This is a genomic window from Enterococcus sp. AZ015 (genome assembly GCF_050499225.1).
Classification (GTDB): domain Bacteria; phylum Bacillota; class Bacilli; order Lactobacillales; family Enterococcaceae; genus Enterococcus_D; species Enterococcus_D entomosocium.
Genome location: NZ_JBMHEX010000001.1, coordinates 460,630 through 518,300 on the forward strand (window position 1 = coordinate 460,630; position 57,671 = coordinate 518,300).

The window sequence follows — 57,671 nt, forward strand, 5'->3', positions numbered from 1 at the left end:
TGGAAAAATACCAAAAAGAATTGCCTGCCATCAAGCAAGAATTGCACGATGCCAATACGATGCTGAATGGTCATATGGATGAAATCGTCAATGCCATCAACAAAGGAGCCGACCTGTACAACAACGAATTACCAGTTGTCGAAGAAAAATTAGGGCTGGCCGTAGACTTCTTGCAAAACGATTGGCCAACCATCAAATCAGAAATCAGTTCTACGATGGCGATGGTGGATGAAAAACTGCCAGAAGTTGAAAAAGCCTTGGATGCGGCTGTCGATTTAATCAATAACGATTGGCCAAGTATCAAAGCAGGCATCCACAAAGCCGCTGATGCGATCCGAGCAGGTGAAAATGAAGTCGATCTCGGGGAAGTCATCAAATTATTGAAACTTGATGCCACGGATGAAGCCGACTTCTTCAAACAACCAGTGGAATTAAAAAGCAATGAAATCTACCCAATCGCCAACAATGGTTCAGCGAGCACACCATTTTATACCGCATTGTGTTTGTGGGTAGGGGCATTATTGTTGTCAAGTGTCGCTACAACGGAGTATCATTTAGAGAAGAAAGACAAAAAACGCTTTACCCAACGTGAAACCTTTGTGGCACGGATGCTGACGTTCTTGACGATGGCAGTCGCCCAAAGTTTGATCGTGACCCTAGGAAATATGTTTTTATTAGGCGTCGATGTCCATAACCCTGTGTACAGTGTCTTCTTCGCATTACTCGTCGGACTCGCCTTTATGATGATCGTCTACGTACTGGCGGGACTGTTCGGCAACCTCGGGAAAGGGATCGCCATCATTATTTTGGTTCTCTCCATTTCAGGTGGGGGAGGAAACTACCCAATCCAAGTCTCTGGAAAGTTCTTCCAATTCATTAATCCGCTACTGCCGTTTACTCATGCGGTCAATCTGTTAAGAGAATCAGCCGGTGGGATCTATTGGCCAAATGCTATCCCGCAGTTGATCATTTTAACGATTTTGTTCCTAGTCTTTGGGATCGTCGGTACGTACGCGTATCCTTATCTAGTCAACTCTACGAAGAAACTAAGTGACATTTCCAAAGAAAGTCATTTCTTCCACTAAAATCTTAAAGCAGAAAGAGCATTTGTTCTTTCTGCTTTTGTGCCATCACGTGAAATTTCTAATAATCAAAAGAGGGAAAAAGGGTCGTTTTTTCATCTGATTTTCATTGACTTTTCGTGGTTACAAGAGTAGCATACAGTCTTGATAATTCAATATTTGTGAGGATATCGTTACAAGTTTAACGAAGGATTTTTTCATGAAAAGGAGTGTAGAAAAAGTGGAGTATTTGAAACGTTTGTTGGTCGGACGTCCATTGAAATCCGCAGAGAATGATGAACAAAAACTGAGCCGGACGGCGGCCCTTGCGTTGCTATCTTCTGATGCTTTGTCTTCGATTGCTTATGGGACAGAGCAGATCGTTGTCGTATTAGTGGCACTTTCCGCTGCTGCTATCTGGTATTCATTGCCGATCGCTGCTTTTGTTATTATTCTTTTGATTTCATTGACCTTGTCTTACCGCCAGATCATTCATGCTTACCCTCACGGCGGTGGGGCATATGTAGTAAGTAGTGAAAATTTAGGGAAAAATGCGGGCCTGATTGCCGGCGGCTCTCTATTGATCGATTATATGCTGACAGTGGCAGTATCCGTCTCAGCAGGGGCAGAAGCCATCACTTCAGCTGTGCCGGCGTTGTTCGGTCATCAAGTGGCCATTTCTGTCGTGATCGTAATCTTGATCATGATGATGAATCTGCGAGGGTTGCGAGAATCAGCTAGCTTCTTGATGATTCCTGTCTACACCTTTATCGCAGTGATCACAGTCTTGATCGTGGTCGGTTTGTACAATATCGTAACGGGTGCGCAACCGTTAAATGCAACCGCACTACCGGGAGCGGTCGTACCTGGGGTATCCGTGGCCTTGATTTTACGGGCTTTCTCATCGGGTTCCTCTTCTTTGACAGGGGTCGAAGCGATCAGTAACGCTGTGCCGTTTTTCAAAAAACCACGGGCGAAAAATGCAGCTGCGACCTTGACAATCATGGCGTCGATTTTAGGATTCTTCTTTGTCGGCATCACTTTTATCAACTATTGGTATGGTATCGTACCAGAAACAGAAGTGACCGTCCTATCTCAAATCGGTTCTGCCGTTTTTGGTCATGGGTTTATGTACTACGTTTTGCAATTTGCTACGGCATTGATTTTAGCAGTTGCCGCAAATACCGGATTTTCAGCTTTCCCCGTGTTGGCGTATAACCTAGCGAAAGACAAATATATGCCGCATATGTATCAAGACCGTGGGGACCGTCTTGGCTATTCGAACGGAATCATCACCTTGGCTGCTGGTTCCATCGTATTATTGTTTATCTTCCAAGGATCGACCGAGCGTTTGATTCCTTTGTATTCCATTGGGGTATTTATTCCTTTTGCCTTGTCCCAAAGCGGAATGGTGATCAAATGGAGAAAAGAAGGCAAAGGCTGGTTCTTTAAATCGATCGCCAACATCGTTGGGGCTTTGATTTCCTTTGCGATCATTGCCATCTTGTTCGTGTATCGCTTAGGCGATATTTGGCCATTCTTTATTATCATGCCGATCCTCTTGTATATCTTTTACAAGATCCATGATCATTATAAGAAAGTCGCAGAACAGCTGCGGTTGGAAAAACAAGAAGCACTACATGTTTATGAAGGAAATACCGTGATCGTTTTAGTCGGAAATGTTACCCGAGTAAATATCGGCGCATTGAACTATGCCCAATCGATTGGTGATTACGTCGTAGCGATGCACGTATCGTTGGATGAAGATGTGAAGAAAGAAAAAGAAATCGAACAAGAATTTAAGCAAAAATTCCCAGACGTGCGTTTCTCCGTCGTTCATTCTTCGTATCGTTCGATTGAAAATCCCATCTTACGTTATGTGGATCTAGTCAGCCGCAATGCAGCCAAACACAATTACACAACGACCGTTATCATTCCTCAGTTTGTCCCAAGACGTCGCTGGCAAAATATTTTGCACAACCAAACAAGTCTGCGCTTGCGTTTCAGACTCTCTTGGCGTGAAAACATCATTGTAAGTACGTACAGTTACCATTTGAAGAAATAACAAAAACGCTAGTTTAGCGACCTGATTCCCAAAAGAAATGTTTGGGTCAGCCGCTAAGACTAGCGTTTTTTTTAGCTATAAAACATTTTTAGTTTGATATCTTGATCGTAATTCCCAAACCCCTTGCCAAAGAGGGTACAACCGCCGACATGCTCGGCATCTTCTTTGACTTCCACTTTTAAATGCCACGTATCTTCGTAGGCAGGTATATCCTTGATCGTAATGTCGGAAAGAGGAACACCTTCCATGTAGGTTCCATGATCCATGATGCGGATCGTCTTCAATAACCCGTACTGATTAAGATTGTCTGGATACCAATCCGGTGTATACTTTCCACGAATGTCTGCAAAATCCCCTGGGCTAGTCCATGTACCAAGCTCCACACCATTTAAGCTGAAGGTGATGTCTGAAGGCCAGTTGTTATTGGAAAAAGGAAATTCAGACGAAACCTCCATTGAGATCTCCATCATTTCGAGTTTTTCTTCTTTTGCTAAGAAGTTTGGCGATTGGTATTCGACAAATCCTTTCGTAAACCACAAGATGCGGGCATCCATTCGTCGGGGATCCATGAAAAACTTCGGTTCATCTACCATTCCCACAAAATCAGCTGAAGTAGCAAGCCCGCACGTTGGTTCTACCGAATAATTTGTATAATGACCGATCGGTATCGCCGTTTCTTTCGTATCAAAGGCATTAAAGATTTTCTCAGGAAAGTTGATATCGATATGATCCACTCTCAAACTGGAAATCTTTTTTTGCCCTACACGCTCTGTTTTGATGATTTTGGCTTCTTCTAATTTTTTGATATGCATCGTAATGATAGCGCTGCTTAAGCCTAACTCTTGTGCCAACTCTTTGACATTCATCTTGTTTTTAGCCAGCAATTGAATGATTTTGATTCGCACGTTACTGGCAAGTGCCTCATAGACAGGCAATGCTTCTTGATTGATTTCTAATTGCATCGTGTCACCTCCGCTTAAACTGTTTGATTTACTTGAATGTTAACATATTTGCTAATTTGTGTAAATAGCGTTGTTTATTTCGCTAGTTATTAATATATTTATTAATTAACATAGATATTATCCTTGATAAATTAATCAAAATATTGTTGACAGCGATTACAAATCAAGTTATGATTTATTTGTAAATTGAAAGTGTTTGCAAACACTAGAAATGAATAATGCAATTATAAATGCTGGGATAGCAAATAAGAGAAGGAGGATAGGCGTGTGTTCGGCTTCAAAGACCAAAATTCAATTTCTATGAAAGAGGGAAAAACATGAAGAAGAAACTTATTATTATTGGTGCTTTAGTTGCAGTCGTTGCAGTTGCCCTTATTGGTTTTAATCGTTATCAGGCAGCGGAAAAAGAAAAATACACGATTAATTTTTGGTCACCCCTTACCGGTGATGATGGCGCTTATATGGATCAGATCGTAAATGAATTCAATGAACAATCAGGTTCCGATTATACAATCAATCATGTGATCACGTCTGATATGTATACTAAATTAAGTACGGTTGTTAGTTCTAAAAGTGGGATTCCAGATTTGACTTTGATGCATTCTTATAAAGTAGAGGAATTTGTCAATTCCGATATTATTGATCCGGTTGATCGTCTGGTTTCTTATCAACCTGAGTTAGAAGAAAGCAATTATTTAGATACAGCGTGGAATGCAGGAAAAATCGGCGATACTCAATATACGATCCCATTAGATATCCATGCCAGTGCCATGTATTACAATCAAGATCTTTTAGAAAAATACAATGTCACTTCTTGGCTAGACGATAACATCGTGACGTTTGATGAAATGATGTCATTGGCAGGGCAGATGGAAGAAGGCGATTATGTCGTAAATAATGCGTTACTTTCTTGGGTTATCTTAGCGCAAATCCGTAACTTAGGTGGCGCAATTTCTGACGATGCTGGGAACCCGACGGTGAATACGCCAGAAATGAAAGAAGCGTTAGAAAAAATTAAAGCGTTAACAGATGCAGGTTTGATGACACCTTATGGAGAAGATGGGTATTTGATGTTCCAAGGCGGAAACGTACTCTTATCAACAGATGGTACTTGGACTTCCACCGCTCATGATGCGGTTGAGGGCTTGAATTGGGGCGTAACAAATATTTATTCGACTTCAGATGACATCGCAACTAACCGAGCAGCTTCTCATATGTTTGGCATGTTGAAGAGTGAAAGCAGAACAGAAGAAAAAGAAGAAGTAATCGCACAATTTTTAGAATTCGTTCGTACAAACTCGATCGAATGGGCAAAAGCCGGTCAAATCGTTGCAAGTAAAGATATTTTAGAAAGTGATGATTACCAACAATACCCACAATCATTCTTTACTTCTACACCAGAGGAAGAAGAAACACTTTACATCTTTGACTACGTTTATTTCTCTTATGTCTTAGAAGCATTAGATGTTTATAGTACAGATATCGCTTACGGTGAATTAGATATGGATGAAGGATTAGCAACGATGCAACAATATGTCGAAGATAAGATTGCAGAAGTAGCTAGATAAGTGAAGGGGGGATAATTCTATCCCCTTTTCCAATTTTTAGAAGGGAATGAAAGGAATGAAAAAAAAGAGCATTAACTGGGCATCGATCGCATTCATTGGACCACACATGGTACTCTTTATTATTTTTGTATGTATTCCAACGATCTATGGTATTTATGCTTCATTTACGCAATGGAATTTGATCTCTGATCCAGTCTGGGTCGGTTTTAACAACTATAAAACATTATTGTTTGATAGTTCCTCGACGTTCTATACCCAATTTTGGAATGGTTTGAAAAATACCTTTATTTTCGTTTTGATCATGGTGCCGTTACAAATCATCATTCCACTGATGATTGCAGCTGCATTGCAACATAAAAAAGTGAAGCTGAAAGGACTTTTTCAAGCAATTCTATATATTCCAGGTCTTATCTCTGTTTCAGCAGGTTCTTTGATCTGGTCATTGATTTTCCACTCTCGATTAGGTGCCATCAATAATATTTTTGGGTTCGATTTCTCTTGGGCTTCGCGACAACCCTATGCATGGATCTTGATTTTTGTTGTCAGCATTTGGGGAGCGATCGGTGGTAACATGATCATTTATCGCTCAGCTTTAGCGGGTGTCAATGAAGACCTTTATGAAGCGGCAGAGATCGACGGAGCTGGAGCATTCCAAAAATTCTTGAATGTGACCTTGCCATCTATTCGCTTTCCACTGTTATATACGATCGTGATGACAACTGCTGGAGCATTTAATGTCTTTGCACAGCCTTTGATGATGACAGGTGGAGGTCCAAACCAAAGCACGACTGTATTGATGATGTATATCCGCTCACTGGCTTTTAGTCAAGGAGAATCAATTGCAGGAATGGCTTCGGCAATGGCAGTCATCTTAGGATTGATCATTATGTGTGTGTCCGTATTTCAATATTTTCTTTTAGATAGAAGCAATACTTAAGGGGGCAAAAAAATGAATACACAAAAGAAACATATACCTAGTATGGTCATCGCATATTTGTTTCTGATCGTTTTATGTATCATCTGGGTTATCCCATTGATTTTTAGCTTCGCCACTTCTTTTCGTTCTCAAACCGAAATCGTCTCTACTGGGTTTCGTTTATTACCCGTAAACTGGATATTAGATAACTATGTAGCGATTTTGACTAATACGTCTACTGCACCAATTATGCAGTGGTTATGGAATTCAATGTTTATCGCAGTCACGCACACTGTTTTAGTTGTGATCGTTGTTTCAGTGACCGCTTATGGCTATGGCAGAATGCGGTTTAAATACCGTGATCGTATCTTTTATCTTTTGATGGGGATCTCGATGTTTCCCGGTGTAGTGAATTTGATTCCGTCTTACAAAATCATTGAAACCTTCGGCTGGGTAAACTCTTCTCTTGCCATGATCATTCCAGGATTAGCAGGGATGGGAAATATCTTTCTTGTGCGACAGTTTATGAAAGGTATCCCGCTTGAATTTGACGAGTCAGCACGAATGGATGGTGCAGATGAATTTACAATTTTTGCAGAGATCATCGTTCCTTTGATCAAACCTGTGTTGATCGTTGCAGGCCTCTTTTCTTTCACAGGTTCATGGAATGATTTCTTGTGGCCAGTGATCGTGTATACGGATGTTAGTAAAATGCCGATCACAGCCGGTTTGCTATTACTACAAGACATTTATGGCAACTACCGAATGATTGGTCAATTGATGGGCTCGGCATTGATTGCGATCATTCCCACCGTCATGCTGTTTCTATTTGCTCAAAAATACTTCATTGAATCTATGAACTTAAATGCAGGAATAAAAGGATAGTGAAGATCATGAATCGAAAATTGGAAAGAAATTTACTACGTGCCAGTGCGGTCTGGGATGTCTGTATTGGTCTCGTAACGATGTTTGGGTATTATCCTTGGTTTGAAGAACAAGGGATCGCAGCATTTCAAAATCAAAATCAGTATGAATACTTGCAGTCAAGTCTGGTAGGAATGATATCGAAGGTAGTTATGATCGTTGCGTTAGCGACGATTTTGATGGGCGTTATCAGTTGGATCAACGCGAAGAATATGCGAGACAAACAAATAAACAAAGGAACGATACGTTGGATGATCGCCTGTGTCATCATCCATTTGATCATCTATGATGTGATCGGTGTCGTCCTCTATTTACTAGCTACGACGATGTATATGTCTAAAAACAAAGCAATAAAAATACTAAAAACGGAAAATGGAATTTTTTAAGAAGGTGTAGAATTTATGGCAGAAAATTATTTGGAACCGATTGTATTAGAACGTGCAGACCCATGGATATACAAGCATACCGATGGATATTATTACTTCACTGGATCAAAACCAGGGTATCAGGAAATCGAATTAAGGCGTGCGAAAACCTTGAAAGGTCTGGCTGACAGTGAAGTGAAAGTCATCTGGACGGCTCATGCCGAAGGTCCCATGAGTGAGCTGATCTGGGCACCAGAGATTCATTTTATTCAAGGAAAATGGTACATCTATTTTGCTGCTGCAGATCATGGAGAAGTCAGAAATGATCAGCATCATCATCGGATGTTTGCGATCGAAAATGCGAATGAAGATCCCTTTGCAGGCGAGTGGGTAGAAAAAGGACAGATCGAGACGCAATTTGAGAGTTTCAGTTTAGATGCTACGGTATTTGAACACAGGAACCGATTGTATTATGTCTGGGCACAAGCAGATCCAAACATTCCAGGCAATTCCAATCTTTATTTATCAGAGATGGAAAATCCTTGGACATTGCAAGGAAAGCAGATTCTGCTGAGCATTCCTTATTATGAATGGGAAAAAATCGGCTTCAAAGTGAACGAAGCTCCAGCTGCTTTGATTAGAAATGGAAAAGTGATCATTACTTATTCAGCCAGTGCGACGGATGAAAACTACGCGATGGGACTGTTGTGGGCAGATGAGGATAGTGATCTATTGAATGGGTATTCTTGGCATAAGTTGAAGGAACCAGTCTTTTCAAGTTCTGAACAAAATTCCCTATACGGACCAGGACATAACTCCTTTACAGTCGATGAGGAAGGGAAACAAGATATCTTAGTGTATCATGCAAGACCAGAAAAAAATGATTACAGTAATCCTTTAGAAAATCCCAATCGACATGCGTACGTCCAACCGTTTACTTGGAAGAAAAATGGATTGCCTGATTTTGGCGAACCCGGTGTAGTCAAAGGATAGATAAAAGAGAGGGAAAAAATGAATACAAAAAGAAAAATGCTCTGTTTAACCATGTCCGTTTTTTTTACTAGTTTATTTCTTGCTGGCTGTCAAACAGGAGATGCTGCTGAGCAACTTTCACAAAAGGAGTGGGAAACAACGACAAAAAATCGAGTGTCGATTCATGACCCATCGATTACTTCTATTCATGTTGGTGACCAAGAGCTGTTTTACGTATTTGGTTCGCATCTCGCCCAAGCGAAAACAGAAGATTTACAAACTTGGGAAGTACCTTTCACTCACGAATATGAATCAATGGAAGACAATATGATCTATGGTAACACAAAAGAAAATCTAGCTGAGACTTTTGAATGGGCAGGCTACGATGATGCCGATTCAAAAGGTGGTTACAGCCTTTGGGCACCAGATGTCATTTGGAATGCTGATTATGAATGGTCAAATGGAGACAAAGGAGCCTATATGCTCTACTACTCAGTTAGTTCTACGTGGCGGCGTTCAGCGATTGGATTGGCCGTAGCTAAAACAATCGAAGGACCCTATAGCTATGCGGATACCGTGGTCTATTCTGGCTTTACAGAAAAAGATTCGACAGATGGTAGTGAACGCAATACCAACTATCAAAATACCCATTTGGCGAAATTGATCAAAGAGGGGAAAATCAGTGGGTTCAGTGAAAACTGGGCGATCGAAGATGGTCTGACGTATAACACCGATTATGCGCCAAACGCCATTGATCCAGCGTTGTTTTATGATGAAGAAGGGAAACTATGGATGACCTATGGTTCTTGGTCTGGCGGTATCTTTTTATTAGAAGTTGATCCAGCCACTGGAAAACCAATGTATCCTGGGGAAGATAGCACGACGGAAGATGGGCGTATCATTGATCGCTATTTCGGGATCAAGCTTTTTGGCGGCTATCATCAATCAGGAGAAGGTCCCTATATTGTTTATGATGAGGAAACCGATTATTATTACCTGTTCGTCACTTATGGTGGTTTAGCAGCAAAAGGTGGTTACAATATGCGACTATTTCGCGCTGAAAAACCAGAAGGACCTTACCTTGATGCCCAAGGAAATAGCCCAATCTTCGAACAAGGGGACCAAAATTCAAACTACGGCATCAAATTGATTGGCAACTACCAATTCTCGTTTCAACAAATGGGGTATCGAGCAGCGGGACACAATTCGGCGATCATCGATGAGAATGGTCAGTGGTCCTTGGTGTACCATACGCGCTTTAACAATGGAACCGAAGCCCATGAAGTACGGGTCAACAGAATGTATATGAATGAGGAGGGCTGGCCAGTTCCAGCACCCTACGAGTATCGAGGCAATGAACAAGTAGCAGATGCTTTGTCAGAAGATGACATTATCGGACGCTATGAAATCATTAACCATGGTACCGATAATGGAACGACCATGCTAAAAACGCAGACAATCGAGCTTCAAAAAGATGGAAGCATTACTGGTGACTTGACCGGAACTTGGACGTACGATGCGGGATACTTGGCATTGACTTTTGAAGAAGCGACCTTCAAAGGTATCTTATTAAGTCAGGAAATAACAGAATTTGAGCAGCAAAAATTAACGTTTTCAACGATTGGCGATAATAATGAATCCATTTGGGGAATCAAAGAATAGGAGTATAACAATGACGATTAACATTCAAAACACAAAATCAGGAACAACGATCAGCAAATATATCTACGGTCATTTTGCAGAGCATCTAGGCCGTTGTATCTATGAAGGATTATACGTTGGAGAAGATTCGCCGATCCCAAATAAAAATGGGATGCGGATTGATGTGGTTGAAGCACTGAAAAACATTCAAATCCCTGTGCTACGTTGGCCAGGCGGCTGCTTCGCCGATGAATACCATTGGAAAGACGGGATTGGTCCTAAAGAAAACCGCAAAACGATGGTCAACACCCACTGGGGCGGCGTGACTGAAAACAATCATTTCGGGACCCATGAATTTTTTGAATTGATCAAGCAGCTGGAATGTGATGCGTATGTCAACGGCAATGTCGGCAGCGGAACGGTGCAAGAAATGTCAGAATGGGTGGAATACATCACGATGGATGGCATTTCTCCGATGGCTGATCTTCGCAGAGAAAATGGCCATGAAGAAGCGTGGGAAATGAAATTTTTTGGCGTAGGAAACGAAAACTGGGGCTGCGGCGGCAATATGCGGCCAGAGTATTATGCGGATCTGTATCGCCGCTATCAAACCTATGTCCGCCAATACGGCGACAAAAAAATCTACAAAGTCGCCGGCGGAGCGAATGTCGCAGACTATCATTGGACAGAAACGCTGATGAAAAACGCCCATTGGTTGATGGACGGCCTAAGCTTGCACTACTACGTTCATCCGCAAGGCTGGGAAGAAAAAGGTAGCGCCTTGGAATTTGATGAGGCAGAGTGGCAAGTGACCTGTGAAAAAGCAGCCTACATGGATGAATTATTGACCCGCCACAGCGCGATTATGGACCAGTATGACCCAGAACAGCGTGTGGGAATCATTGTTGATGAATGGGGCACTTGGTTCTCAGCAGAACCTGGTACGAATCCAGGCTTCTTATACCAACAAAATACGATCCGTGATGCCATGGTCGCAGCGATCACCTTGAATATTTTCCATAAACATGCCAAGCGAGTGCATATGGCAAATATCGCACAAACCGTCAACGTCCTGCAGGCGATGATTTTGACAGATGGCGAACAAATGGTGAAAACCCCAAGCTATCATGTCTTTGATTTGTACAAAGTCCATCAAGATGCTGAAACCATTGATAGCCATGGAACCAGCAGCGATACCATTACGTATACGATTTCGAAAAAAGAAGATACGATCCATCTATCGGTTTGTAATTTTGCTACCCAAGGCACGGAAGAATTATCCTTCTCCCTTGAAACAGCGATCAATGAAGTGAAAGAAGCTCGTTATATCGTGGGGAACAAAATGAACGCACACAATGATTTTGATCATCCTGAAGATGTGGTGATCCAAGACTTCACCGCTTACAATGTTAAAGAGAACAAAGTCAGCTTGCGGGTGCCAGCAATGAGTGTTCTAACGATCTCATTGACAGTCTGATCCCATGACTTGTAAAGGATGCGAAGTGAAAGATGCTGCGGCAGCAGCACAGGAAGACATTGAATCCTTGATTGCAGAACAACTTTCTTTAGAAAGCGACTTGGCTTCGCCGGAGATCGTCAGTAGGAGAATCGTTGTTTGTGAGACTTGTCCATTGCGATTGAATCATACCTGTACCAAATGCGGCTGCTTTTATCGGTTTCGCGCAAATTTAGCTAAGAAAAACTGTCCTGCAGGAATGTGGGAACAAACAGGGCAGCTCGTCAAGTAGCTGTCCTGTTTTTATAAAATAGAATAAATCAATTAGGAGATGAGGGAAGACATGACAGCGATCAATGGGGTTCATGATCCTACGATTATTGAACATGAAGGCACCTTTTATTTATATTCAACGGACACACAACAGCCCAAAACGGCTGGTGTACCAATTCGTCGTTCAAAAGATTTGATCCATTGGCAATTTGAGAAACAGGCATTGTCAGAAATGCCTGAATCAGCAGTAAAATGGAGCAAGGCTCAAGGACTATGGGCACCGGAAGTTATTCGCTATAAGGACGAATTCCGTATGTATTATTCTGCTTCGACATTCGGCAGTACCACTTCTTTTATTGGCTTAGCTACAGCAACAGATCCTTTGGGCCCTTGGGAAGATCAAGGAGAGGTTATTAAAACCAATGCTACTCTTGCACAGCATAACGCGATCGATGCCAATATTGCTTTTGACCGCTCGGGTGAACAGTGGTTTGTCTATGGTTCTTTCTTTGGCGGAATCTATATTGCTCCATTGAACAAAGAAACTGGAAAACTTCAAGAAAAGAGCTATGGCCAACGGATTGCTTTTCGTCCGAAAACAGTTGATACTGCTATTGAAGGCCCATTTGTCTATTATCATCCTGAAACCGATTATTATTATTTGTTTGTTTCTTTCGATTCCCTTAACGATTCATATAATATCCGTGTCGCCCGAGCAAAAGAAATTACGGGGCCATATCTGGACTGGCATGGTACGGCCATGACGGATCAAGAGAAGACGCCAACCGAAGTAGGAACCAAACTGTTGGGCAGTTATCAGTTCTCAGAAGAACCAGTTGTATACGCTCCTGGTCATAATTCGATCTTTACGCAATCCAATAAAGAAAGCTTCGTTGTGCATCATGCACGGAGAAAACCCTTCAGTGACCAATTCTATTTACAAATACGTAAACTATATTGGCTAGAATCAGGTTGGCCAGTAATCTCTGCTTCAATCTATCAGGGAAGTGTTTCACGAATACCAGAGCAGGAAACTCTGTTAGGAAAGTGGGAAATCATCCAATTTAATCACGAGTCTCAAGTTATATCTTCTCAACAGCAAGAAATAACAGCATTAAAAAAAGAAGGACGAAGTTACTTGTGGGGAGAAAATGAATTTGTCCCATATTATGAGTACATCGACCAAAAAGAATGGTTGTTTTTATCTGGAATCAATGATCAAGGCGTTGCGTTTCTTGGTCGAAAAGTGTACGAAGAATAAAAAATAAGCAGCACAATGGGCAGGTTGCATTGTGCTGCTTATAAACGTATACTGCTGCCGGTTTTACTAAATACTGCCTTTGAATAATCGGACACCATGAGTAGGAACCTCAGCATTGGCAATTGTTTGTTCTTTTTGTTGCCATAACTCAGTGCCGTTTTTAAGTGGTAGTAAATCAGTGATCGATTTTGGGATGGTTTGCGTTTGATCAGAAACATTGAAAATGGCATAGTAGACTGCTGTGTCGCTCAACGCCTCCCAAATGATCCACTCTTGATCACGATAGAACTCTTTTTTCGTATAAATTCTTCGATACATTTCTAAGACTTCAGTATTCGTCAATAAACGTAAGGTAAAGAGATCGATGTCTGGTAAAGTACCACCAAACATCAATGGAGATTGGAAGATCGTCCATAAACTCATCAATAAGTATTGCTCGTCTTCCGTAAAACGTGTCCAGCTGTCACCACCGCCACCATCAACTGCCCGAATGCCGATATGACCCAACGGCAACATATCACAGTCAGGCCAGTTACCTGGACGGACGAAAGGTGCCCACTCTGCTGCTCGGTCAAACATGGCGTAAAGGGCATCCCAATGATCCCAAAAGTCATCCGTCAAGCGCCACATATTGGCATGATTTTGAAAGAAACTACCATTTTTGAGGGCAGCTGGTCCGGGAGACAAAGAAAGGACGATCTCTCGACTGGATCGATCGATTGCACGGCGAATCGCTTTGATTTCTGCTTTATGGGCATCACCGTAAATTTTCGAATCGCCGATATCATCCACCTTTATAAAGTCAACACCCCAAGAAGCATATAATTCGAGCAAAGAATCATAATAAAGCTGTCCTTCAGGCAATGAAACATCGACCCCATACATATCGGAATTCCAAGGGCAGATTGAATTCATAGCAATGTCCCGTGCCCGTTTATCCGTTCCTTTGATCGGCGTATTTTGATGAACTGCTTGTCGTGGAATGCCGCGCATGATATGGATACCAAACTTCAGCCCTTTTTGATGCAGATAGTCACCAAGTTTTTTGAAACCAGCGCCATCTTTTGCTGAAGGGAAACGATTTTCAGCAGGAATCAAGCGAGAATAGTCGTCCATACACAACGGATAAAAATCATTGTACCTTGTAGACTTTGCTTCTGGTTCGCTCCATTGAATATCCACGACGACATACTCCCAACCATAAGCTTTCAAATGCTCTGCCATAAAATCGGCATGGGCGATCACTTCTGCTTCGGTCACAGAAGCGCCATAGCAGTCCCAAGAATTCCATCCCATTGGGGGTGTTTGTGCAAAATGTAAAAAAGACATCGATTTCCTCCTAGTACGTTTTTCTTATAGTATAGTAAGCAATAAAAAAGAGAGGGAAAGTTTTGTCTACTAGAAATAAAAAAGAAAGAAATCGTCAACGAATGAAAAAGGAGTTGATCAATAGTGTTTCCACAAGAAACAAACTATGCGAAGATTACAGCATACTATAGTGTTGCCCTTGAGCGTTTTTCCATGAATCCACATCAACACCCAGCGTGTGAGATCATGTTTGTGACCAAAGGGAAGTGTAAGATAAAGGTGCAAGATCAAGTAATTGTTCTGGAAAGAAATGATTTCGTTTTCATAAATGCGTTTGTGGAACACGCCTTACTCGTTGAAGGAGATTCCTGCACATTACTGAATATTGAATTTCTTCTGAGTGAGACACCGTCCGCCCTTTGTGTTCGTGATGTTTTTGCATACATCAAAGGAAATGTACAATGGAATGAGCCTTACGCGAAAAGTCGCGATGTCCGCCAATTTGGACAAGCGATCAAGTCATTGCTGCAGCTGCTAATGATCGATGATACTCAAGAGCAACCGTCTGCTGAACGGCAATTTACGATCGAGCTCTTGTTTAAGCGGATGTTGATGGAATTAGCCTTTTCATTACGTACGAAAGAAACCAAACGGGGCAATTGCTATGTGAACGCTGCGATCAACTATATTCAACAGCATTTTGATGAAGACATTCAAGTCTCCCAAATCGCAACGGCGGTGGGGATTACGAAAGCCTACTTGCATAAACTCTTTCATGAGCAACTGGGAGTGACGGTCAACCATTTCCTCACTAGTGAACGTCTGAAGCAGGCAGCATTTTTACTAAGCAATAGTCAGCTGCCGATCGTCGAAATTGCCGCTCAAGCAGGATTCAACAGCAGGCAGCACTTTACCAATACCTTTAAACAGAAAAAAGGCATGAGTCCTAAAGCCTACCAGCTCTTATATAAGCAAACGATCAAAGAGGAGGCAGGGCAACATATCACAGGAGATGATCCGAACTTTTTATTAATGAAGTAAATATGAATTGAATGATCAAGCATAAAAAAGTAAAAGAACAGGAGAACGTAATGAAAGAATTCGCATTAAAAAAGGTACAGCTCACGGACGAGTTTTGGCAAGGATACCAAGAGCTTGTTCGCAAAGAAACGATTCCTTACCAATACCAAGTCCTAAATGATGAAATCGATGTAGATGTTCAAGCAGAACGGGAAGATCCCAATTTGCCAGCTGGGAAAAGCCATGCATTGGCGAATTTTCGCATCGCTGCAGGGCAAATGGAAGGGGAACATTTTGGCTGGTTTTTCCAAGATAGTGATGTCTACAAATGGATCGAGTCGGCTGGGTATAGCTTGTTGAATACTAGCGATCCGCAATTGGAAACGACAGTAGATGAAGTGATTGACTTAGTTGCTGCTGCGCAAGAAGCGGACGGCTACTTAAATACCTTCTTTCAATTGACCCGACCGAAGTTAAAATACCGTCAGCTGTATTTCAGTCATGAACTTTATTGTGCCGGGCATCTAGTCGAAGCGGCTATCGCTTATGATCAAGCAACAGGCAAGGATAAATTACTGACCGTGGCAGAGAAAAATATCGCCAATATTTGCACGTATTTTGGGCGGGAGCCTGGAAAAATTCAAGGTGCTGATGGCCATCAAGAGATCGAATTGGCTCTGGTGCGTTTGTATGAATACACCGGTAAACAAACCTATTTGACATTAGCTGATTTCTTTCTTGAAGTACGTGGGGAAGATCCTGCCTTTTACGAAAAAGAAATCTTGAAAAACCAAGCAGATGGCTTATCAGATGAAACGCCAAGGGTAGATCTCACCTATTTACAAGCCTACGATCAACCTAAAAAGCAGCATGAAGCCAAAGGTCATGCGGTACGAATGCTGTATATGGCAAGCGGGATGGCAAAAGTCGCCCAGCATACCCAAGATCAAGCATTAATCGATGCTTGCGAAGCGATTTGGGAAGACATCGCCTGTAAGAAAATGTATGTGACCGGTGGCGTCGGCTCAACCGTTCACGGGGAAGCCTTTGTCGGTCCCTATGATTTGCCAAATGATACGATGTATTGTGAAACCTGTGCAGCTATTGCATTGGTCCAATTTTCTTTTGAGCTGTTCAAACTAACCAAGGAACCAAAATATTTAGCGACGATGGAACGAGCGTTGTATAATAGCGTCCTTTCTGGTGCGGCAATTGACGGCAAACACTTTTTCTACGTGAATCCTTTGGAGGTCAATCCCCAACGAGATCAAGAAAATCCTGGCAAAGGTCACGTCAAAGCCCAACGACCCGATTGGCTCGGTTGTGCGTGTTGTCCGCCGAATTTTGCACGGATGGTCGCTTCGCTGCAGCGCTTGGTTTACACTTGCGATCAAGAGAAGCTTTACGTGAATTTATTTGTGGCAAGCCGTTTAGAAGAACCTGACCAATTTACGTTTGAACAAACGGGCGGGTTTCCTTTTACAGAGGACCTCACGATTCGCTATCAAGGCATTCCAAAGACGCTTATCATCCACAAACCTAACGGACTAAGTAAGTTTCAAATCGATAGTGAACACGAATGGCAGGAGACGAACGAGGCAATCATCTTTGAGGCAGTCGAAAACGTGACGGTCAATATCCGTTTTGAACAACCATTGCAAATCTTGCGTGCGAATCCTCAGGTTATTCAAGCTATCAATCAAGTCGCATTGCAACGAGGACCCTTCGTGTATTGCATAGAAGAAGCCGACAATGGTCAAGCACTCTGGCGTTGCCGCATCGACCCACAAGCGCTGGAGGCGACCTTTGCGAAAGAGGATACGTTGTTGCCAACTACTTTACGTTTGGCGATCAAAGGCTACCAAAGCGAAGAATGGTCGGGAACAACCCTTTACGAAGAACGAGCGGAAACGGTCATACCTCGTACGTGGCAACTGATCCCATACCATTTATGGGGCAATCGGGGCATAGGCGAAATGCGCGTTTGGCTGTCGCTCGTTGGAAAGGAGTAAGAAGTAAGCATGGCCAAAGAGCTTCCCTAAAAGGAGGCTCTTTTTTTTCTAAACTCAACCTTCTTGGATTTGTTGCATGATTTCTTTAATTTGTTCCTATATTCCTATCTTTGAAAGCGTTATCGTTTTAGTGTAGGAATGTTGGCGGGTTTATGTAAAACAAGGAGGAAGAAGTGTGACAAGGAAAATCAGTAAAGTTGGTGTATCTTTGTTGTTATTGGCAGCGGCAACGGCAATCGGCGGCTGCACCCAAAGTGAGGCGAAGACAACTGGAAAAGTCGTTTACCAAGAAACAGCCAAAAGTACGTTGGAAAAAGCGATGGACAATCAACCGGAGTCGTCTTATTGGTTCCCAGAGGATTTGTTGGCATGGTCTTTTGAAAAAGATCCAGATGCGAAATACAATACCAGCGTTGTTCCATTAGCGCAGCGGGCAGCTAAAGAGACGTTGCCGAAGATGAATGACACGCAAACGGCAGAAACCAAAGTCGTGGCGCTTTCGATCATGAATAGCAGTACGAGCGGCAATGCACCACGTGGGATCAATACCTTTGATGCCAATGTCTTTTCTTATTGGCAATACATTGATCAATTGGTTTATTGGGGCGGCTCTTCTGGCGAAGGGATCATCGTACCGCCAAGTCCTGATGTAACGGATGCTGCTCATAGGAATGGCGTGCCGGTTTTAGGAACGATCTTCTTTCCGCAAACTGCCCATGGTGGGAAGCTGGAATGGCTAGATACGTTTTTAGCTAAGGATGAGGACGGCAATTTTCCGATCGTAGAAAAAATGATCGAAGTTGCCAATACGTATGGCTTTGATGGCTGGTTCATCAACCAAGAAACCGATACGGCGGTCACTAGTTTTGATGATGCAGCGGAAGGTGTTGAACAATCGGGGAATGATGGTAAAGGACTAAATGAAAGCCACGCCAAAGCGATGCAAGAACTGATCGCCCAATTCAAAGAACAAGCCGACGAGCATTTAGAGATCATGTGGTATGATTCCATGACGAGTGATGGGAAAATGGATTGGCAAAACGCTTTGACGGATAAGAACAAAGCCTATTTAGTGGATGCAGAGATGAACCCATTGGCAGATAGTATGTTCTTGAATTTCTGGTGGACCACTGACAAATTGGCGGACAAAGAGCTGTTGAAGGCCTCCAATGAAAAAGCCCGTGAAATCGGTGTCGATCCTTACGATCTTTTTGCTGGGATCGATGTGCAAGAAAATGGCTATTCAACGCCTGTGCGCTGGGATCTGTTTACGGATGAAAAAGGCGTTCCTTATACCTCATTGGGCCTGTATGTACCTAGCTGGACCTATTCTTCTGCTAGTACGCCGGATGATTTCCAAAGCAAAGATAATGCTTTTTGGGTCAATAACACGGGTGATCCTCGGGAAAGCCAGCTGCCAGAAGCGACAGAGTGGCCTGGGATCTCCACCTATGCCCTAGAACAGACCGCTATCACAGAGCTGCCTTTTGTGACGAATTTTAGTCTGGGGAATGGCTACAACTATTTTATCGAGGGAGAAAAAGTGTCCAGCCGCAATTGGAACAACCGAAGCTTGCAAGCTGTTTTGCCGACCTATCGTTGGGTCTTTGACCATGGAAAAGACAATGATTTGGCTGTATCAATCAATTATGCGGATGCCTATAATGGCGGAAATGCACTGAAACTACGTGGACAGATGACAAAAGGCAGTACCAGTCACATGGCATTGTATCAGACAGCATTTCCTGTGACGAAAAAGACGAAGCTGACGACGACTGTCAAAGCAACGGTACCGACAGCTCTTGATTTGGTCGTGACTTTAGCTGATGGTTCAACACAAACGATCAAAGGAGACAAAGAGGTCGCAACAGACTGGACGACGATCACCTACTCATTGAAAGACATCAAAGGAGAAGTGACAGCGATCGGTTATGACATAACCACGAAAGAAACCAGTGATGTCTATGAATTGAATTTAGGGCAATTAACGATCGGAGATCAGAAAGCGGAGAAATTCGCTGCCGAAGCATTGACGGTTGAGGATGTGCTTTTTGATGAAGAAGAGGGCAACTATGCGGGTGTCCGTTTAACGTGGGAAGCTGCCAAGGACACGACAGCTGCAGTTTATGAGGTCTACCAATTGAACGATGACGGCTCACGCTCTTTCTTAGCAGCTACGCCAGCAACCAACCACTATTTGAATGCCGTTGAACGTCCAAAAGGAACGAAAACCAAGTTCGCGGTGGTGGCAGTGGATTGCTATGGCAATCGTGGCAAGTTATCCGATACGGTGGAGATCACTTGGCCGAACAATCAGCTGCCAAAAGCGGCCTTTACAGCCTCTAGAACCTTGGCGGCACCGGGGGAAACGATCACCTTCACGAATACCTCATCTGCGAATGCTGAAGCATTCGAATGGACGTTTGAGGGCGGCGATATCACCAGCAGTACAGAAGAAAATCCCCAAGTGACCTATTCGGAACCAGGTACCTACAAAGTCACGCTTGTTGCCAAAAACGAAGCAGGAGAGACCCCTCTGGAAATGGCGGGATTGATCACGATTTCTGCTGATGCGCCGAAAGAGTTGCTGCTGCTTTCAAAAGATGCCGAAGCAACTGCTTCATCGTTTGTCAATGATGCCGAAGCACCAGCTTTTGCCCTCGATGGTGATTTGAGTACGAAGTGGTGTGCGACAGGCAATGCGCCTCATGAGCTGATGATCGATCTCGGTCGGCCACAAACGGTCAGTGAAGTACGCCTCGCCCATGCGGAAGCTGGTGGAGAAGGCCCAGACATGAATACGCGGGCGTATACGGTGCTCGTCAGTGAAGATGGCAAAGACTATGAGCCAGTTTCACGAACGTTGAAAAATGAAGCTGGCACTAGCACCAATACGTTTGCCGTCAAGAAGGTGCAATATGTAAAAATCAGTATCGATAAACCAACACAAGGAGCAGACTCAGCAGCCCGAATCTATGAAGTCGAAGTATACGGAATGGATAAATAGCGAAAAGAGCAGGGCGTTAACCCTAAGAAGGGAAGCGACTGAAGCGATACTTTCCTGAAAAATGACCGAACCAAAAAAGCCGTTGCGACCAATAAATGGTCACAACGGCTTTTGCTTTTTGCAAATAAGTTTAGCGTGAAGTACGGCTGGCTGGATCTAAGCGGCGTTCAATAAAGCTTAGCCCAAGATCCGTAATGATCGCCATCAAGGCAGTTGGTAAAGCACCGGCTAAGATGATCGATGCACCATCCGTCGCATTGGTTCCACGGATGATGATGTCCCCCAGTCCACCAGCACCAACGAAAGCGCCAATGGCGGTGATACCGATCGCCACGACTAAGGCGTTTCGAATCCCTGCCATGATCACCGAAACAGACAATGGCAATTCGATCATATACAATCGTTGCCAGCTAGTCATCCCCATCCCTTTGCCGACATCTAACGTATTGCGGTCGACTTGGCGCATGCCGGTATAGGTATTTTTGATGATCGGTAACAAAGAATAAAGGAAAATCGTTAAAATCACGACATTCACACCTAAGCCCATGCCGATCATTAAAATCGAGATCATCGCTAAAGATGGAATCGTCTGGATGATATTGGCGAAACGAATCACCCAATCTGCCAAACGCATTTTTTTAGAAATCAAGATCCCGATTGGAATGCCGACGATCGAGGCAAAAAGTACCCCGTAGATTGAAATCAAGAAGTGACGAATGAACTGGGCAAAAACATAGCCGCCATTTTCTTGAAAATAGAAAAGAAATTGTTGGAATAAATTCATGTCTGCCATTTCGTCACTCTCCTTCGAAGTAATTATTTTCTTCTAAGAAACGTTCGGCAACTACCGTTGGTTCTAGAAGGTCATTATCCACTTGGTAATTCAATTCTTGCATTTTTTCGGTATCAATTTTGCCTGCTAATTTGTTCAGGGCATCGCCGATTTCAGGTGTTTCTTTCAATAATTTGTCATCGACGATCGGTGCGGCATCATAAGGCGGGAAGAAGTTTAGATCATCTTCTAGCATCACGAGATCGTAACTGCCGATCCGGCCGTCGGTTGAGTACCCTAAAACGATATCCATTTTTCCGTTATCAACAGCATCATAGACGAGACCGATCTGCATCGGTAGGATATTTTGGAAAGAGAATCCATAGGCTTCCTGGAAGCCATCGTACCCATCGCCGACCCGTGTGATCCACGCGGTATCGACCCCTGCGACCAATTGATCTGCGACATCTTTCAAGTCACTGACTTTTTCCAATCCGTATTTTTCAGCAGTGTCTTTCCTGACAAGAAAGACATATGTGTTATCAAAGCCGTAAGATGGGAACCAAGTCTGTTGGTATCGTTTCTCAAATTCTGATTTGACTTTGTCAAAGGCGGCTTGCGGATCAGATTCTGGTTCCAACCCTAACGTAGTGGTCAAGTCAGTTCCTGTGTAGCGGGCAGCTGAGATCGACGCATCGCCATTCATCATCGCTTGGTGATTGATGGTCGTTGTTGCTAAGTTGTTAATGACGGTTGTGTTTTTATCCGTATAGTGTTCGACCATACCGGCAACCACCGCGCCAAGAATTTGGGCTTCGGAAGTGATCCCGCCTGTGATCGCCACGGTATTCTCATCAGAAGTCGAGGCTAAACCGGGAAAGGAACAGCCGGACAGTAAAGCGACACTTAAGGAAAACAACAGCGCTAATTTTGAAGTTTTTTTCATTACGCATCCCCCCTTAAGGCAGCTGGTGTCAGTTTGTTTTCTAACAAACCCAGTAACCAGTCAGCTAATAAAGCAAAGATCGTCACTGGAATCGTCCCAGCAAAAATCAAAGGCGGTTGGTAGTTGTTTAGTCCGCTAAAGATCAAATCACCAAGTCCACCGGCACCGATGTAAGAAGCCAAGGTAGCCCAGGCTAAAACATACACGGCCGATAAGCGGATCCCTGCCATGATCGTTGGGATCGCTAGGGGTAATTCCACACTGATGATCGACTGCAAGTTGGTCATCCCCATCCCTTTGGCAACATCGCGGTAATTCCAATCGACTTTTTTCATTCCAATGTAGGTATTTCGCAAAATCGGCAACAAGGAATAAATGAAAAGAGCGACGATAGCAGGGACTTTTCCGACACCTAAAATCGGGATCATCAATGCCAATAGGGCCAAAGAAGGCACGGTTTGCAGCGCACTGGTGATGCCGATCACGATCGTTGCTGCTTTGGGGAAACGGGTCAAGATCACACCGATCGGTACGGCAACAAGAATCCCTAAGAGCAAAGCCGCAAAGGAAATATACAAATGTTCAAGACTTTTGGTGACCAATTGGCCGCCATATTCATTAAAGAAGCTTTGCATGCGCTAGACCTCCTCAGTTTCTTCAGGTTTCGCCGACTCAATGGCTTCCATGATCGATGGCTCATCGCCCCAAATCACGTCATAAACGATATCAACTAAGGAAGCACGGGTCAAAATCCCAACTAAATGTTTGTCGGCATCTACTACTGGGACATATTTTAAGCCGCGTTTTAAGATGCGTTGCAAGGTATCCCGCAACAAGGCGGTTTCGCGAACGAAAAAGACATCTTTGTTCAAGATATCGCCGACACTAGTAACTTTGCCACGGTTGCGGTCGATGGATTCGACATCGATGTAGCCTTTTAGCACGTTGCTATTGTCGGTAACAAGCAAGGTATCGACCCGTTTTTCCCGCATCAAGTGAATCGCTTCTTGTATGGATTTTTCTGGTGTGATAGCGATCGGGGTATTTAACATTACGTCTTTGACTGGCGTCGTGTCAGGTTTTGCTTGTAACAAGCGGTCTTCACCGATCAATTCTTCCACAAACGGTGTTGCTGGGTGTTGCAGAATATTTTCTGGTGTATCAAATTGAATGACTTTTCCTTCACTCATGATCACGATACGGCTAGCAAGCTTCAATGCTTCGTCCATATCATGGGTAACGAAGACGACGGTTTTTCCAAGCCGTTCTTGCAAGTCTTTAACCAAATCTTGTAAGGAGTCACGAGTGATTGGGTCTAGTGCGCCAAAAGGCTCATCCATTAAAATGACATCTTGGTCAGCTGCCAAGGCACGGACAACACCGATCCGTTGCTGTTGCCCTCCAGACAATTCGTTGGGGTAACGGTCGAGCATTTCTCGTGGCAATTCCACTAAGTCGATCATACGCTCGGCAGTTTTGTTGCGTTCTTCTTGGCTGACTTTTAACAATTTTTGAACCAATGTGATGTTTTCCCGAATCGTCATGTGAGGCATCAAACCGATGCTTTGGATCACATAGCCGATTTGACGGCGTAACTCCACTGGGTTGATCTCTGTAACGCTTTTTCCATTGATCAAGATTTTTCCTTTAGAAGGATCCGTCATACGGTTGATCATCCGCATACAAGTCGTCTTTCCGCTACCACTTGTCCCGATGAAGCAAATGAATTCGCCTTTTTCAAAGGAAAGATTCACATCTTCAACAGCGACTTTACCACCTTTGTAAATTTTGGATACCTGCTGAAACTCAATCATGATGTCACCTCTATTTTTATTTAAGCAATCTGAATAATGGCTTAGAATCTGTACTAAGTATGCCGAAAAGTCACGTGTTATTCAAATAATCTGCCCATTTTTTTCATAATTGTATAGACAAAAACGAAAATAGCGCCATAAGCAAGTCCAAATTAAGGAGCGATGCATAGAGAAAAGAAGCAGCGAAAATATGTCGTTATTTTTCATTGGGAAAAGGGGTGCTTTTTTGCTGAAGGCCTTAGCAGCAGTCTCTTTATTTTTTTCTAAGAAAGGGCAGAATTAAAAGCTGTTTTTTCAATTTTTATAAAAACATGCTAGAATAGAGAAGAATTTAGGGAAAGAGAGGAACAACATGCTTACAACTGAAGATTTTGATTTTGACTTACCGGAAGAACTGATCGCTCAAACGCCATTAAGCGATCGCTCAAGTTCCCGTTTATTAGTGGTTGACCGCGAGACTGGCAAATTTGAGGACAAGCACTTCTATAACATCATTGATGAATTGGAGCCAGGGGATGCTTTGGTGATGAATGATACGCGGGTATTACCAGCTCGTATCTATGGCGAAAAACAAGAAACAGGTGCCCATCTGGAAATCCTTTTACTGAACAATATTGAAGGGGATACGTGGGAAACCTTGATCAAGCCAGCCAAAAGAGCCAAAGTCGGCACGAAGATCACCTTCGGCGACGGACGATTAGAGGCAGTGGTGGAAGAAGAGCTCGATCACGGCGGCCGGATCATTCGTTTTCAATACAAAGGAATCTTTTTAGAGATTCTGGAATCACTTGGCGAAATGCCGTTACCGCCTTACATCAAAGAACGGCTAGAAGACCCAGACCGCTATCAAACGGTTTATGCCAAAGAAAACGGCTCAGCTGCCGCACCAACTGCCGGCTTGCATTTTACCCCAGAATTGCTGGAGCAGATCGCCGCAAAAGGCGTCAAGCTGGTTTATCTGACTTTGCACGTTGGTTTAGGAACGTTTCGTCCAGTCAGTGTCGATAATATCGCTGATCATGAGATGCACAGCGAATTTTACCGTTTGACAGAAGAAGCTGCTGCGCAATTGAACGAGGTTCGGGCAAATGGTGGCAAGATCGTTGCAGTCGGAACGACTTCGATCCGTACATTAGAAACCATTGGGACCAAGTTTGATGGGCAAATCAAAGCCGATAGTGGGTGGACGAGTATTTTTATCACGCCAGGCTATCAGTTTAAAATCGTGGAAGCTTTCTCTACTAACTTCCACCTACCAAAATCAACCTTAGTGATGTTAGTCAGTGCCTTTGCAGGACGCGACCTAACACTTTCTGCCTACCAGCATGCCATCGATGAGCGATATCGCTTCTTTAGCTTTGGCGATGCGATGTTCTTAAAATAAACAAAAAAACTGAGCGACGTAAGCGGCTCTTTAAGTTGAATCAATTTCTCAACTTTTAGAACTGCTTTTTTTTGTCGCCCAGCTTACTACTAGAGGAAGGTATAAGTGGTGGTCGCTTTTTGTGGTCCATGCAAAGCAATGTTTCTCGAAAATTTGTTTTCATTTACAAACTTACACATGTTTCGTGTATTCCGATACAAAATGAGACGTATCATTTTTCGATATGGAAATGTTCGATCCTTGTTACGTTTTTCTTCTTGTTACTTTACACGTTTGGTACTAGGTGAAACTTGTACGTTCAACAACTTTTAGTAGATTGAGTTTGCGATATTTACGAAAACCACCAACAGAGTTGCTACCTTCCTTACACGTATACTATAACACGAAACGGAAGCGTTTGCAAAAGAAAACGATTCTTTTCTTCAAAAAAAAAGACCGGCGAACCGATCTTTTAAGCAAGTGCTCGTTTAGGCAGATTGTCATAGAATGCTGCTTTGGTTGCACTGATGTATGGCGTCAACCATAAGTAGCCAATTCCTGCTGTCATGATGGCCAAAATGTGCCAGCCGATGAAGCTCAGATCAAGGATGAACAGTTGACCTTTGTAGCCTTTCATTAAATGACGGCTCCCCGTGATACAGCTGAGAAAATCTGGCCGCATGCCGGTTTCTTCATAGGTATCATAAAAGACAAAATACGCTTGAGAATAAGAATAAGCTTTAATGATCCCTGGAATGATAAACAGGAATGTCCACAGTGTCGTGAAAATAGTCGACAGAATATAGATGACGATGATCCCTAACACGAAAGCGCCACTGAAGCCGCGAAAGACATCAGAAAAAGGCTGGATCGATTGCTTCTTACCGCGTAAAATGTCAAGGAAAGTCCAAGAGATCCCAGCACCGAATAAGGCAGAAAATAGACCGCTGATCAAACCGCCACCACTGCCGCCGCCACTTCCTCCTGCGGAATTGACTGCATCAGTGGAACCAAGATCATTAAACATACCGCTTTGATACAATGGAATAACAGCAAGAACGATAATGACGAGTGCGATAGCGATCGAGATCAAAGTCGGTACAATACACATCAAAACACTGTCTTTCCAGCGGCCTCTCAGGATTGCTTTTGCTTCTGCTTTTAGTTCTCTATTTGATTTCATTTCAAAAAACCTCCCTTCAATATAAATAACATGATAGCAAACTTTCGCTAAATCTTCAAAAAAAAGTAATAGACGTTTCGCATAACTAGGAGAAAATACTCTTAGTTTCTTTAAACTTCCTTGCAAAATGTAAGGGCAACCCTTATCATAGATAGCGTTGCACAGTTAATTGAGTTTAGAGAGAAAGTAGGGAAATGAATGACGGAACCAGCCATTCGTTATCGTCTGATAAAGAAAGAAAAGCATACCGGTGCCCGTTTAGGCGAACTGATCACGCCTCACGGAACCTTTCCAACGCCAATGTTCATGCCAGTCGGCACATTAGCAACGGTTAAAACCCTTGCCCCTGAAGAGTTGAAAGAAATGGGTGCAGGCGTCATTTTAAGCAATACCTATCACTTGTGGTTGCGTCCAGGAGAAGACATTGTTGCAGAAGCAGGCGGCTTACATAAATTTATGAATTGGGATCAACCGATCTTAACAGATTCAGGTGGTTTCCAAGTCTTTTCATTAGCCGAAATGCGCAACATCGTCGAAGAAGGTGTCCATTTCAAAAACCATTTGAATGGGTCGAAAATGTTTTTATCTCCTGAAAAAGCGATTGATATCCAAAACAAATTAGGATCAGATATCATGATGAGTTTTGATGAGTGTCCGCCATTTGATGAAAGCTATGACTACGTCAAAAAATCGGTGGAACGGACGTCTCGCTGGGCAGAACGTGGCTTGAAAGCTCATGCCAATCCAGATCGTCAAGGCTTGTTTGGGATCATTCAAGGTGCAGGCTTTGAAGACTTGCGCAAGCAAAGTGCCCAAGACTTGATCAGTATGGACTTCCCAGGTTATTCCATCGGCGGCCTGTCAGTTGGCGAACCAAAAGCGGAAATGAATCGCGTGTTGGAATTTACGACTCCTTGGATCCCAGAAAATAAACCACGTTACCTGATGGGCGTTGGGGCAGCGGACTCCTTGATCGATGGCGTGATTCGCGGTGTCGATATGTTCGACTGCGTTTTACCAACACGGATCGCAAGAAACGGTACCTGTATGACTTCAAAAGGCCGTTTAGTCGTGAAAAATGCGCAATATGCCCGTGACTTTCGACCAATCGACGAGAAGTGTGATTGCTATACATGTAAAAACTATTCTCGTGCGTACATCCGCCACTTGATCAAATGTGATGAAACCTTTGGTATGCGTTTGACGTCTTACCACAATGTCTACTTCTTATTGAATCTGATGAAAAATGTCCGTCAAGCCATCATGGATGACAACTTATTGGAGTTCCGTGAGCATTTTATTGAAGAGTATGGGTTCAACAAGGAAAATGCGAGGAATTTCTAACATTCTCTACTAAAATGGTGGGAATAATAGAGGAATTCTGATAAAGTATCTTATAGGAAAGAAAATAAATCGAGGTGAAAAAAATGGCACAATCTTTACCAATGCTCTTTATGCTGGTTGCTTTAGTGGCAATGTGGTTCTTTATGAGTCGTTCACAAAAGAAACAACAGCAAGAGCGTAAAAATCTTTTAGAAAATATGAAAGCTGGCGATGAAGTCGTAACCATCGGCGGACTCCACGGCGTTCTTTCTGAAGTCAACACAGAAAAAAGCACCGTGATCATCGACTGTGAAGGAATTTTCTTAGAGTTTGATCGTTCAGCGATCCGCACAGTGAAACCTGGAACTGTTGCATCCGTTGAGACACAAATCGAACCAGCTGATGTCGAAGACGCAACGAGCATCCAAGACGAAACCAAAGAATAAGCACAAACGCACCGTCGCTTTCTCAGAAGCGATGGTGCGTTTTTTTAGTAGTCGGACAGTTTCTAAAATAAAACAAGCACCGCAGCAAAACAGAGATCGCTCGTTTTGCTGCAGTGTTTTGATTGCCTTCGCTACTCGATCGGAATCAGTTTCTTTGACGCTTGTTTGCCTTGATCTTTTGGCAACGTCAATTTCAAAATTCCTTCAGCGTAAGAGGCCTTGATTTCATCCTCTTTGACGTTTTCTAACAGGTATTGCCGTCGAACGCTTGTCAAGCTGCGCTCGCTGCGAACCAGACGTCCTTTTTCATCTTCGGTCGCATGATCCGTCTGGTGTTGTCCCGTAATCGTTAAAACCCCATTCTCATAGGTTACTTGAATATTTTCCTTAGGGATGCCAGGCAGTTCTGCTTCAACGAGAAATTCATTGTCATTCTCGTGAATATCGGTTTTGATCAGGTTCGATGGAAACCCATCAAAAAAACTGCGGCCAAAATCTTCAAAGAAATCAAAAGGTGTCATACTGTATGAATCTGAGCGGCGTGGCACAATCTCATGTGTCATAAGAATCATCCTTTCTTTGTTCTTTTGTTTTTACACTTTTTATTTTATTCATTTTTTAGCGAATTTCAAGTGATTTACTCGCTTTAAAAAAATCTTAAAAAACCTTTGATACCAACGTTTTATCTCTTGATTTTGGCGTTTTTTTACATTGCTTCGTTCCTGCTTTTCCCCTCATTTCGCCTGCTTTTTTTGCGTGACAGTATATACTTAATGATATATACTAAAAGCGAAGTGGAGGAGGAAAAACATGGCACGTTATAGAAAACGAATGCTTGTTGCTTTGATCTATGCATTGTTGTCGTCGATTGCTTTAAATCTCTTTTGGCTGCCGGGAAATATTTATGCGAGTGGGATCACTGGTTTGTCGCAATTGTTGTCGCAGCTTTTAGACGAGCAGTTGAATCTGCAGCTTTCGATCCCGCTTTTGGTGCTTTTTTTTAATGCACCATTGTTAGCGGTTGCTTGGGTCAAAATCGATCGAGAATTTACCATCATGACGGTTTGTACCGTCGTCCTGTCTTCTGTTATGATGAAGGTGGTTCCGGTCATTGCTTTAACGACCGATCCGGTGATCTGTGCCGTGTTCGGCGGATTGCTGCACGGGGTGTCGGTGGGCTTGACATTGAACGACGATTTTTCAACGGGTGGGCTTGATATTTTAGGGATTTTAGTGAAAAAAGCCACTGGTAGAAGTATCGGCAGTTTCTTTATCGGCTTCAATGTCAGTTTGCAGCTAGCAGCTGGGCTGATCTTTGGCTGGCCTTATGCTTTTTATAGTGCCATTTCCTTCTTCATCAGTGGGCGGATGGTCGACTACGTCAACCTGAAACAGCGGCGTGTGCAGCTGCTGGTCGTTACAGAAAAAGCAGAACCCGTCATTACGACGTTGCAATGTGCTTTGCAGCGAGGCATCACGGTCATCAACGATGTCGAAGGTGGATTTGATCATCAACAGAAAAAACTATTATTACTGGTCATTTCCCATAGAGAACTCAAGACTGTCGAAGGCATGATCCAAGGAATCGATGAACAAGCATTTGTCAGTGTTTCTTCTGGCGTCAGTGCCAATCGATCGTTTTATGAATGGTAGCAAAGTGAAAGAAAGTAGGAGAGACGTTGAAAAAACAAGCAGTATTTCAAGAAGTTGCCCAGCAGATTGCGCAACGGGTTCATGAAGGTACGTACGTGACGAGCCAAAAGCTTCCTTCCGATTATGATTTAGCAGAGGAATTTCAGTGCAGCCGTTTAACGGTGCGCAAAGCCATCGATCTATTGATTGGCCAGAATTTGTTAGTGAAAGAAAAAGGCAAAGGAACCTATGTCATGAAACAGCCCAAGATCCAAAGCGGCTCTGGCGGGCTCCAAAGTTTTACTGAAACTGCAAAGATCCAAGGGAAAAAGACCCGTACGGAAGTTCTGCATATCGAAACCGTCAAAGAGCTCCCGATAGAGATTGGGCAGCTGTTTGGCGATTACGCCAAGGAACCGACCGTTTATTTGGTGCGCTTGCGTTACTTTGATGATGAGCCGATGACGGTGGAAAATCTTTACGTACTGAAACGCTATCTGCAAGAAGACACCGCAGAACTCACGAAAGCTCAATTAGAGTCGTCTTTGTATCAAGTCATTGAAGCCAACATCGAGATTGGTTATTCCCATCAAGAGGTGGAAGCTGTGAAAAGTCCTGCCGATATTGCGAAACTTTTGCAGGTGCCTCAAGAGGAACCGATGCTTTTGGTCCATTCGATGACCTATTCCGCATCAGCCAAACCGATCTTATACGATACATCCTATTACCGAGCAGACAAATATACCTTCAAAAATACATTAGTGCGTCAAAAATAAAATCAATCCTTTAGAGGTGAAGACAATGGATCCACTCACAGCAAGTATTGAAGCCAATTGGCTAGAATTTCTCACGCTTTTGGACGAAGTGATGCAGATCGCAAGCGTCAAAGGTGAGCCGAGGCCCCATGCGCCTTATGGCAAGGGACCACGAGAAGTGTTAGCATACATCATGGAAAAAAGCGCAGTATACGGGTTTCAAACAACGGTCATTGATGATGCGATCGGCTATGCCCATTGGGGACCAACCGATACCGACTATATCGGTGTGTTAGGACACTTGGATGTCGTCCCGGCAGGTTCTGGCTGGAGCTACCCACCGTTTGCACTAACTGAAAAGGACGGCAACTTTTATGGCCGAGGGATCTTAGACAACAAAGGCCCGATCATCAGCTGTTTGTTTGCCATGAAATTGTTGAAAGACCTTGGGCATCAACCGCAATTACCGCTGCGGATCATTTTCGGTACAGATGAAGAAAGCGGCATGTCGGATATCCCGCATTATCTAGCGGTTGAGCAGCCACCGCGTTTTGGTTTTACGCCAGACTGCAAGTATCCAGTGGTTTACGGCGAACGAGGTGTCGTCAATGTGCAACTTGATTTTCCATTGCCCGCCCAAGAACAGCAGCTGTTAGCGACGTTTTCTGGCGATCAATTCCGCGATCATGTACCAGACCACCTATCGGTAACCATAGGCAGCCAGTCCTTTGAAGCACTAGGCAAACGCTCCCCTAGCAATGCCCCTGAGCTAGGGGACAACGCCATTACAAAACTTGCGCAGCAAGCAGCACCGCAACTAGCGGCGACACCGTCCGTGCAAGCAGCTTTGCAGTGGATCACCCAAAGTTTTCACCAGCAGCACTATGGCGAAGGCATTGATTTGGTACTAGAAGATGCCGACTCAGGAAAATTGATCTTGACCCCTGTGGTCCTCCAAAAGTCTGCCAGTGGACTAGCGTTAGAAGTGGCCTTTCGCTATCCGGTATCCGTAACGGAGGAACAAGTGCTTGCTGGGGTGCAAGAGGCATTGCCAGAAGGGGCAAGCCTTACGATCCTTCGCAGCATTCCGGGGTTCTGCCGATCAAAAGATACCCCCGAAATCCAAACGCTATCGATGATCTATCACCAAGTAACGGGCAATGATCCAACCCCCGTGACCACTACAGGAGCAACCTATGCCCGCAAGATACCAAATATCCTTGCTTTTGGTCCGTCTTTTCCAGGGCAAAAAGGGATCGCTCATAACCAAGATGAGTACATGGCGGTTGCCGATCTGCGGATGAATCTTGAAATTTATTTGCGCAGTTTACAAGCACTGACAAAATAAGCGAAGACACGAACGAAGAAGAGTTTTTCCATTTTTTTTGAGAAACTCTTTTTTTAGTATAGACATAGTAGTATATACCGTATAGAATATACTTGAAAGCGCTATGAAAAATGGAGGGATATTTATGTGGGGAATGATTGCTACATGGCGGATGGCACACGATGGCGTGCTCGCTGCTAAATCAATATTAGAACAACAAGGCTCCTGCCAAGATGCAGTAGAAACAGCCATTAAAGCAGTGGAAGATTATCCATTTTATAAATCGGTGGGGTATGGCGGGCTGCCCAACGAAGAAGGCGTGTTGGAAATGGACGCTGCCTTCATGGATGGTGATACCTTCAAAATTGGTGCCGTCGCTGGGATCGTCGATGTGGAAAATCCTATTTCCGTGGCACGCCGCCTAAGTGAGGAAAAATTCAATAGTTTTCGAATCGGCCAAGGAGCGGTCGCTTATGCGCTTGCCGAAGGATTCCAGCCCAAAGAGATGCTGACACCGCGAGCCAAAACCATTTGGGAAAAGCGCAAAGCAGAGATCGCAGCCAACAACCTCAATCCCTATGACGGTCACGATACAGTGGGAGTAGTTGCGCTAGATGAACACCAAAGCATGGCAGCAGGAACCTCTAGTTCTGGTTTATTTATGAAAAAAAGCGGTCGTGTCGGCGATTCACCGTTATCTGGTTCTGGTTTTTATGTGGATAGTGAAATCGGCGGTGCCGCCGCCACAGGGTTAGGGGAAGACTTGATGAAAGGCTGCCTTTCCTACGAGATCGTCCGTTTGATGGGAGCAGGGCTAGCACCGCAAGAAGCATGTGATCAAGCCGTTTACGACTTTGAAGCGCGATTGAAGAAGCGCTACGGCAAAGCCGGCGCCTTCTCGCTGATCGCCTTAGATAAACAGGGGCGCTGGGGCGTGGCAACCAATGTAGAATTTACCTTTAGTGTCGCAACCACCAATCAAGCGCCAGCTATTTTTATGGCAACGCCAGGACCTGAGCAGACAACCGTGATCGAACCCATCACGCAAGAATGGTTGGAGGCTTATGAAAAACGAATCAAAGCGCCGGTCTAACAACCGCGATTGAGAAAAACAAACATTGGAGGAATGGATATGGCAACGAAAAAAATCTATTTGTTTTGTGAAGCTGGAATGTCAACGAGTATCATGGTCAATAAAATGATGGAAGTCGTCAAAAAGCACAACATGCCTTTGACGATCGAAGCATTCCCTGCGATCCACGCAGAAGAAAAAGTCGAACAAGAAAAACCAGTCGCTATTTTGTTAGGTCCACAAGTACGACACTTAGATAGCAAAATGAAAGCAACTTTCGAGCCAATGGGGATTCCAGTCGGCACGATCGCGACAGAAGCATACGGCATGATGGATGGCGAACGAGCATTGAAAGATGCCTTGAGCTTGATCAAAAAAGCCAAAGCAAAGTAATAAAAGTGTTGGAGTAACAGGGGACTACGTGTTATCTGCCAGATAGCACGCAGATGGGAGGAAGAAAAATGCAGAAATTTTTAAACTGGTTAGAAAAAGTGTTAACACCGATGGCAAAGACGATTGGTGAAAACAAATACTTGATTGCGATTCGCGATGGTTTCTTATTATCCACACCGTTGTTGATCGTGGGTTCACTCTTTTTAGTCTTGACCAATTTTCCGATTCCAAATTGGAACGAGATGATGAGCGGTTTGCTGGGAGACAACTGGGCAACGATGTTGAATATGCCAGCAACAGCCAGCTTTGACATTATGACGATTTTAGCCGTTGGTGGGATCGGGTATAGTTTGGCAAAACAGTTTAAAGTTGATGCCATGCAAGCAGCCATTATTTCACTCGTTTCTTTTTTTATCGTGACACCATTTACGACCGTTTTCACACCAGAAGGCTCTACGGAAGTATATGAAGTTGGCAGCCTGCCATTACGATGGATGGGTTCTAGCGGTTTGTTCTTAGGGATGGTCGTTGCCTTGATTTCCACCAGAATGTTCGTTGCGTTATTACGCAAAGGGTGGACGATCAAAATGCCTGACGGTGTTCCCCCAACCGTGGTGAAATCCTTTGAGGCATTGATTCCCAGCTTTGTGATCGTGACGGTTTTTATGATCGCCAACTGGTTAGCCAACTTGACGTCTTATGGCAATCTGCAAGAGATCCTCTTTAAGTTCTTACAGACACCGTTGTTAAGTTTAGGAAATACTTTAGGTGCCATGATCATAGCCTACCTATTTTTGCATTTTTTCTGGTTCTTTGGGATCAATGGTTCCAGTGTGGTCGGCGCTGTCTTCAACCCTATCTTACGGGCATTATCTATTGAAAACTTAGATGCTTTCAAGAATGGCGCAGAAATTCCTAACATCATCACCGGTCAATTTCAAGACATGTTCGCGACCTTTGGCGGGGGCGGTTCGACATTGTCTTTGATTTTAGTCATGATCTTAGTCTGTAAAAGCCAAAGGGTCAAAAAACTATCACAGTTATCGTTGATACCAGGTATCTTTGGGATCAATGAACCAATCATCTTTGGGTTACCGATCGTCTTGAATCCAGTTCTGCTGATTCCTTTTGCTTTAGTGCCAACGATCAATATTATTATCTCTTACTTCTGTATGGATCTTGGGTTAGTCAACTATACCAATGGAATTCAACTGCCCTGGACCACGCCGCCGATTATTTCTGGTTTCTTAGTCAGTGGTTGGCAAGCGTCTGTTTTACAAGTCTTGTTGATCCTCTTAGGAATGGCTATTTATTATCCGTTTATCAAAGTCTTAGATAATCAATATCTAAAAGAAGAAGCGGATGCCGTTGAACAAGAAGAAGAGGAAATCAATTTTGACGATTTCGATTTTGATGATCTATAAGAAAAGAGGCGCCGCTCATGAAAAAAATAATTTTGATTCTCAATCATGTCACTGCAGGGATGGGAAGTGATGAAAATGCTCAGTTGCCGCCAAGCGGCAAAAAAGCTGCCCTTGGTCCAGGTCGAACCTTGAATCCACTTTTTCAAGAGCAAGACGCACAAATCGTTGCAACGCTTTATTGTGGTGACCAATATTATCACGAGCATCAAGAAGAAGTGAATAAAAAATTTGTGGGGTTTGCCAAAAAATTTGAAGCAGATGCCGTTCTTTGCGGACCTGCGATGCATTATCCTAATTTTGGCGAAATGGCAGCAGGATTGACGAAAGTATTCAATGCGCAAGGAATTCCAGGGGCTGCAGCGATGTCAGAGGAAAACCCAGCAGTGGCAATCTATGCCAAAGACATCTATATTTTGAAGATGCCGAAAAAAGGCGGGATTGGATTGAATGATTCCTACAAAAAGATGGCGCACGTTGTTTCCCAGCTTGCCCACGGGAAGCCTCTAACAGAAGTAGACCAAGAGGATTTGTTTTAAAGAGAAAGACGATCAGCGATGGCTGGTCGTTTTTTTGTCCTCAATAGACACTAATAGCCATTGAAAGAAGGGTAGAATACTAGAGGGAGTATACGGCAATCTTAGATAAAATAGTAGAAGGAAGAGTGATTTTTTTCAAAAGTGAACAAAAATTTTTTAAACCTATTGTTCAACTGAGCACATGACATTTTTCTTAATAAAAACCGAAACTTTTGTCCACTTCTTTTCCTTAAAACCTCTTGAAAACGCTTAATTTAAAGGGAGTTTAATAAAACTGTGAAAAAAATCACAAAAACTATTTACAAACAAAAAAAGATGTTGTATGATTTGTATGTGAAGTAGTTAACAAACAAAACTTGTTTAAAAACTAGGAGGACAAACAATGGCTAAGACATTGGAAAAAGAAGTGACAATCGACGTACAAGCAATGATCGACGATTTAGCAACGAAGGCAAATGTGGCGTTAAAAGAAATGGAAAGCTTTGATCAAGAAAAAGTGGACCACATTGTTCATGAAATGGCAATGGCAGCATTAGACAAACACATGCCTTTAGCTAAAATGGCAGTAGAAGAAACTGGCCGTGGTATCTATGAAGATAAAGCAATCAAAAACATGTACGCTTCAGAATATATTTGGAACAGTATCAAACATGACAAAACAGTCGGCGTGATCAATGAAGACAAACAAAAAGGCTTGATCGAAATCGCTGAACCAGTTGGTGTCGTTTGTGGGGTAACACCAACAACCAACCCAACATCTACAACGATCTTTAAAGCAATGATCGCTTTGAAAACACGTAACCCGATCGTTTTTGCTTTCCACCCATCTGCACAAAAATGTTCAGCAGAAGCTGCACGTATCGTTCGTGATGCAGCCATCGCTGCTGGGGCACCTGAAAACTGTGTGCAATGGATCGAACATCCATCAATCGAAGCGACTGGCTTATTGATGAACCACCCAGGAATTGCGATCGTATTAGCAACTGGTGGGGCTGGCATGGTCAAAGCAGCATACTCAACTGGTAAACCTGCATTAGGTGTTGGACCAGGGAACGTACCTGCGTATATCGAAAAAACAGCGAAAGTGAAACGAGCAGTCAATGACTTGATCGTATCAAAAACCTTTGATAACGGAATGATCTGTGCCTCTGAACAAGCAGTGATCGTTGATAAAGAAGTCTATGCCTCTGTGAAAGCAGAATTTGAAGCACATCAAGTATACGTTGTAAAAGCAAAAGAATTACAAAAACTTGAAGATGCCGTGATGAACGAAGGGAAATATGCCGTAAATCCAGCAATCGTTGGTCATTCAGCAATGGATATCGCGAAATTAGCAGGCATCAACGTACCAGAAGGAACAAAATTATTGATCGCTGAACTTGACGGTGTCGGTGCTGATTACCCACTATCAAGAGAAAAACTTTCTCCAGTTTTAGCAATGATCAAAGCAAACAACACAGAAGACGCGTTCGAAAAATGTGAAGCAATGCTTGATTTAGGCGGATTAGGCCATACAGCGGTGATCCACACTGAAAACGAAGACTTGCAATTAGCCTTCGGCCTACGCATGAAAGCTTGCCGTATCTTAGTTAACACACCATCTGCAGAAGGTGGTATCGGAAATATCTACAACGAAATGATTCCATCATTGACACTTGGTTGTGGTTCATACGGGAAAAACTCTGTATCACGAAATGTTTCTGCCGTGAACTTGATCAACGTGAAAACTGTAGCGAAACGGAGAAATAATATGCAATGGTTTAAATTGCCACCAAAAATCTTCTTTGAAAAGAACTCTCTAATGTACTTGGAGAAAATGGAAAACGTTGAACGTGTCATGATCGTTTGTGACCCTGGTATGGTTCAATTCGGCTATTGCGATACGGTTCGTGAAGTACTTGCTCGTCGTAAAAATGACGTGAAAATCGAAGTCTTCTCTGACGTAGAACCAAACCCATCAACAAACACCGTTTACGCTGGAACAAAAATGATGGTTGATTTCAAACCAGATACAGTGATCGCCCTTGGTGGTGGATCAGCAATGGATGCTGCCAAAGGCATGTGGATGTTCTATGAGCACCCAGATACTTCATTCTTCGGCGCGAAACAAAAATTCTTAGATATCCGTAAACGGACCTACAAGATCGACAAACCAGAAAAAACGCAATTCGTTTGTATCCCAACAACGTCTGGTACTGGTTCTGAAGTAACCCCATTTGCGGTTATCACTGACAGTGAAACACACGTGAAGTACCCATTAGCTGATTACGCATTGACACCAGATGTTGCAATCGTTGACCCTCAATTCGTAATGTCAGTACCTGCTTCTGTTACAGCAGACACTGGAATGGACGTTTTGACTCATGCGATCGAATCTTATGTGTCAGTAATGGCATCTGATTACACTCGTGGATTGAGCTTACAAGCAATCAAGTTAGTCTTTGACTACTTAGAAAAATCAGTGAAAACACCTGATATGGAATCTCGCGAAAAAATGCATAATGCTTCAACAATGGCAGGTATGGCCTTCGCCAATGCATTCCTAGGTATTTGTCACTCAGTAGCCCACAAAATCGGTGGTGAATATGGTATTCCTCACGGACGTACAAATGCGATTCTTTTACCGCACATTATCCGTTACAATGCCAAAGACCCACAAAAACATGCAATGTTCCCTAAATATGACTTCTTCCGTGCCGATACAGATTACGCAGACATTGCGAAATTCTTAGGCCTTAAAGGCAAAACAACGGCTGAATTGGTTGAAGCATTGGCAACAGCTGTTTACGAATTAGGACAATCTGTGGGTATCGACATGAGCTTGAAAGCGCAAGGCGTCACTCAACAAACACTAGATACAACAGTTGATCGCATGGCTGAATTGGCTTACGAAGACCAATGTACAACAGCAAATCCAAAAGAACCACTAATCTCTGAATTGAAACAAATCATCGTTGATGCTTATAACGGCTAAACAATGAATCAAGAACACCCTGCGGTATCTTAGCTGCCGCAGGGTGTTCTTTTGTCGTCTCATTTTTTTTGAGAAAGCAAGCTGGCAGTTGCCGGCTTCTTGCCCAGATCAGTTAAGAATGCGAAAAATAGCAATTGAACAGGGCGGTGGATCGTAAAAAAGGAGTGGATGTCTCCACTCCGTAAAAGTCTCATTTTTTCAGGATGTCACCAAGGCTGCTGCTTTTTTGCTCAAACAGATAGGCTCGTTACTTGCTGCCGTTTTTCTTCAAGCGTAGCATCTGGAAGCTTTGTTTTTCCAAGACGACACGCAAAATGCCGTCATTCAATTCCGCTGTTTTTCCATTGACGGGCACAACGTTGTTCGGGGTTGCTTCGGTATTGACAGCATGCAAGTCTGGGTGGTGCAAGACTTGATGGGTAGCGATTTGCAATGAATCATATTGACGCAAGTCGCAAGTGAATTCATTGGCATCCTGCAAATCCTTATTTACCAAGAAAAAGGTCAAATAGTCATCTTCGTTTTCGATCGCAATGGCATCCACATAAGAAGCTTTTCCGTGGCTGCTATCGAAATCAGCCCCTCGAAGGATGCTATGCAATACGTGACCGCGACCATAGTTGCTGATCATTTCATAGGGATAAAAAATCGTTTGTTTCCAAGCGGCAGTATCGGAAGTCATGATCGGTGCGATCACGTTGACCAGCTGTGCCATGCAGGCGATTTTGACGCGATCTGCGTGCTGAAGCATCGTGATCATCATGCTTGCGACGAGTAACGCATCTTCAAAGTGATAGACGTCTTCTAATTGTGGTGGGTGTTGACTCCAAGGTTCAATTTTTTGATCCTGTTCATTTGAGTGATACCAGACGTTCCATTCGTCGAAGGAAATATTGATGGTCTTCTTGCTTCGGCGTTTGGCTTTCACCGCATCACAGATCGCTGCGACTTGGCTGATGAACTGATCCATTGCGACATTGCTTGCTAGATAATCTTGGCTATCGCCGTTACGGTTGCCATAATATTGGTGCATGGAAATGTAGTCGACTTGATCGTAACAATGACTTAATACTGTATCTTCCCACATGCCAAAGGTCGGCATCGTGAGAGAAGAACTACCACAAGCGACGGTTTCGATCGTTGGGTCCACCAGACGCATCGCTTTGCCAGCTTCTTCTGCGAGACGGCCATATTCATCGGCTGTTTTATGTCCTTCTTGCCAAGGACCGTCCATTTCATTGCCTAGACACCAAAGTTTGATGTCATGAGGATCGGCCACCCCATGGGCACGACGGAGGTCACTATAATAGCTGCCGCCTTTTAAATTGGTGTATTCAATCAAGTTTTTCGCTGCTTCGATTCCTCGTGTCCCAAGATTGATCGCCATCATCGGTGCTGTATTGACTTGTTTGGCCCAATCCATAAATTCGTTTAAGCCGAACTGATTGCTTTCGATTACCCGCCAGGCCAAATCGATTTTTGCTGGCCGTTGCTCTTTAGGGCCGACGCTATCTTCCCATTTATACCCAGAGACGAAATTGCCTCCTGGGTAACGGACGATCGGCACATTCAACTGCTTGATCAAGGCAGCGACATCTTGACGAAAGCCTTGCTCATCGGCAAAAGGACTTTCTGGTTGATAGATCCCTTCGTACACACAGCGCCCTAAGTGCTCCACAAAAGAGCCGTAGATCCGTTCGTCGACTGGTGCCAAAATAAAGTGTTTGTCTAAATACATCGTAGTTTTCTTCAATGTTGCAACCCCTTTCTTTTTTTTATTGTAGCGATAGTCCATGAAAATAAACACTACATTCTGTCTTATTCTATTGACGTTTTGTCCGTTTTCTTTATACTAAAGGCAAGTAGGAAGGAGTGAGAAGTTGAACGTAACCTATTCAGGATTTCAAATGCACAATGCTGTTTCCGATCATATTTATCGCCCCTCTGGCTTAAAGCATTATCTTTTCGTGTTGACGTTGTCTCCAATGGTTTTCACTTTTGAAGATGGTCATCAAGAAACTAGTGAAAAAGGTAGCTGCATTCTTTTTCCTCCAACCGTCTATCAAGATTATCGTGGCAAAGAAGATTTTTTTAATAGCTTTGTTGAGTTTCAAACGGATCAGGTGATCGAAGAAACCTATGCGATCCCTTGTAACCAACTGTTCCAGCCGAAAAATATTCAACAAATCAACAAATTGATCCAAAAGATCAATCATGAATTCTTGTTGCCACAACGGCACACGGAAGAATTGATCGCGGCGTATATGACAAATCTATTGGTCTTACTTGAACGCAATTTTGAAGAAAGCATCCCGCAACCACAAAACGAACACTATCAACTGTTTCAAGCGATGCGGTTGAAAATGTTAGTCAATTGCGAACAGCAATGGGATTTTTACCAGTTTAGCCGAGAGCTTTCCATCGGTAAAAGCCAATTCTATAAGCTCTATCAACAATTTTTTCATACCACGCCCAAAGAAGATTTATTGCAAGCTCGGTTTCAAAAGTTTTTTTATTTACGCAGCAACGAAACACTAACGATTCGAGAGGCGGCGTTTCAATCTGGGTTCCAAAACATCAACCATTTTAATCGGCTCTTTGCGAAGCGCTATGGCTGTGCACCGACAAAGTACCAACAGGAGCAATAGGCAGGTCTGATCGGTAAAAACGCAGAAAAAAGTCCGACGAATTCTTGACGGATGAAAGAGAAAACGGGACAATGTCATTAGGAGGTGGCATATGGATACAGAAACGATCGTAAGCGAACTTTCTAAACGTTCAAGTGAATTGGAAGCGCTACAAAGAAAATTGAGTCAAAGCCAATTAATGAATAATGAAGCGGCACAAACGTTCATTTTTGACTTAAAGGATTATTTAGATAGCTTAAAGCTCATAACAGATTTAGTACCGTCAGCGGCAACTACAACAGTGGAAGTTGACCAGTTGTCGTACGTCTTAGGTGAACAAAATCAAAGCATCCAGCAGCTGCTGGTTATTTTGGAAGAAGCCGAAGCAAATGACGACCAGCGCTTTTTCGGCAAAAGTGCGGGAGAAGTGCGGCGGATGATTGGCAGTCTGTCTGGGATCCTGGAACTAAACGGTCTGTTGCTGCAAGACAATCGTGGCTTTCAGCAAGTCGTGAAGGAAACTGGACCGCTTCAGGTGACTGAAACAAAGGAAGTCTCTGAGAAAAAAGGATTTCTCCAAAAGCTTTTCGGGAAATAAGCACTGATCGTCAATCAAAACATGAATCACTTGTACCAAAAAAACGGCGCTTCACAATGTGTGAAGAACCGTTTAAGGAGACGACTTTCTTTAGGAGAAAGGGGGGCTTGAAAATGGCAGAAACAGTCACACTTCAACCGATTACCGAAGAAATGCTTGCTGAACTTTGGTCGATCAGCTATGGACCAAAGGCAGATTTAGAATGGAAAAAATGGGACGGACCGTATTTCCAAGACCCCGTATTGACGTGGGAAGAATTTCGAACGGGGTTTGGCGCTAGCTGTATCGACAACCCGTTACGTAAAGCGATCAGCTATCAAGGTAGAATCGTGGGGATCGCGACCGCTTATTGGGAAGACAATACCTTGCAGCAGTGGTTGGAATTCGGGATAGCCATCTATGATGCTTCCCTTTGGAATCAAGGCATTGGCAGCCAAGCAATTCGCCAGTGGATCAATGAGTTGTTTGAATCACAGCCTCATATCCAGCGTGTCGGGTACACCACGTGGTCGGGCAATCACCGCATGATGAAACTAGGAGAAAAGCTAGGGATGACCAAAGAAGCCCAGATCCGCAAAGTCCGTTTCTGGGAAGGCACCTATTATGATTCCATCAAGTATGGCATCTTGCGAGAAGAATGGGCACAGCAGAAGTGAAGGTAGGGGATACGAAATTTTTTCGTGTCCTCTTTCGTTGTTGATGATTGATCAGATGCATTTTGCGTATAGTAAAGTACCTAGTAAAAAAGGGGCTGATCTCCTAGCTGTATTTTGTAATTACAGTAATTACGTGGTAAAATAGACTATATATGTCATGAAGGAAAGGTGATTGTTTTGGATACAGTGAAAACAAGAAAGCAAGGAAATGCGGTAATGGTCACGCTAGCAAGTAAGTTTGAGATTCCTGCTGGTAAGACCTACTTTATCAGCAAAGAAAACGATGGTACGATTTCCTTGATTCCTAAGATCGATGATTATTTTTTAGCTGCGAAAGAGAAAGAATTTGTTGATGAAGAAGATATGCTAGCTGCTGATTTTATTGTTGAAGGCAGGCTGCTTGATGAATAGGCTCGAACAAGGGACTCTTGTATTTATTGATTTTGATCCCTCGAAAGGGAGTGAAATCAAAAAGCGCAGGCCTGCTTTAGTCATCAGCAGGGATGAGTACAGTTACACCTCAAATTTGATCATTGTTTGTCCAATAACGAGTACAGATAGGAAGCGTCCTTACTTTGTCGATATTCAACACGATAAATTGAAACCTGGGAGTAAAGTAAATACAAAGCAAGTTTATACGTTAGATTATTCCGAGCGTGGCGGTAGAAAGATTGAAATTTTAGGGAAACTATCAAAAAAAGAACTGATTAACGTTGCACAGCATTTTATGATGAACTTTAATTTTCCATTATAGTTAAAAAAACAGCAGGATGGAAAAAGTGAAGGACCCTCACAAAAAACGAGTGAGGGTCCTTCACTTTGATTTCCTAAGAATACAAGGTTTCAACAATAGAGAAAAGAAGATAGTTGAAAGATAAAAGTAAAATTTCAAAAATAGTCGACTTTCTGAACAATAACCATGTACTATCTCTATGTAATACTTTATAATAATTCCAATGTACAGATTAGAAATATTTTAAAAAAGTCGGGAATAGCGTTTGAAGTTCATTCTCAATTAGTCTAAAATAGTGAGAAAGAAAAGATACTGGAGGGAAAGAAATGTCAGTTTTAGAAATCAAAAATCTACACGTCCAAATCGAAGATAAAAAGATTTTAAAAGGCGTTGACTTAGTGTTAAAAACTGGAGAGATCCATGCCATCATGGGACCAAACGGTACAGGGAAATCAACCTTGTCCGCTGCCATCATGGGCAACCCGAATTATGAAGTGACAGAAGGGGAAATTTTGTTCGACGGCGAAAACGTCTTGGAAATGGAAGTGGATGAGCGAGCTCGTTTAGGTCTGTTCTTGGCGATGCAATACCCAAGTGAAATTCCAGGCATTACCAATGCGGAATTTATGCGGGCAGCGATCAATGCCAAACGTGACGAAGACGACAAAATCTCTGTCATGGATTTCTTGAAAAAATTAGATGAAAAAATGGATTTATTGAATATGCCCGAAGAAATGGCGGAACGCTATTTGAATGAAGGCTTCTCCGGTGGAGAAAAGAAACGAAATGAAATCTTACAATTGTTGATGCTAGATCCAACCTTTGCGATTTTGGATGAGATCGACTCTGGTCTAGATATCGATGCCTTGAAAGTCGTAGCAAAAGGCGTCAATGAAATGCGCGGCGAAGGCTTTGGCGCTTTGATCATCACCCATTACCAACGTCTGTTAAACTACATCACACCAGACGTGGTTCATATCATGATGGAAGGCCGTGTCGTGATGACCGGTTCGGCAGACTTAGCCAAACGCCTAGAAGCAGAAGGCTATGCTGGGATCAGTAAAGAGTTAGGGATCGACTACAAAGAAGAAGAAGCGTAAGGAGGCAAGGTAAATGGCAAAATTACAGGATTATCTTGAACAAGTCAACGTTTTTTCAGCGTTAAAAGAAGAGCCTGAATGGATGTTGGAATTACGCCAAGCAGCCCTTGCGAAAGTGGATGAACTTGCGTTTCCAAAAATCGAGCGGGTGCGTTACGAGCGTTGGCCATTGTTCAATATCGACGAACAAGCACTTGCTGGTGAGTACGCTTTGTCAGAAGAAGAAGTGGCAGGCGCAGTTCCTGCCTTTGACGCGATGGATAACCATCCGACCCTCGTTCAGTTCGATGACACCACGATCTTTGAGCAATTACCGCAAGAGTTGATCGACAAAGGCGTGATCTTTACGGACTTGTTTACAGCAATGAAAGAAGTACCAGAGTTGGTTAATCAATACTATATGACCAAAGCAGTGCCAATGGACGAAGACAAAATGACCGCAGCACATGCGGCGTTTATGAATAGCGGCATGTTCTTGTATGTACCAAAAAACGTGGTGATCGAAGAACCCCTTGAAGCGATTTTCTACCACAATGGCAATAGCCAAGCGCATTTCTTCAAACACATTTTGATCGTTGCTGATGAGCACAGTGAGTTCAGCTATTTGGAACGTTTCCAAACCAAAGGCGACCAAGCGAAAAAACTGTCAGGCAATATCGTAGTGGAAGTAATTGCCAAAGCAGGCGCGAAGGTCAAATTCTCTGCGATTGATCAGTTAGGTGTCAACATTACTACGTATATGAATCGTCGCGGCTACGTATTACGAGATGCGATGGTAGATTGGGCGATCGGAGTCATGAATGACGGCGACGTCGTGGCAGACTTTGATTCTGATCTTGTAGGCGAAGGCGCGCATTCGGAAGTCAAAGCGGTCGCAATCAGTGCTGGACGCCAAACACAAGGGATCGATACCCGCGTAACCAACAAAGCACCGCATTCCATTGGTCATATCCTGCAACACGGCGTTATCAGAGAACGCGGCGTCTTAACCTTTAACGGTATCGGACACATTTTAAAAGGAGCCAAAGGAGCGGACGCGCAACAAGAAAGCCGAGTCTTAATGCTTTCTGACCAGGCTCGTGGCGATGCTAACCCAATCCTTTTGATCGATGAGCACGAAGTAACAGCCGGACACGCAGCCAGTGTGGGACGGGTCGATCCAGAAGAAATGTACTACTTGATGAGTCGTGGGTTGCGCAAAGAAGAAGCGGAACGTTTGGTGATTCGTGGTTTCTTAGGCTCCGTCTTGACCGCGATCCCAGTCAAAGAAGTGCAACAAGAATTGGTTACCGTTATCGAAGGGAAGTTGCTCGCATGATCGATGCCCAAAAAGTGAAACAAGCGTTTCCCATCTTGGATCAGCTCGTAAATGACGAACCATTGATCTACCTCGACAATGCCGCCACTACGCAAAAACCAGAGGCGGTGCTGCAGGCAATCACCGATTATTACCATCAAGACAATGCCAACGTTCATCGTGGGGTTCATACCCTCGCAGAACGGGCGACCCATTCCTATGAAGGCGCACGAGAAAAGGTTCGCCGTTTTATCCATGCGAGTGAGACGGCGGAAGTGCTGTTTACTCGAGGGACGACCACTGGTTTAAATTGGGTCTCCCGCAGCTACGGCGACCGTTTTGTCAATGAAGGCGATGAAATCGTGATTTCTTATATGGAACATCACTCCAATATCATCCCTTGGCAGCAATTAGCTGCTCGGAAAAAAGCTACCTTGAAATATATCCAGTTGACACCAGAAGGCACCTTGGACATGGAAGATGCCAAGAAACAGATCACAGACAAAACCGCCATCGTTTCGATCGCGCACGTTTCCAATGTTTTAGGCGTGATCAATCCGATTGCAGAGCTAACCAAATTGGCGCATCAGCACCAAGCCGTCATGGTGGTGGATGGTGCTCAGGCTGTTCCACATATGGCAGTTGATGTCCAAGCACTGGATTGTGATTTCTATGCCTTTTCTGGCCATAAAATGTGCGGACCAACTGGCATCGGTGTCTTATACGGCAAACGGCAATGGCTGGATCAAATGGAGCCCGTCGAATTTGGCGGTGAAATGATCGATTTTGTCCATCTGAAAGAAAGCACGTGGAAAGAACTGCCGTGGAAATTTGAAGCGGGCACACCAAATATTGCCGGCGCGATCGGCTTAGGTGCAGCGGTCGATTACTTAACAGAAATCGGCTTAGAAAATATCCACGACCATGAAGCAGACTTAGCTGCCTACGTTTTGCCCAAACTGCAAGCCATTGAAGGTTTGACCATCTATGGTCCCCAAGAAGCAGCAAAACGCACGGGAGTGATCGCCTTTAATCTATCTGGCATCCATCCTCATGATGTTGCCACCGCTTTAGACATGGAAGGCATCGCGGTACGGGCAGGTCATCATTGTGCCCAACCCCTCTTGACCTATTTGCAAGTCCCAGCGACTGCACGGGCCAGCTTTTACCTGTATAATACAAGAGAGGACGCCGATCGACTGGTTGACGCCATCAAGCTGACGAAGGAGTTTTTCCAACATGGCACTAACGAAATTAGATAATTTGTATCGACAAGTCATTCTGGATCATTCCAGCCATCCACATCATCGAGGCACCTTGGATGATTCAACGTACAAAGTCGAATTGAATAACCCTACCTGTGGCGACGTGATCCACTTGGAGCTCGCTGTCGAAGGAGACACCATCAAAGACATCGCCTTTACTGGCGAAGGCTGTTCCATCAGTACCGCCAGTGCATCCATGATGGGGGATGCGATTATCGGTAAGACACTAGCAGAAGCTGGTGAACTTTCAGGCTTGTTTTCTGAGCTCGTCCAAGGAAATGACATTCCCCAAAGCGATCGTTTAGGCGATGCTTCCATGCTTGGGGGGGTGGCGAAGTTTCCTGCACGCATCAAGTGTGCGACCTTAGCTTGGAAAGCATTAGAAAAAGCCATTGCTGCCGACAGTACACAAGCATCTGTCAGTCACAGCCACGCCAATGAATCTGACACTGAAGAAACCAGCGAATAGACAACCGCACTACAAAAGGAGTGAGAACCATGGGTGTACCCGAATTAGAAGAATATAAATTTGGCTTCCACGATGACGTGCAGCCTGTTTTTAGTACCGGTGAAGGATTGACCGAAGACATCGTCCGTGAAATCTCACGGGTCAAGCAAGAGCCAGAATGGATGCTTGAGTTCCGCTTGAAGTCTCTTGAAGCCTTCAACAAGATGCCCATGCAAAACTGGGGCCCAGACCTGTCTGACATCGATTTTGATGCCATCAAATATTATCAAAAACCAAGTGATCGTCCTGCCCGTGATTGGGATGACGTACCAGAAAAAATCAAAGAGACCTTTGAACGCATTGGTATTCCAGAAGCCGAGCGGGCATACCTGGCTGGCGCTTCTGCCCAATACGAATCAGAAGTCGTTTACCACAACATGAAAGAAGAGTTTGAAAAACTTGGCATCGTCTTTACCGATACCGATTCAGCCTTGAAGGAATACCCTGAGCTGTTCAAACAATACTTCTCAAAATTAGTCCCACCAACCGATAATAAGCTTGCTGCTTTAAACTCAGCCGTTTGGTCAGGTGGTACCTTTATCTATGTACCAAAAGGCGTTCGTGTCGATGTGCCATTACAAACCTATTTCCGAATCAATGCCGAAAATACCGGTCAGTTCGAACGCACATTGATCATCGTTGACGAAGGCGCCAGCGTTCATTACGTTGAAGGCTGTACCGCCCCAACCTATTCAAGCAATAGTTTGCACGCAGCCATCGTTGAAATTTTTACCCTAAAAGACGCTTACTGCCGCTACACCACCATTCAAAACTGGTCAGACAACGTCTACAACCTAGTAACCAAACGGGCCAAAGCCTTAGAAGGTGCTACCGTTGAATGGATCGATGGCAACCTAGGTGCCAAAACAACCATGAAATACCCAAGTGTGTATCTTGATGGCAAAGGCGCACGAGGCACGATGCTTTCCATTGCCTTTGCAGGTGCCAACCAAATCCAAGATACCGGTGCAAAAATGATCCATAACGCACCAAACACCTCCAGCTCCATCGTCTCAAAATCAATTTCTAAAGACGGCGGTGCAGTAAACTACCGTGGACAAGTCACCTTCGGCAAGAAGAGCGCAGGCTCTATCTCCCATATCGAGTGTGACACTATCATCATGGATGACCTATCGAAATCCGATACCATCCCATTCAATGAGATCCACAACAGCCAGGTGTCCCTAGAACACGAAGCCAAAGTCTCCAAAATCTCAGAAGAACAACTGTACTACCTAATGAGCCGCGGTCTCTCCGAAAGCGAAGCAACCGAAATGATCGTCATGGGATTCGTCGAACCATTCACCAAAGAATTACCGATGGAATACGCAGTCGAATTGAACCGGTTGATTAGTTATGAGATGGAAGGGTCTGTGGGGTAAACCTATTATATGAGCTAGAACCCTTGATGTATAAGGATTCTAGCTTTTTTGTTTTGTCTTGATAGTAGAAATGACCAGTTTTTTTACTGATTATCCATCATATCAGCAAAGTCTTGACCAGTTTTCTTAGGGGCGTTGTTTGTAATGTGTGCATAGATGTCTAATGTCACTTTACTATTTTCATGCCCTAATCGTTGTTGAACTATCTTGACAGAGTCTCCAGCTTCTAATAACAAACTAGGATGGGAATGTCTGAGTCCATGAGGCGTAATGTGAGGTAAGATATACTTTTTCAAAATATATCTTAACCAATCATTCACTGTATTTGGAATGTATGGAGAGTTTTTAAGTGTTGTAAAAAAATTGCTCTTAGTGACATCTGGCAGTCTTAGTTTTGTAAAAGAGAGCTCTGTCAGTAATTCTTCAACAGAAGATAAGATAGTTGATGAAATGTTATGGAATACTGATAAGGATAAAAAGCTTAATGACTTTATGAATACTTGGGGGGCAAACCATGAATCAGACGTATAAACAATATAGTCCGATTAATAATGTTGATTTATACGGTTTACAACTCTCTGACTCGGTTCTGAATAACAATAAGTGGCAGGCGGCTATTGGTAATACGCCAATAGTTTTAAACTGGTCAGAAAGTGGTGAAGAAGAATCAGGTTATTCTTTAGTAGCTGTTTATTCGGATGCAGAGGCACAAGATCATTTATCGAAGCATGTTTATTTCTTTACCATTAATTCAGGAGCACCCAAAGTGTTAATAACTAGCCAGAATCAAGGGAATCCGAATAATTATTTATACTTTAAAGAAACAGAGAATAAAGAGCTTAGAGATGGTTTTAATAATATTGTGAATAGTAGTGTAACTCTTGATGATGCTAAATCAAATTTTACCAAAGATGAACAACTCAGCTACTTCATCAGCAACTATGGTCAATTACCTTATAAAGGCTATCTAACGACTGAAAATGATGGCAATGGTACAAGGATTACTTATGATGTTGATGAGTCTATTCCAAATGATCAGCAAGCTATATCAGAAGCAATTGAACATCTGAAAGCAATTAGCCTATCTGTTCAGCAGAAGGTAGGAGAAGGGATAACAGTAAGCTTAAAAGAGCCGCTGGAAACGGAGTACACTCTTACTCTGATTGATGGACAACCAACTTAAGCTAATCATATTTTCGGTAGAATCATACAAGGAATTGAATAGGACAGAGAACCCCACCCCGTTGTTTTGTGACCGTACTAAGGGTACCCTTTAAATGAGCTACAGTGCTCACTTGGGGTACTCTTTTTTTGACTTTTGCAAAAGGTTAATTAGTTTTGATATATGAAACGAAATGAAATAAAGCTTTATAAACATTGATATACAAGGGTTTCCATATTTCATATGTAAATGAAATGAAAAATAATTTTTGGCTGAAAATCCTTGAAAAGTACTACATAGTTGTGGGAGTTATTGCAGATGAAACAGACCTACAAATATTACATATTAAATTGAAATATTGTGAAAATGTGGATAAATGTATACAAATATTGATATAATAGAAAAAAAGTGTATTTTATTGATTGGGGAGTTAGTGTATGGGATATTGCGTATTCAAGCTGAATTTACAACCAGATGTTTTAAGTATGTATGAAAACAAAAATGAGTTAGATTACTTGATTCTTCAAGAAATTCCTAATGTTTTAGAAAACATCTCCGAAATAACACAGTCTGGTCATTTTTTTGAAATAAGAGTGGAGAGTCAATCTTCACAAGATTTCACTAAATTGTTTGAAAAATTAGAGAAACTGACTTTTAAATTACTTGATGAATATAACGAAGTATTACATCATTATAGAGAAAAAGAAGAAGTGTTATACCCAAAAAAATTTTTGAAGTTAAATGAAGAATGTATGGATTTAAGAAGAGATATAGAGCATAGGTATACAGGTATAAGAAAAGCATTTGATACTATTTCGGACGAAAGGGTAGATGAAATATATTCTATAGAAAGTGATAATCAAGTTGGCACGGGGATAACCCATATAAGAAAGTTTTTTAAGATAAAAGAATTTTTGTCAACAGACAGAGGAAAGAACTCTCTCAAACCGCTGGATTTAATTTCTTATTACAATTCCCAGACCGAGCATATACTTGTTGAAACAGATGATATTGAGTTGGCAAATAATTATATAGATGCACTGGAAGAATTAATTAATACATCAAAAGATATCACGCCTCGTATAGGAAAAGTCAATATAAATCCTATATATGAGAGTATCCAATTAGAAGGTGAATATACTGAAATTAGCTATACTTTAGTTTATCCTAATGGAAATCCTCCTTTAGAGAGACACAGTATATTACAGGAATCTCAGGCTAAAGAAATTCATTCAAAATTAATAGGCACGGATGGACAGCCTTTAAAAAAAGATCCCATAAAGGAAATGTTAGAAGGAGAAGCAAAAAAGGGGTACTTAAAACAATTTAAAGCAAAAGGAAAAGATTTTGTTACTAAAATTCGAATCTTAAAAAATAAAGAATCCGATGTTTGAGAGAGGTTTGGATAATGAAAAAAAACTTTTATAATAACCCGATTAAATTAGTGTGGATAGCTCGTGGAAGTCTATTGCCGAATTATTTATTAATAATTTGGGTACTAATTGTTATATTTTTGAGTTTAGGAACTTTTGTGTTTAATTATGTAGATTTTTCTAGTTTCTATATAGATAAGTATTTTAGTGCTTCGACAACGGGACTCACATTTACTTTAGCTCTTTTTACTGCAGAAAAAAATGTTTTTAAAGTAGATGAACTAAAAAAGTTTGCAGATTATTTAGATGAGGAGGGGAAAAATCAGGGGAAACCACTATTAGATTTTTTAGCGCCATTTGTATTTACTTCCTTAATTTTTTTAATCACTGGAACTTTATCTTTAATTGTTCCATTTATTAAGTTAGATGTTTCTGAAGTTGTTGCTAAAGGATTAATACAGATTTATTTAAATGTTTTATTGTTAGGATTATTCGGTTTATTTAATTTAGTTGTTACTATGTTAAATGACGTTTATCATGCTGTTTCAAGATGAGAATAGGAGATGTTTAAATGGTAGATTTTAATGAAAAGATGGGGATAGGGAAAATAATTTTAGAAACAGATCCTGAAAAAATTTATGATACTTTAGATAGGTCAACTGAAAAAGGACCCTTAAGACCAGAACAAATTGAAATTCTTAATAAGTGGTACTCTGAAAGAAGTAACGATGAAAACACTATTTTAAAGCTAAATACTGGTAAGGGGAAAACAATAATCGGTTTATTAATATTATTATCTAAGATGAATAGTTTAAATAAACCAGTTTTATATATGTGTCCAAACAATTTTTTAGTCGAGCAGACAGTTGCACAAGCTAAGCAATTTGGCATTAAAACATGCACGATTGGAACTGATAGGCAACTTCCTATGGAATATATCAATGCTGAATCTATATTAGTCATTACATCACAATATATGTTTCATGGGTACTCAAAATTTGAAGATGATAGATTCAGCACAGATTGTGGGGCTATTGTAATAGATGATTCACATGCAGTGATTGATAATATTAGACAGTCTATGAAATTTTTAATAACAAAAAATAAATCAGAACTTGTATATAATAAATTTCTGTCCCTTTTTGAAGAACCAATGAAAAAACAAGGGTTAGGAACATTTGAGGATATAAAAAATGATAGTGATAACGATGATTCCTATATATATGTTCCTTATTGGGCTTGGAAGGATAGTATAGAACAAGTTACCAATATTTTGTCTCAAAACAAAGACTACAATGAAATAAAATATACTTGGCCTATTTTAAAAGACAGTTTGGTAGATGCGGATTGTTATATATCTTCTTCAAGTATTGAAATAGTTCCATATATATTACCAATTGAAAAATTTACAACTTATAGTAATGCAGATCATAAAATATATATGTCCGCTACTATAAGTGAAGATTCTATTTTGATTAAAGAGTTAGGGCTTGAACAACAAGTAGTTAAAAACCCATTAACCCTAGATTTAGAGGATTGGTCTGGAGAAAAGATGATGATTACTCCGAGCAACATATCAGATCAACTTGATAGAAGTAAAATCGTAGAATATTTCGGAAAACCTACTGAAAAAAACAAAAAAGTTGGAAAAGTTGTATTAACTCCTTCATTTCTTAGAACTAAAGATTGGGAAGCGTATGGTTCTAGAATTTTGGATAGCAATAACTTATCTGCGGGTATACAATATTTATCTCAAGAGAGTAAACCATTATCAATTGTTTTTGCTAATCGATATGATGGTATTGATTTACCAGATGATTTATGTAGGATTTTAATAATAGATTCACTCCCAAAATTTGAATCATTAGAAGATAAATATATCTCTGATGTGTTACCAGATTCAACTTTAATGTCAATGAGAAAAATTCAAAAAATTGAGCAAGGAATTGGTAGAAGTGTTAGAGGGGAGAAAGATTACTCAGCTATTGTATTTATAGGTAACGATTTAATATCTTTTATGGGTAGTAAGAAAAATAGAGAATATTTTTCTCGATATACAAAGCAACAAATACGTATTGGAGAATTAATAAGTCAATTTGGTAAAGAGGATTTGGAAAACGGCAAAGTAAAATATCCTATAAATGTATTATTCAATTTACTCAATCAGTTGTTAGATAGAGATGTTGGTTGGAAAAAATTTTATGAAGCTCAAATGAATGAAACTCCAACAGAAATTGTAGATATTTCCAATATGGATAGATTAACTAAAGAAAGAAAATTTATGGAAGAATATTCTAAAGGAAATGTTGAGAAAGCTTTAATGTTAGTACAAGAATATATTGATAGTTACTGTCATGATGAATTGGAAAGAGGTTACTACTTACAAGTAAAAGCAAAATATCAATATAAAAATTCTCATTCAGAATCAATAAAAATTCAGAATGTAGCTTATCAAAAAAACAATGCATTATTAGCTTATACTGATTCTATAAAAGTCGAACAGATAACTGGACAGAGTTTTTCACAACGTTCGGAAAATATTAAGGATAAATTATGTGAAATAGGGTGTAAAGATGAGTTGCTATTAGTAATGAAGGAATTGCAAAGCAAATTGCAGTTTGGTGATGATTCTGAAAGATTTGAACAAGGTATAAATTTACTAGGTGAATTATTAGGTTTTGAAACTCAGAGACCTGAAAAAGATTATAAACAAGGACCTGATAATTTGTGGGCTGTAGCTCCTAATGATTATTTTATTATTGAGTGTAAGAATAAAGTTCTACTATCAAGAAAACATATTAATAAAAGTGAAAGTGGTCAAATGAATAACTCTATTGCTTGGTTTAATAGAAAATATGGTAATAGTAACCATACTAATTTTATGATTGTTGGTACTAAGTATTACGATGCAGCTGGAGGATTTAATGAAGATGTAAAAATTATTAGAAAAAATAAATTTAAAAAATTATTGAATAATGTTATGAATTTTTTGAAAGAGTTTCAAAATGAAAACTTTGAGGATATTGCCTCTTCTAAGATAAGTGAATTATTGACTATTCATAACTTAAATATTATTGATTTGAAACAAGAGTACTTTGAGGAAGCAAGACCCTATCAAAAATAAAATAGATAATCAGTTTTTTTAACTAACTATCTATTTATGCTCCCAATAACATATTTAAATCGACCAGATTTTGACCATCTTAATTTGACAATTAATGATAATTATTGATTCATTGAACTACTATGAATCATTGTAATTGTTTGGTTTGACAATGATTGACACTGGTTGAGAAGTCTATTCCAATATGGAAGGTTCTGTGGGGTAATTGAATTGCATAAGCTAGAAATGCCTATTTGGGCTCTTTGTCAATAAGGACTGATGAGTTGTGCAAAATCAAATCTGGGTCAGAATGAACCTCATTCTGGCTCAGATTTTTTGTTATCTTACATTGATTATTTGATTGATCAAAAAGATTCTAATTCTCATGTTCTCGAATGATTTAAATCCGTAGGATACTCGTTTCATTGTCTTTATGTGGGTATTCTTCGCTTCTATTTTCCATTGGAATAAGGTTAGATCATTGCGTTGGTAATGCCTTCTTCATAGGTCAGAAGGTTTTGAAGCTTCTCCCGAAAGCCACCATCTAACGTTTCTGGAAGTTCTGCCAATAAGGAGAAAAATAAGTCAGGGTCTTTGTCTCGAAAGGCTTCAACTAATTCATGAAAAATGGGATACGCCTCCTTTAGGGGCGTAGAAAACTCAAGCAATCGATCAATCATCATTGCTTCAGTAAGAAATGGGTATTTTGGTGCTCGGAAACTTTTCCATGTTTTGTATTCATAATGGTTGATGTTTGCACGATTTTTTAGCAAAAAGCGCCAGTTCTTTTTCAGTTTTTCTGCCTGGCTTTTCTGTCCTGCTTTACGAAGTTCATTCATTTCACGGATACGCAACTCATTGAACGCTTGATTCATGTGTTTGACAATATGAAAACGATCAATCACTACTTTCGCATTTGGCAGAACACGTTTGGTGAGCTGGAAGTAGGCGGCGTTCATGTCTGTCACCAAGAATTCTACTTCTTCTGGATTGGTACAACCTAAGAAATAGCTTGTTAATCGAGGTAATTTACGCATAGGCAAAACATCTATTAATTTTCCTGTTTCGCCATCTGCGCAAATAAAGCTCATTTTATCTTCTATGGAAGCATGCGAGCGAAATTCATCAACCATCAATACTCTGGGGAGAATCTTCTTAGATTGCTTTGGCAAATAGCTTTTAAACTCTTTCAATGTACGAATAACGGTGGTCAAAGATACCTGACAGCTTTTCGCAATAAAAGATAAAGATACTTTTTCAGTCAGTAAAGAAGCAATTTTATATCTAACATGATTTGCGATTGAATGTCTGGGTTGGACAAAATAACTTTGAGCAGTCCAATGGGTGCGGCAGTTTTTACAGGTATAGCGCTGCTTTTTTAGGCGCATAACCAAAGGCATATGATTGCATTGTTCAAAACGGACAATCGTTTCCTTCTTCCCATTTTTCACTATAATTGCTTTCCCGTTTCCATCTACCACAGTAGAACCACAACTTCTACAAGCTCGAGGAGTAGGCGAGAGAACAGCATCGACGACCAACGTCTTTTTCTTCTGAAGGGTCTCGTAAGAGACCTCTGTAATCATCAAATCTTTCTCTATTATTCTCAGCATTTTTTGATAGAATCATTCATATAGCATATCGTCCTCTCAGTTTGTTTATTTTGTGGTGATTTAATCATACTAGAGAACGATATGTTTTTTAATATCTAAAATGAAAATGGGGCTGAAGAATCAATTCTGATTCATCAGTCCCATAAATTATAGAGCCCTTTTTTTATGTGAAAACAATTACCACTTATGTCAACGTATGCTGATACCATTTCTTCCCTCAAAATCGCAGCAAGAAAATCAGGCCCCGAACGCCCCATTCGATGGTCATCACGACATAAATCCCTGTCAATCCATAAAACAAAACGATACGAGCCAAGTACCCCATACCAATCCGGAAAATTTAAATCGAAAGCAGCGAAGCGATGGTCGTAAAGTTGGTATCGCCAGCAGCGCGCAATGCAGCAGGCAAAATGAAGACAATGCTCCAAGTTAGAAAGTGCATCACGATGGCAATCAAATAAAGCCGATAAATCGCTGGAACAATAACTGCCGGCGGATTGAACAGGCGCATCCCATATGAAAAGAAGGGCAGCAGACTTAAGTTAATCACAAGAAACGCCACCATACCAGTCAAAACAAAGGCCTTCGTAAACTTCTTGGCGTCTGCAATATTGCCCCGTCCAATACTTTGGCCCACGATTGGCACAAGTGATGTGGCCAAGGCGCTAGGAATGATTTCTAAAATCTGAATCCCTGAAGACGCAATCGCGTTGGTAGCAATCACATTGGTTCCAAAACTGACGATCATTGTTTGGATAATGATTTTTCCGCCATAAAAAAACAAAGAGTCAGCAGCAAAGGGAATACTGATCTTTAACACTTTGCTGATGACTTTCATGCGAATATGCATAAGTCTTCTTTCTTTAATATAAAGAGCCCGCGATTGATGCGCAATGTGTAGACAGCAAAGAGCAACCCAATCATCCCCATGCCTAATACATGCAAAAAGAGAATATTGAAGACAATGTAGACAAAGTTCATTAGCAAAGACAATTTTAAATGAGGCCTTCGTGTGGCCAATCCATCTCAAACTGCCATTGGTTCCTTCTAATATTGCTTGCAATCGGTATGAGGCCAATAGACCCAACAAATAAATCTTGGCATGGTCCAAAACCAGCGACTCTGCTTGTCCGAATAACAACTGCAAGATACCTTTCTGAAAAACAGCAATCAAAATACTGACTGAACAGGCCAAAAAGACGGTACCGTAGACTGTGCCACTGCACACTTTGCTATGTTGTTTGCGCTCTTTTTTGGCGAAATATTGTGCCATCAAGACTGTTCCACCCAATCCGACAGCAGTAAACGTATTGACCAAGAAGAAATGCAAACTGCCAACCATACTGACCACACTAACTGTTTCTGTACCAGCGGAGCTGATCATCGCTGTATTGACAAAATTAAAACTCACAAGAAAAAATTAATCGAGGATCACGGGTAACACAAGAGCGAGGATAAACGGATAAGCAATATCTTGCCCGAA

50 protein-coding genes and 1 pseudogene (1 of these 51 running past the window's edge) are annotated in these 57,671 nt (G+C 42.1%); 39 read left to right on the top strand and 12 right to left on the bottom strand.

What is annotated here, in order from left to right; all coding sequences use genetic code 11:
• Together IGK85_RS02185 and IGK85_RS02190 are read left to right on the top strand one after the other, a co-directional pair.
• Positions 1 to 1,085: the end of a YhgE/Pip domain-containing protein gene (locus IGK85_RS02185; protein WP_008376114.1), read on the top strand. The gene continues 1,627 nt to the left of window position 1, outside the view; the window shows 1,085 of its 2,712 coding nt (coding positions 1,628-2,712); the start codon falls outside the window, past its left edge; its stop codon occupies positions 1,083 to 1,085.
• A 217-nt stretch (positions 1,086 to 1,302) separates the two neighbouring features.
• Positions 1,303 to 3,126 carry an APC family permease gene (locus IGK85_RS02190; protein WP_034872061.1) on the top strand — a complete coding sequence of 608 codons (1,824 nt, stop codon included), beginning with the start codon at positions 1,303 to 1,305 and terminating at the stop codon, positions 3,124 to 3,126.
• A 71-nt stretch (positions 3,127 to 3,197) separates the two neighbouring features.
• Here IGK85_RS02190 and IGK85_RS02195 read toward each other — a convergent pair whose 3' ends face one another.
• The gene (locus IGK85_RS02195) at positions 3,198 to 4,088 is read right to left on the bottom strand and encodes an ArsR/SmtB family transcription factor (protein ID WP_008376111.1); all 891 of its coding nucleotides are present in this window, start codon (positions 4,086 to 4,088) and stop codon (positions 3,198 to 3,200) included.
• A gap of 317 nt (positions 4,089 to 4,405) precedes the next feature.
• On the opposite strand from IGK85_RS02195, the gene IGK85_RS02200 reads away from it, so the two are divergent.
• Genes IGK85_RS02200 through IGK85_RS02240 form a run of 9 tightly spaced genes read left to right on the top strand, consistent with a single transcriptional unit; the run spans position 4,406 to position 13,464 of the window.
• Entirely contained in the window at positions 4,406 to 5,656 is a 1,251-nt protein-coding gene (locus tag IGK85_RS02200; RefSeq protein ID WP_008376109.1) for an extracellular solute-binding protein, read from the top strand.
• A 46-nt stretch (positions 5,657 to 5,702) separates the two neighbouring features.
• Complete coding sequence (locus tag IGK85_RS02205) at positions 5,703 to 6,593, top strand: carbohydrate ABC transporter permease (RefSeq protein WP_176257025.1); 891 nt, start codon at positions 5,703 to 5,705, stop codon at positions 6,591 to 6,593.
• Positions 6,594 to 6,605: 12 nt separating this feature from the next.
• Positions 6,606 to 7,457: a carbohydrate ABC transporter permease gene (locus tag IGK85_RS02210; protein WP_005227285.1), complete on the top strand. Its 852-nt coding sequence runs from the start codon at positions 6,606 to 6,608 to the stop codon at positions 7,455 to 7,457.
• A gap of 8 nt (positions 7,458 to 7,465) precedes the next feature.
• A complete protein-coding gene (locus IGK85_RS02215) occupies positions 7,466 to 7,882 on the top strand; it encodes a hypothetical protein (RefSeq protein WP_008376104.1) in 417 nt (138 codons plus the stop codon).
• Positions 7,883 to 7,897: 15 nt separating this feature from the next.
• A complete protein-coding gene (locus IGK85_RS02220) occupies positions 7,898 to 8,854 on the top strand; it encodes a glycoside hydrolase family 43 protein (protein ID WP_008376102.1) in 957 nt (318 codons plus the stop codon).
• 18 nt (positions 8,855 to 8,872) lie between these two features.
• The gene (locus tag IGK85_RS02225; protein WP_008376100.1) at positions 8,873 to 10,495 is read left to right on the top strand and encodes a glycoside hydrolase family 43 protein; all 1,623 of its coding nucleotides are present in this window, start codon (positions 8,873 to 8,875) and stop codon (positions 10,493 to 10,495) included.
• Between the two features lie 10 nt (positions 10,496 to 10,505).
• The gene (locus IGK85_RS02230) at positions 10,506 to 11,951 is read left to right on the top strand and encodes an alpha-N-arabinofuranosidase (protein WP_008376098.1); all 1,446 of its coding nucleotides are present in this window, start codon (positions 10,506 to 10,508) and stop codon (positions 11,949 to 11,951) included.
• Between the two features lie 4 nt (positions 11,952 to 11,955).
• Positions 11,956 to 12,222 carry a DUF6171 family protein gene (locus tag IGK85_RS02235; protein ID WP_005232191.1) on the top strand — a complete coding sequence of 89 codons (267 nt, stop codon included), beginning with the start codon at positions 11,956 to 11,958 and terminating at the stop codon, positions 12,220 to 12,222.
• 51 nt (positions 12,223 to 12,273) lie between these two features.
• A complete protein-coding gene (locus IGK85_RS02240; protein WP_008376093.1) occupies positions 12,274 to 13,464 on the top strand; it encodes an arabinan endo-1,5-alpha-L-arabinosidase in 1,191 nt (396 codons plus the stop codon).
• A gap of 66 nt (positions 13,465 to 13,530) precedes the next feature.
• Here the strand turns inward: IGK85_RS02240 and IGK85_RS02245 are convergent, their stop codons facing one another.
• The gene (locus IGK85_RS02245) at positions 13,531 to 14,793 is read right to left on the bottom strand and encodes a glycoside hydrolase family 27 protein (RefSeq protein ID WP_008376091.1); all 1,263 of its coding nucleotides are present in this window, start codon (positions 14,791 to 14,793) and stop codon (positions 13,531 to 13,533) included.
• 120 nt (positions 14,794 to 14,913) lie between these two features.
• On the opposite strand from IGK85_RS02245, the gene IGK85_RS02250 reads away from it, so the two are divergent.
• The 3 genes from IGK85_RS02250 (at position 14,914) to IGK85_RS02260 (ending at position 20,811) form a co-directional block, all read left to right on the top strand.
• The gene (locus IGK85_RS02250) at positions 14,914 to 15,813 is read left to right on the top strand and encodes a helix-turn-helix domain-containing protein (RefSeq protein ID WP_035006342.1); all 900 of its coding nucleotides are present in this window, start codon (positions 14,914 to 14,916) and stop codon (positions 15,811 to 15,813) included.
• Positions 15,814 to 15,863: 50 nt separating this feature from the next.
• Positions 15,864 to 17,804 carry a glycoside hydrolase family 127 protein gene (locus IGK85_RS02255; protein WP_429968631.1) on the top strand — a complete coding sequence of 647 codons (1,941 nt, stop codon included), beginning with the start codon at positions 15,864 to 15,866 and terminating at the stop codon, positions 17,802 to 17,804.
• Between the two features lie 175 nt (positions 17,805 to 17,979).
• Complete coding sequence (locus IGK85_RS02260; RefSeq protein ID WP_008376085.1) at positions 17,980 to 20,811, top strand: endo-beta-N-acetylglucosaminidase; 2,832 nt, start codon at positions 17,980 to 17,982, stop codon at positions 20,809 to 20,811.
• Between the two features lie 130 nt (positions 20,812 to 20,941).
• Here the strand turns inward: IGK85_RS02260 and IGK85_RS02265 are convergent, their stop codons facing one another.
• From IGK85_RS02265 to IGK85_RS02280, 4 genes are read right to left on the bottom strand one after another with little or no spacing between them, the layout of a single operon-like run.
• The gene (locus tag IGK85_RS02265; RefSeq protein ID WP_005227316.1) at positions 20,942 to 21,604 is read right to left on the bottom strand and encodes an ABC transporter permease; all 663 of its coding nucleotides are present in this window, start codon (positions 21,602 to 21,604) and stop codon (positions 20,942 to 20,944) included.
• Positions 21,605 to 21,608: 4 nt separating this feature from the next.
• Entirely contained in the window at positions 21,609 to 22,529 is a 921-nt protein-coding gene (locus IGK85_RS02270) for an osmoprotectant ABC transporter substrate-binding protein (protein WP_008376082.1), read from the bottom strand.
• Positions 22,529 to 23,164 (bottom strand): ABC transporter permease, encoded by a 636-nt coding sequence (locus tag IGK85_RS02275; RefSeq protein WP_005227319.1) that lies wholly within the window; start codon positions 23,162 to 23,164, stop codon positions 22,529 to 22,531. The genes IGK85_RS02270 and IGK85_RS02275 overlap by 1 nt, the downstream gene beginning before the upstream one ends.
• A 3-nt stretch (positions 23,165 to 23,167) precedes the next feature.
• The gene (locus IGK85_RS02280) at positions 23,168 to 24,343 is read right to left on the bottom strand and encodes a betaine/proline/choline family ABC transporter ATP-binding protein (protein WP_008376079.1); all 1,176 of its coding nucleotides are present in this window, start codon (positions 24,341 to 24,343) and stop codon (positions 23,168 to 23,170) included.
• 352 nt (positions 24,344 to 24,695) lie between these two features.
• Between IGK85_RS02280 and queA the strand changes: the two genes are divergently transcribed.
• The gene (queA, locus tag IGK85_RS02285) at positions 24,696 to 25,727 is read left to right on the top strand and encodes a tRNA preQ1(34) S-adenosylmethionine ribosyltransferase-isomerase QueA (protein ID WP_008376077.1); all 1,032 of its coding nucleotides are present in this window, start codon (positions 24,696 to 24,698) and stop codon (positions 25,725 to 25,727) included.
• A 451-nt stretch (positions 25,728 to 26,178) separates the two neighbouring features.
• On the opposite strand, the gene IGK85_RS02290 is transcribed toward queA, so the two are convergent.
• Positions 26,179 to 26,889: a DUF975 family protein gene (locus IGK85_RS02290; protein WP_008376075.1), complete on the bottom strand. Its 711-nt coding sequence runs from the start codon at positions 26,887 to 26,889 to the stop codon at positions 26,179 to 26,181.
• A 198-nt stretch (positions 26,890 to 27,087) separates the two neighbouring features.
• On the opposite strand from IGK85_RS02290, the gene tgt reads away from it, so the two are divergent.
• Positions 27,088 to 28,233, top strand: coding sequence for a tRNA guanosine(34) transglycosylase Tgt (tgt, locus tag IGK85_RS02295; protein WP_005227333.1), 1,146 nt, complete (start codon positions 27,088 to 27,090; stop codon positions 28,231 to 28,233).
• Positions 28,234 to 28,316: 83 nt separating this feature from the next.
• Positions 28,317 to 28,658: a preprotein translocase subunit YajC gene (yajC, locus tag IGK85_RS02300; RefSeq protein ID WP_005232170.1), complete on the top strand. Its 342-nt coding sequence runs from the start codon at positions 28,317 to 28,319 to the stop codon at positions 28,656 to 28,658.
• A gap of 131 nt (positions 28,659 to 28,789) precedes the next feature.
• On the opposite strand, the gene IGK85_RS02305 is transcribed toward yajC, so the two are convergent.
• Positions 28,790 to 29,221, bottom strand: coding sequence for an Hsp20/alpha crystallin family protein (locus IGK85_RS02305; protein WP_008376072.1), 432 nt, complete (start codon positions 29,219 to 29,221; stop codon positions 28,790 to 28,792).
• 247 nt (positions 29,222 to 29,468) lie between these two features.
• Here IGK85_RS02305 and IGK85_RS02310 point away from each other — a divergent pair, with 247 nt between their 5' ends.
• The 8 genes from IGK85_RS02310 to adhE all read left to right on the top strand — a co-directional run bounded on the left by IGK85_RS02310 (position 29,469) and on the right by adhE (position 38,771).
• Positions 29,469 to 30,311 (top strand): YitT family protein, encoded by an 843-nt coding sequence (locus tag IGK85_RS02310; RefSeq protein WP_005227341.1) that lies wholly within the window; start codon positions 29,469 to 29,471, stop codon positions 30,309 to 30,311.
• A 26-nt stretch (positions 30,312 to 30,337) separates the two neighbouring features.
• Positions 30,338 to 31,066: a GntR family transcriptional regulator, LSA1692 subfamily gene (locus tag IGK85_RS02315; RefSeq protein WP_008376067.1), complete on the top strand. Its 729-nt coding sequence runs from the start codon at positions 30,338 to 30,340 to the stop codon at positions 31,064 to 31,066.
• A 25-nt stretch (positions 31,067 to 31,091) separates the two neighbouring features.
• Positions 31,092 to 32,393 (top strand): Sapep family Mn(2+)-dependent dipeptidase, encoded by a 1,302-nt coding sequence (locus IGK85_RS02320; protein ID WP_008376065.1) that lies wholly within the window; start codon positions 31,092 to 31,094, stop codon positions 32,391 to 32,393.
• Positions 32,394 to 32,517: 124 nt separating this feature from the next.
• Positions 32,518 to 33,465: a N(4)-(beta-N-acetylglucosaminyl)-L-asparaginase gene (locus IGK85_RS02325; protein WP_008376063.1), complete on the top strand. Its 948-nt coding sequence runs from the start codon at positions 32,518 to 32,520 to the stop codon at positions 33,463 to 33,465.
• A 39-nt stretch (positions 33,466 to 33,504) separates the two neighbouring features.
• On the top strand, positions 33,505 to 33,837 hold the full coding sequence (locus IGK85_RS02330; RefSeq protein ID WP_005227348.1) for a PTS sugar transporter subunit IIB: 333 nt from the start codon (positions 33,505 to 33,507) through the stop codon (positions 33,835 to 33,837).
• A gap of 68 nt (positions 33,838 to 33,905) precedes the next feature.
• Positions 33,906 to 35,261 (top strand): PTS cellobiose transporter subunit IIC, encoded by a 1,356-nt coding sequence (celB, locus tag IGK85_RS02335; RefSeq protein WP_008376054.1) that lies wholly within the window; start codon positions 33,906 to 33,908, stop codon positions 35,259 to 35,261.
• Positions 35,262 to 35,278: 17 nt separating this feature from the next.
• Positions 35,279 to 35,797, top strand: coding sequence for a GrdB-related putative oxidoreductase (locus IGK85_RS02340; protein WP_008376052.1), 519 nt, complete (start codon positions 35,279 to 35,281; stop codon positions 35,795 to 35,797).
• Positions 35,798 to 36,179: 382 nt separating this feature from the next.
• Positions 36,180 to 38,771, top strand: a complete 2,592-nt coding sequence (gene adhE / locus IGK85_RS02345) for a bifunctional acetaldehyde-CoA/alcohol dehydrogenase (RefSeq protein WP_008376050.1) — start codon at positions 36,180 to 36,182, stop codon at positions 38,769 to 38,771.
• A 247-nt stretch (positions 38,772 to 39,018) separates the two neighbouring features.
• Here the strand turns inward: adhE and IGK85_RS02350 are convergent, their stop codons facing one another.
• Entirely contained in the window at positions 39,019 to 40,566 is a 1,548-nt protein-coding gene (locus IGK85_RS02350; RefSeq protein ID WP_008376048.1) for an alpha-N-arabinofuranosidase, read from the bottom strand.
• Between the two features lie 85 nt (positions 40,567 to 40,651).
• Between IGK85_RS02350 and IGK85_RS02355 the strand changes: the two genes are divergently transcribed.
• The 10 genes from IGK85_RS02355 (at position 40,652) to sufB (ending at position 48,937) form a co-directional block, all read left to right on the top strand.
• Positions 40,652 to 41,419 (top strand): AraC family transcriptional regulator, encoded by a 768-nt coding sequence (locus IGK85_RS02355; RefSeq protein WP_008376047.1) that lies wholly within the window; start codon positions 40,652 to 40,654, stop codon positions 41,417 to 41,419.
• Positions 41,420 to 41,510: 91 nt separating this feature from the next.
• Complete coding sequence (locus tag IGK85_RS02360; RefSeq protein WP_008376045.1) at positions 41,511 to 41,996, top strand: hypothetical protein; 486 nt, start codon at positions 41,511 to 41,513, stop codon at positions 41,994 to 41,996.
• Between the two features lie 113 nt (positions 41,997 to 42,109).
• Positions 42,110 to 42,652, top strand: a complete 543-nt coding sequence (locus tag IGK85_RS02365) for a GNAT family N-acetyltransferase (RefSeq protein ID WP_008376042.1) — start codon at positions 42,110 to 42,112, stop codon at positions 42,650 to 42,652.
• A 186-nt stretch (positions 42,653 to 42,838) separates the two neighbouring features.
• A complete protein-coding gene (mazE, locus tag IGK85_RS02370) occupies positions 42,839 to 43,063 on the top strand; it encodes a type II toxin-antitoxin system PemI/MazE family antitoxin (RefSeq protein ID WP_429968901.1) in 225 nt (74 codons plus the stop codon).
• On the top strand, positions 43,056 to 43,406 hold the full coding sequence (locus tag IGK85_RS02375; protein ID WP_005232114.1) for a type II toxin-antitoxin system PemK/MazF family toxin: 351 nt from the start codon (positions 43,056 to 43,058) through the stop codon (positions 43,404 to 43,406). Before mazE ends, IGK85_RS02375 begins: the two co-directional genes overlap by 8 nt.
• A 305-nt stretch (positions 43,407 to 43,711) precedes the next feature.
• Positions 43,712 to 44,485: a Fe-S cluster assembly ATPase SufC gene (sufC, locus tag IGK85_RS02380; protein WP_005232112.1), complete on the top strand. Its 774-nt coding sequence runs from the start codon at positions 43,712 to 43,714 to the stop codon at positions 44,483 to 44,485.
• Between the two features lie 13 nt (positions 44,486 to 44,498).
• The gene (gene sufD, locus IGK85_RS02385) at positions 44,499 to 45,803 is read left to right on the top strand and encodes a Fe-S cluster assembly protein SufD (RefSeq protein WP_008376036.1); all 1,305 of its coding nucleotides are present in this window, start codon (positions 44,499 to 44,501) and stop codon (positions 45,801 to 45,803) included.
• The gene (locus tag IGK85_RS02390) at positions 45,800 to 47,044 is read left to right on the top strand and encodes a cysteine desulfurase (protein ID WP_008376033.1); all 1,245 of its coding nucleotides are present in this window, start codon (positions 45,800 to 45,802) and stop codon (positions 47,042 to 47,044) included. Before sufD ends, IGK85_RS02390 begins: the two co-directional genes overlap by 4 nt.
• Positions 47,022 to 47,516 carry a Fe-S cluster assembly sulfur transfer protein SufU gene (gene sufU, locus IGK85_RS02395; protein WP_005232105.1) on the top strand — a complete coding sequence of 165 codons (495 nt, stop codon included), beginning with the start codon at positions 47,022 to 47,024 and terminating at the stop codon, positions 47,514 to 47,516. Before IGK85_RS02390 ends, sufU begins: the two co-directional genes overlap by 23 nt.
• A 29-nt stretch (positions 47,517 to 47,545) precedes the next feature.
• The gene (gene sufB, locus IGK85_RS02400; RefSeq protein WP_005232103.1) at positions 47,546 to 48,937 is read left to right on the top strand and encodes a Fe-S cluster assembly protein SufB; all 1,392 of its coding nucleotides are present in this window, start codon (positions 47,546 to 47,548) and stop codon (positions 48,935 to 48,937) included.
• A gap of 83 nt (positions 48,938 to 49,020) precedes the next feature.
• On the opposite strand, the gene IGK85_RS02405 is transcribed toward sufB, so the two are convergent.
• Positions 49,021 to 49,473: a tyrosine-type recombinase/integrase gene (locus IGK85_RS02405; RefSeq protein ID WP_429968902.1), complete on the bottom strand. Its 453-nt coding sequence runs from the start codon at positions 49,471 to 49,473 to the stop codon at positions 49,021 to 49,023.
• Here IGK85_RS02405 and IGK85_RS02410 point away from each other — a divergent pair.
• The 4 genes from IGK85_RS02410 (at position 49,452) to IGK85_RS02425 (ending at position 54,596) form a co-directional block, all read left to right on the top strand.
• The gene (locus tag IGK85_RS02410; RefSeq protein WP_008376027.1) at positions 49,452 to 50,120 is read left to right on the top strand and encodes a DUF4767 domain-containing protein; all 669 of its coding nucleotides are present in this window, start codon (positions 49,452 to 49,454) and stop codon (positions 50,118 to 50,120) included. The two genes, IGK85_RS02405 and IGK85_RS02410, sit on opposite strands and share 22 nt — an antisense overlap.
• Positions 50,121 to 50,536: 416 nt before the next feature.
• Complete coding sequence (locus IGK85_RS02415) at positions 50,537 to 51,493, top strand: hypothetical protein (protein WP_008376026.1); 957 nt, start codon at positions 50,537 to 50,539, stop codon at positions 51,491 to 51,493.
• A 14-nt stretch (positions 51,494 to 51,507) separates the two neighbouring features.
• Entirely contained in the window at positions 51,508 to 52,026 is a 519-nt protein-coding gene (locus tag IGK85_RS02420) for a hypothetical protein (protein ID WP_008376025.1), read from the top strand.
• 17 nt (positions 52,027 to 52,043) lie between these two features.
• Positions 52,044 to 54,596: a DEAD/DEAH box helicase family protein gene (locus IGK85_RS02425; protein WP_008376024.1), complete on the top strand. Its 2,553-nt coding sequence runs from the start codon at positions 52,044 to 52,046 to the stop codon at positions 54,594 to 54,596.
• 318 nt (positions 54,597 to 54,914) lie between these two features.
• On the opposite strand, the pseudogene IGK85_RS02430 reads toward IGK85_RS02425, so the two are convergent.
• Together IGK85_RS02430 and IGK85_RS02435 are read right to left on the bottom strand one after the other, a co-directional pair.
• Positions 54,915 to 56,208: pseudogene (locus IGK85_RS02430) on the bottom strand (ISL3 family transposase).
• 320 nt (positions 56,209 to 56,528) lie between these two features.
• A complete protein-coding gene (locus IGK85_RS02435; protein WP_230209419.1) occupies positions 56,529 to 57,599 on the bottom strand; it encodes an MATE family efflux transporter in 1,071 nt (356 codons plus the stop codon).
• Between the last annotated feature and the right edge of the window lie 72 nt (positions 57,600 to 57,671).

Coding starts and splice junctions, on each gene's coding strand:
- IGK85_RS02195 (WP_008376111.1), bottom strand. CDS start 4,088: ATGCAATTAGAAATCAATCAAGAAGCATTGCCTGTCTATGAGGCACTT.
- IGK85_RS02200 (WP_008376109.1), top strand. CDS start 4,406: ATGAAGAAGAAACTTATTATTATTGGTGCTTTAGTTGCAGTCGTTGCA.
- IGK85_RS02205 (WP_176257025.1), top strand. CDS start 5,703: ATGAAAGGAATGAAAAAAAAGAGCATTAACTGGGCATCGATCGCATTC.
- IGK85_RS02210 (WP_005227285.1), top strand. CDS start 6,606: ATGAATACACAAAAGAAACATATACCTAGTATGGTCATCGCATATTTG.
- IGK85_RS02215 (WP_008376104.1), top strand. CDS start 7,466: ATGAATCGAAAATTGGAAAGAAATTTACTACGTGCCAGTGCGGTCTGG.
- IGK85_RS02220 (WP_008376102.1), top strand. CDS start 7,898: ATGGCAGAAAATTATTTGGAACCGATTGTATTAGAACGTGCAGACCCA.
- IGK85_RS02225 (WP_008376100.1), top strand. CDS start 8,873: ATGAATACAAAAAGAAAAATGCTCTGTTTAACCATGTCCGTTTTTTTT.
- IGK85_RS02230 (WP_008376098.1), top strand. CDS start 10,506: ATGACGATTAACATTCAAAACACAAAATCAGGAACAACGATCAGCAAA.
- IGK85_RS02235 (WP_005232191.1), top strand. CDS start 11,956: ATGACTTGTAAAGGATGCGAAGTGAAAGATGCTGCGGCAGCAGCACAG.
- IGK85_RS02240 (WP_008376093.1), top strand. CDS start 12,274: ATGACAGCGATCAATGGGGTTCATGATCCTACGATTATTGAACATGAA.
- IGK85_RS02245 (WP_008376091.1), bottom strand. CDS start 14,793: ATGTCTTTTTTACATTTTGCACAAACACCCCCAATGGGATGGAATTCT.
- IGK85_RS02255 (WP_429968631.1), top strand. CDS start 15,864: ATGAAAGAATTCGCATTAAAAAAGGTACAGCTCACGGACGAGTTTTGG.
- IGK85_RS02265 (WP_005227316.1), bottom strand. CDS start 21,604: ATGGCAGACATGAATTTATTCCAACAATTTCTTTTCTATTTTCAAGAA.
- IGK85_RS02270 (WP_008376082.1), bottom strand. CDS start 22,529: ATGAAAAAAACTTCAAAATTAGCGCTGTTGTTTTCCTTAAGTGTCGCT.
- IGK85_RS02275 (WP_005227319.1), bottom strand. CDS start 23,164: ATGCAAAGCTTCTTTAATGAATATGGCGGCCAATTGGTCACCAAAAGT.
- IGK85_RS02280 (WP_008376079.1), bottom strand. CDS start 24,343: ATGATTGAGTTTCAGCAGGTATCCAAAATTTACAAAGGTGGTAAAGTC.
- queA (WP_008376077.1), top strand. CDS start 24,696: ATGCTTACAACTGAAGATTTTGATTTTGACTTACCGGAAGAACTGATC.
- IGK85_RS02290 (WP_008376075.1), bottom strand. CDS start 26,889: ATGAAATCAAATAGAGAACTAAAAGCAGAAGCAAAAGCAATCCTGAGA.
- tgt (WP_005227333.1), top strand. CDS start 27,088: ATGACGGAACCAGCCATTCGTTATCGTCTGATAAAGAAAGAAAAGCAT.
- yajC (WP_005232170.1), top strand. CDS start 28,317: ATGGCACAATCTTTACCAATGCTCTTTATGCTGGTTGCTTTAGTGGCA.
- IGK85_RS02305 (WP_008376072.1), bottom strand. CDS start 29,221: ATGACACATGAGATTGTGCCACGCCGCTCAGATTCATACAGTATGACA.
- IGK85_RS02310 (WP_005227341.1), top strand. CDS start 29,469: ATGGCACGTTATAGAAAACGAATGCTTGTTGCTTTGATCTATGCATTG.
- IGK85_RS02320 (WP_008376065.1), top strand. CDS start 31,092: ATGGATCCACTCACAGCAAGTATTGAAGCCAATTGGCTAGAATTTCTC.
- IGK85_RS02325 (WP_008376063.1), top strand. CDS start 32,518: ATGTGGGGAATGATTGCTACATGGCGGATGGCACACGATGGCGTGCTC.
- IGK85_RS02330 (WP_005227348.1), top strand. CDS start 33,505: ATGGCAACGAAAAAAATCTATTTGTTTTGTGAAGCTGGAATGTCAACG.
- celB (WP_008376054.1), top strand. CDS start 33,906: ATGCAGAAATTTTTAAACTGGTTAGAAAAAGTGTTAACACCGATGGCA.
- IGK85_RS02340 (WP_008376052.1), top strand. CDS start 35,279: ATGAAAAAAATAATTTTGATTCTCAATCATGTCACTGCAGGGATGGGA.
- adhE (WP_008376050.1), top strand. CDS start 36,180: ATGGCTAAGACATTGGAAAAAGAAGTGACAATCGACGTACAAGCAATG.
- IGK85_RS02350 (WP_008376048.1), bottom strand. CDS start 40,566: ATGGACTATCGCTACAATAAAAAAAAGAAAGGGGTTGCAACATTGAAG.
- IGK85_RS02360 (WP_008376045.1), top strand. CDS start 41,511: ATGGATACAGAAACGATCGTAAGCGAACTTTCTAAACGTTCAAGTGAA.
- IGK85_RS02365 (WP_008376042.1), top strand. CDS start 42,110: ATGGCAGAAACAGTCACACTTCAACCGATTACCGAAGAAATGCTTGCT.
- IGK85_RS02375 (WP_005232114.1), top strand. CDS start 43,056: ATGAATAGGCTCGAACAAGGGACTCTTGTATTTATTGATTTTGATCCC.
- sufC (WP_005232112.1), top strand. CDS start 43,712: ATGTCAGTTTTAGAAATCAAAAATCTACACGTCCAAATCGAAGATAAA.
- sufD (WP_008376036.1), top strand. CDS start 44,499: ATGGCAAAATTACAGGATTATCTTGAACAAGTCAACGTTTTTTCAGCG.
- IGK85_RS02390 (WP_008376033.1), top strand. CDS start 45,800: ATGATCGATGCCCAAAAAGTGAAACAAGCGTTTCCCATCTTGGATCAG.
- sufU (WP_005232105.1), top strand. CDS start 47,022: ATGGCACTAACGAAATTAGATAATTTGTATCGACAAGTCATTCTGGAT.
- sufB (WP_005232103.1), top strand. CDS start 47,546: ATGGGTGTACCCGAATTAGAAGAATATAAATTTGGCTTCCACGATGAC.
- IGK85_RS02410 (WP_008376027.1), top strand. CDS start 49,452: ATGAATCAGACGTATAAACAATATAGTCCGATTAATAATGTTGATTTA.
- IGK85_RS02415 (WP_008376026.1), top strand. CDS start 50,537: ATGGGATATTGCGTATTCAAGCTGAATTTACAACCAGATGTTTTAAGT.
- IGK85_RS02420 (WP_008376025.1), top strand. CDS start 51,508: ATGAAAAAAAACTTTTATAATAACCCGATTAAATTAGTGTGGATAGCT.
- IGK85_RS02425 (WP_008376024.1), top strand. CDS start 52,044: ATGGTAGATTTTAATGAAAAGATGGGGATAGGGAAAATAATTTTAGAA.